51 protein-coding genes and 1 pseudogene (1 of these 52 only partly in view) are annotated in these 56703 nt (G+C 73.1%); 37 read left to right on the top strand and 15 right to left on the bottom strand.

Going from position 1 to position 56703, the window contains the following annotated elements:
• Nucleotides 1–1484, top strand: the 3' portion of a protein-coding gene (locus IH61_RS0123465) for an APC family permease (protein WP_031072983.1). 76 nt of this gene lie to the left of the window's left edge; 1484 of the gene's 1560 nt are visible here — the last part of the coding sequence; the start codon falls outside the window, past its left edge; it ends in the stop codon at nt 1482–1484.
• A 119-nt stretch (nt 1485–1603) separates the two neighbouring features.
• Here the strand turns inward: IH61_RS0123465 and IH61_RS0123460 are convergent, their stop codons facing one another.
• Nucleotides 1604–3229, bottom strand: a complete 1626-nt coding sequence (locus IH61_RS0123460) for an FAD-dependent oxidoreductase (RefSeq protein WP_031072981.1) — start codon at nt 3227–3229, stop codon at nt 1604–1606.
• Between the two features lie 249 nt (nt 3230–3478).
• Between IH61_RS0123460 and IH61_RS0123455 the strand changes: the two genes are divergently transcribed.
• The 10 genes from IH61_RS0123455 to IH61_RS0123410 all read left to right on the top strand — a co-directional run bounded on the left by IH61_RS0123455 (nt 3479) and on the right by IH61_RS0123410 (nt 11239).
• Nucleotides 3479–4645, top strand: coding sequence for a SchA/CurD-like domain-containing protein (locus IH61_RS0123455; RefSeq protein ID WP_031072978.1), 1167 nt, complete (start codon nt 3479–3481; stop codon nt 4643–4645).
• A 29-nt stretch (nt 4646–4674) separates the two neighbouring features.
• Nucleotides 4675–5100 carry a cupin domain-containing protein gene (locus IH61_RS0123450; protein WP_031072977.1) on the top strand — a complete coding sequence of 142 codons (426 nt, stop codon included), beginning with the start codon at nt 4675–4677 and terminating at the stop codon, nt 5098–5100.
• Nucleotides 5097–6353 carry a beta-ketoacyl-[acyl-carrier-protein] synthase family protein gene (locus tag IH61_RS0123445; protein ID WP_031072975.1) on the top strand — a complete coding sequence of 419 codons (1257 nt, stop codon included), beginning with the start codon at nt 5097–5099 and terminating at the stop codon, nt 6351–6353. Before IH61_RS0123450 ends, IH61_RS0123445 begins: the two co-directional genes overlap by 4 nt.
• 7 nt (nt 6354–6360) lie before the next feature.
• On the top strand, nt 6361–7593 hold the full coding sequence (locus IH61_RS0123440; protein ID WP_031072972.1) for a ketosynthase chain-length factor: 1233 nt from the start codon (nt 6361–6363) through the stop codon (nt 7591–7593).
• A gap of 31 nt (nt 7594–7624) precedes the next feature.
• Nucleotides 7625–7879, top strand: coding sequence for a phosphopantetheine-binding protein (locus IH61_RS0123435; protein ID WP_031072970.1), 255 nt, complete (start codon nt 7625–7627; stop codon nt 7877–7879).
• Between the two features lies 1 nt (nt 7880).
• Nucleotides 7881–8336, top strand: a complete 456-nt coding sequence (locus IH61_RS0123430) for an SRPBCC family protein (RefSeq protein ID WP_031072968.1) — start codon at nt 7881–7883, stop codon at nt 8334–8336.
• An 11-nt stretch (nt 8337–8347) separates the two neighbouring features.
• Entirely contained in the window at nt 8348–8677 is a 330-nt protein-coding gene (locus IH61_RS0123425; protein WP_031072965.1) for a TcmI family type II polyketide cyclase, read from the top strand.
• 305 nt (nt 8678–8982) lie between these two features.
• Nucleotides 8983–9435, top strand: a complete 453-nt coding sequence (locus tag IH61_RS48735; RefSeq protein WP_031072964.1) for a hypothetical protein — start codon at nt 8983–8985, stop codon at nt 9433–9435.
• 92 nt (nt 9436–9527) lie between these two features.
• The gene (locus tag IH61_RS48730; protein ID WP_031072962.1) at nt 9528–10202 is read left to right on the top strand and encodes a class F sortase; all 675 of its coding nucleotides are present in this window, start codon (nt 9528–9530) and stop codon (nt 10200–10202) included.
• 113 nt (nt 10203–10315) lie between these two features.
• The gene (locus IH61_RS0123410; protein WP_051837760.1) at nt 10316–11239 is read left to right on the top strand and encodes a DMT family transporter; all 924 of its coding nucleotides are present in this window, start codon (nt 10316–10318) and stop codon (nt 11237–11239) included.
• 58 nt (nt 11240–11297) lie between these two features.
• On the opposite strand, the gene IH61_RS0123405 is transcribed toward IH61_RS0123410, so the two are convergent.
• Both IH61_RS0123405 and IH61_RS0123400 read right to left on the bottom strand, forming a co-directional pair.
• Nucleotides 11298–12323: a methyltransferase gene (locus IH61_RS0123405; protein WP_031072957.1), complete on the bottom strand. Its 1026-nt coding sequence runs from the start codon at nt 12321–12323 to the stop codon at nt 11298–11300.
• Nucleotides 12324–12397: 74 nt separating this feature from the next.
• A complete protein-coding gene (locus tag IH61_RS0123400) occupies nt 12398–13474 on the bottom strand; it encodes a right-handed parallel beta-helix repeat-containing protein (protein WP_031072955.1) in 1077 nt (358 codons plus the stop codon).
• A 214-nt stretch (nt 13475–13688) separates the two neighbouring features.
• Here IH61_RS0123400 and IH61_RS0123395 point away from each other — a divergent pair, with 214 nt between their 5' ends.
• Both IH61_RS0123395 and IH61_RS0123390 read left to right on the top strand, forming a co-directional pair.
• The gene (locus tag IH61_RS0123395) at nt 13689–14645 is read left to right on the top strand and encodes a deoxyribonuclease IV (RefSeq protein ID WP_031072953.1); all 957 of its coding nucleotides are present in this window, start codon (nt 13689–13691) and stop codon (nt 14643–14645) included.
• A gap of 69 nt (nt 14646–14714) precedes the next feature.
• Nucleotides 14715–16790, top strand: a complete 2076-nt coding sequence (locus tag IH61_RS0123390; RefSeq protein WP_031072950.1) for an MMPL family transporter — start codon at nt 14715–14717, stop codon at nt 16788–16790.
• Between the two features lie 91 nt (nt 16791–16881).
• Here IH61_RS0123390 and IH61_RS0123385 read toward each other — a convergent pair whose 3' ends face one another.
• On the bottom strand, nt 16882–17097 hold the full coding sequence (locus IH61_RS0123385; RefSeq protein WP_031072948.1) for a hypothetical protein: 216 nt from the start codon (nt 17095–17097) through the stop codon (nt 16882–16884).
• Between the two features lie 426 nt (nt 17098–17523).
• On the opposite strand from IH61_RS0123385, the gene IH61_RS0123380 reads away from it, so the two are divergent.
• The 4 genes from IH61_RS0123380 to IH61_RS0123365 all read left to right on the top strand — a co-directional run bounded on the left by IH61_RS0123380 (nt 17524) and on the right by IH61_RS0123365 (nt 22108).
• The gene (locus IH61_RS0123380; RefSeq protein ID WP_031072944.1) at nt 17524–18882 is read left to right on the top strand and encodes an amino acid permease; all 1359 of its coding nucleotides are present in this window, start codon (nt 17524–17526) and stop codon (nt 18880–18882) included.
• Between the two features lie 21 nt (nt 18883–18903).
• Nucleotides 18904–19086, top strand: coding sequence for a hypothetical protein (locus IH61_RS0123375; protein ID WP_031072942.1), 183 nt, complete (start codon nt 18904–18906; stop codon nt 19084–19086).
• A gap of 255 nt (nt 19087–19341) precedes the next feature.
• Nucleotides 19342–20925 (top strand): SPFH domain-containing protein, encoded by a 1584-nt coding sequence (locus IH61_RS50355; protein WP_031072940.1) that lies wholly within the window; start codon nt 19342–19344, stop codon nt 20923–20925.
• A gap of 91 nt (nt 20926–21016) precedes the next feature.
• Complete coding sequence (locus IH61_RS0123365) at nt 21017–22108, top strand: vWA domain-containing protein (protein ID WP_031072938.1); 1092 nt, start codon at nt 21017–21019, stop codon at nt 22106–22108.
• A 105-nt stretch (nt 22109–22213) separates the two neighbouring features.
• On the opposite strand, the gene IH61_RS0123360 is transcribed toward IH61_RS0123365, so the two are convergent.
• Nucleotides 22214–22579, bottom strand: coding sequence for a hypothetical protein (locus IH61_RS0123360; protein ID WP_158845206.1), 366 nt, complete (start codon nt 22577–22579; stop codon nt 22214–22216).
• A gap of 130 nt (nt 22580–22709) precedes the next feature.
• On the bottom strand, nt 22710–23426 hold the full coding sequence (locus tag IH61_RS0123355) for a flavodoxin family protein (protein WP_031072935.1): 717 nt from the start codon (nt 23424–23426) through the stop codon (nt 22710–22712).
• A 377-nt stretch (nt 23427–23803) separates the two neighbouring features.
• Here IH61_RS0123355 and IH61_RS0123350 point away from each other — a divergent pair, with 377 nt between their 5' ends.
• The 8 genes from IH61_RS0123350 (at nt 23804) to IH61_RS0123315 (ending at nt 35364) form a co-directional block, all read left to right on the top strand.
• Nucleotides 23804–24787 (top strand): ABC transporter substrate-binding protein, encoded by a 984-nt coding sequence (locus IH61_RS0123350; RefSeq protein ID WP_031072933.1) that lies wholly within the window; start codon nt 23804–23806, stop codon nt 24785–24787.
• A 77-nt stretch (nt 24788–24864) separates the two neighbouring features.
• Nucleotides 24865–26064 (top strand): ATP-grasp domain-containing protein, encoded by a 1200-nt coding sequence (locus IH61_RS0123345; protein ID WP_031072931.1) that lies wholly within the window; start codon nt 24865–24867, stop codon nt 26062–26064.
• A gap of 59 nt (nt 26065–26123) precedes the next feature.
• Nucleotides 26124–27806 carry an IucA/IucC family protein gene (locus IH61_RS0123340; RefSeq protein ID WP_031072929.1) on the top strand — a complete coding sequence of 561 codons (1683 nt, stop codon included), beginning with the start codon at nt 26124–26126 and terminating at the stop codon, nt 27804–27806.
• On the top strand, nt 27803–28987 hold the full coding sequence (locus IH61_RS0123335) for an MFS transporter (RefSeq protein ID WP_031072926.1): 1185 nt from the start codon (nt 27803–27805) through the stop codon (nt 28985–28987). The genes IH61_RS0123340 and IH61_RS0123335 overlap by 4 nt, the downstream gene beginning before the upstream one ends.
• Nucleotides 28984–30711, top strand: coding sequence for an IucA/IucC family protein (locus IH61_RS0123330; protein ID WP_031072923.1), 1728 nt, complete (start codon nt 28984–28986; stop codon nt 30709–30711). Before IH61_RS0123335 ends, IH61_RS0123330 begins: the two co-directional genes overlap by 4 nt.
• A complete protein-coding gene (locus IH61_RS0123325) occupies nt 30708–31898 on the top strand; it encodes a type III PLP-dependent enzyme (protein ID WP_031072922.1) in 1191 nt (396 codons plus the stop codon). The genes IH61_RS0123330 and IH61_RS0123325 overlap by 4 nt, the downstream gene beginning before the upstream one ends.
• A 281-nt stretch (nt 31899–32179) precedes the next feature.
• Nucleotides 32180–33865 (top strand): RICIN domain-containing protein, encoded by a 1686-nt coding sequence (locus IH61_RS0123320; RefSeq protein ID WP_037973256.1) that lies wholly within the window; start codon nt 32180–32182, stop codon nt 33863–33865.
• 38 nt (nt 33866–33903) lie between these two features.
• Nucleotides 33904–35364, top strand: a complete 1461-nt coding sequence (locus IH61_RS0123315; RefSeq protein ID WP_234327301.1) for an arabinofuranosidase catalytic domain-containing protein — start codon at nt 33904–33906, stop codon at nt 35362–35364.
• A gap of 505 nt (nt 35365–35869) precedes the next feature.
• On the opposite strand, the gene IH61_RS0123305 is transcribed toward IH61_RS0123315, so the two are convergent.
• Nucleotides 35870–38494: an RICIN domain-containing protein gene (locus tag IH61_RS0123305; RefSeq protein ID WP_031072915.1), complete on the bottom strand. Its 2625-nt coding sequence runs from the start codon at nt 38492–38494 to the stop codon at nt 35870–35872.
• Between the two features lie 259 nt (nt 38495–38753).
• Here IH61_RS0123305 and IH61_RS0123300 point away from each other — a divergent pair, with 259 nt between their 5' ends.
• From IH61_RS0123300 to IH61_RS0123275, 6 genes and pseudogenes are all read left to right on the top strand, one after another.
• The gene (locus tag IH61_RS0123300) at nt 38754–38942 is read left to right on the top strand and encodes a YegP family protein (RefSeq protein WP_031072913.1); all 189 of its coding nucleotides are present in this window, start codon (nt 38754–38756) and stop codon (nt 38940–38942) included.
• 112 nt (nt 38943–39054) lie between these two features.
• Nucleotides 39055–40188 (top strand): annotated as a pseudogene (locus IH61_RS0123295) (glycosyltransferase family 4 protein); the annotation flags it as partial.
• Nucleotides 40189–40418: 230 nt separating this feature from the next.
• Nucleotides 40419–41624: a glycosyltransferase gene (locus IH61_RS0123290; protein ID WP_051837758.1), complete on the top strand. Its 1206-nt coding sequence runs from the start codon at nt 40419–40421 to the stop codon at nt 41622–41624.
• Nucleotides 41599–42489 (top strand): SGNH/GDSL hydrolase family protein, encoded by an 891-nt coding sequence (locus tag IH61_RS0123285; RefSeq protein ID WP_078911334.1) that lies wholly within the window; start codon nt 41599–41601, stop codon nt 42487–42489. The genes IH61_RS0123290 and IH61_RS0123285 overlap by 26 nt, the downstream gene beginning before the upstream one ends.
• A 158-nt stretch (nt 42490–42647) precedes the next feature.
• Nucleotides 42648–43745, top strand: a complete 1098-nt coding sequence (locus tag IH61_RS44785) for an NUDIX hydrolase (protein WP_158845203.1) — start codon at nt 42648–42650, stop codon at nt 43743–43745.
• 17 nt (nt 43746–43762) lie between these two features.
• The gene (locus IH61_RS0123275; RefSeq protein ID WP_031072903.1) at nt 43763–44146 is read left to right on the top strand and encodes a DUF6188 family protein; all 384 of its coding nucleotides are present in this window, start codon (nt 43763–43765) and stop codon (nt 44144–44146) included.
• A 158-nt stretch (nt 44147–44304) separates the two neighbouring features.
• On the opposite strand, the gene IH61_RS0123270 is transcribed toward IH61_RS0123275, so the two are convergent.
• The 6 genes from IH61_RS0123270 to IH61_RS0123245 all read right to left on the bottom strand — a co-directional run bounded on the left by IH61_RS0123270 (nt 44305) and on the right by IH61_RS0123245 (nt 49228).
• Nucleotides 44305–44679 carry a hypothetical protein gene (locus IH61_RS0123270; protein WP_031072901.1) on the bottom strand — a complete coding sequence of 125 codons (375 nt, stop codon included), beginning with the start codon at nt 44677–44679 and terminating at the stop codon, nt 44305–44307.
• A gap of 81 nt (nt 44680–44760) precedes the next feature.
• Nucleotides 44761–45189: a roadblock/LC7 domain-containing protein gene (locus tag IH61_RS0123265; RefSeq protein ID WP_037973255.1), complete on the bottom strand. Its 429-nt coding sequence runs from the start codon at nt 45187–45189 to the stop codon at nt 44761–44763.
• A 34-nt stretch (nt 45190–45223) separates the two neighbouring features.
• Complete coding sequence (locus tag IH61_RS41275) at nt 45224–46183, bottom strand: hypothetical protein (protein WP_031072895.1); 960 nt, start codon at nt 46181–46183, stop codon at nt 45224–45226.
• Between the two features lie 58 nt (nt 46184–46241).
• Nucleotides 46242–46625 (bottom strand): hypothetical protein, encoded by a 384-nt coding sequence (locus IH61_RS0123255; RefSeq protein WP_031072893.1) that lies wholly within the window; start codon nt 46623–46625, stop codon nt 46242–46244.
• 317 nt (nt 46626–46942) lie between these two features.
• Complete coding sequence (locus IH61_RS0123250) at nt 46943–47974, bottom strand: LLM class flavin-dependent oxidoreductase (RefSeq protein WP_031072892.1); 1032 nt, start codon at nt 47972–47974, stop codon at nt 46943–46945.
• Between the two features lie 63 nt (nt 47975–48037).
• Nucleotides 48038–49228 carry a peptidoglycan-binding protein gene (locus IH61_RS0123245; protein ID WP_031072890.1) on the bottom strand — a complete coding sequence of 397 codons (1191 nt, stop codon included), beginning with the start codon at nt 49226–49228 and terminating at the stop codon, nt 48038–48040.
• A gap of 411 nt (nt 49229–49639) precedes the next feature.
• On the opposite strand from IH61_RS0123245, the gene IH61_RS0123240 reads away from it, so the two are divergent.
• The 3 genes from IH61_RS0123240 to IH61_RS0123230 all read left to right on the top strand — a co-directional run bounded on the left by IH61_RS0123240 (nt 49640) and on the right by IH61_RS0123230 (nt 52857).
• Nucleotides 49640–50968, top strand: coding sequence for a DUF6271 family protein (locus tag IH61_RS0123240; protein ID WP_031072888.1), 1329 nt, complete (start codon nt 49640–49642; stop codon nt 50966–50968).
• Nucleotides 50965–51477 carry a GNAT family N-acetyltransferase gene (locus IH61_RS0123235; RefSeq protein WP_031072886.1) on the top strand — a complete coding sequence of 171 codons (513 nt, stop codon included), beginning with the start codon at nt 50965–50967 and terminating at the stop codon, nt 51475–51477. The genes IH61_RS0123240 and IH61_RS0123235 overlap by 4 nt, the downstream gene beginning before the upstream one ends.
• Nucleotides 51478–51546: 69 nt before the next feature.
• Nucleotides 51547–52857 carry a hypothetical protein gene (locus IH61_RS0123230; protein ID WP_031072884.1) on the top strand — a complete coding sequence of 437 codons (1311 nt, stop codon included), beginning with the start codon at nt 51547–51549 and terminating at the stop codon, nt 52855–52857.
• A 16-nt stretch (nt 52858–52873) separates the two neighbouring features.
• On the opposite strand, the gene IH61_RS0123225 is transcribed toward IH61_RS0123230, so the two are convergent.
• Nucleotides 52874–53464, bottom strand: coding sequence for a TetR/AcrR family transcriptional regulator (locus IH61_RS0123225; RefSeq protein ID WP_031072881.1), 591 nt, complete (start codon nt 53462–53464; stop codon nt 52874–52876).
• Between the two features lie 117 nt (nt 53465–53581).
• On the opposite strand from IH61_RS0123225, the gene IH61_RS0123220 reads away from it, so the two are divergent.
• Nucleotides 53582–54040: a nuclear transport factor 2 family protein gene (locus IH61_RS0123220; protein WP_031072880.1), complete on the top strand. Its 459-nt coding sequence runs from the start codon at nt 53582–53584 to the stop codon at nt 54038–54040.
• Between the two features lie 86 nt (nt 54041–54126).
• On the opposite strand, the gene IH61_RS0123215 is transcribed toward IH61_RS0123220, so the two are convergent.
• Nucleotides 54127–55326: an RNA-guided endonuclease InsQ/TnpB family protein gene (locus IH61_RS0123215; protein WP_031072878.1), complete on the bottom strand. Its 1200-nt coding sequence runs from the start codon at nt 55324–55326 to the stop codon at nt 54127–54129.
• Nucleotides 55327–55343: 17 nt separating this feature from the next.
• On the opposite strand from IH61_RS0123215, the gene IH61_RS47110 reads away from it, so the two are divergent.
• Together IH61_RS47110 and IH61_RS0123205 are read left to right on the top strand one after the other, a co-directional pair.
• Nucleotides 55344–55505 carry a hypothetical protein gene (locus IH61_RS47110; RefSeq protein WP_158845201.1) on the top strand — a complete coding sequence of 54 codons (162 nt, stop codon included), beginning with the start codon at nt 55344–55346 and terminating at the stop codon, nt 55503–55505.
• 162 nt (nt 55506–55667) lie between these two features.
• A complete protein-coding gene (locus IH61_RS0123205) occupies nt 55668–56687 on the top strand; it encodes a hypothetical protein (protein ID WP_158845198.1) in 1020 nt (339 codons plus the stop codon).
• Nucleotides 56688–56703 lie beyond the last annotated feature (16 nt).

The raw sequence follows: 56703 nt of genomic DNA, 5'->3' as shown, positions 1-56703 counted from the left end.
CCGCCGCGACCATCTCCTGGGGCATCGGCGCGGTCGCCATCGTGCTGCTCGCCCTGGTGCACGCCGAACTCGGCGGGATGTTCCCCGTCTCCGGCGGCACCGCGCGCTACCCGCACTACGCCTTCGGCGGCCTGGCCGGCATGTCCTTCGGCTGGTTCTCCTGGCTCCAGGCCGCGACCGTCGCCCCCATCGAGGTCGAGGCCATGATCGGCTACGCCCGGCACTGGTCCTGGGCAGGCGGCCTGCTGAACGGCGACAACACCCTCACCGCCAGCGGATTCGCCGTCGCCACCGTACTGATGGCGGTCTTCGTCGCGGTCAACTTCCTCGGCGTGCGGGTACTCACCCGGACGAACTCCATCGCCACCTGGCTGAAGATCTTCGTTCCTCTGTTCACGATCTTCGTGCTGGCCGCGTCCAACTTCCACGGCTCGAACTTCACCTCGCACGGCTTCGCGCCCTTCGGCGCCAAGGGCGTGCTCGCCGCGATCAGCACCAGCGGCATCATCTTCGCCCTGCTGGGCTTCGAGCAGGCCATCCAGATCGCCGGCGAGAGCCGCAACCCCAAGCGCGACATCCCCCGGGCCGTCCTCGGCTCCGTCGCCATCGGCACCCTGATCTACACCCTGCTCCAGGTGGTCTTCATCGGCGCCCTGCCGGTCAGCGCCTTCGCGGGCGGCTGGGACAAGCTCGACTTCCCCGGCATCGACGGCCCCTTCGCGGGCCTGGCCACCGTGGTCGGCCTCGGCTGGCTGGCCTGGGTGCTGTACATGGACGCGGTGATCTCCCCCGGCGGCACCGGCCTGATCTACACCACCTCGACCTCGCGGATCTCCTACGGCCTGAGCAAGAACGGCTACGCCCCGCAGAAGTTCGAGCAGCTGGACCGCAACGGCGTGCCGTGGTTCGGCCTGATCGTCTCCTTCGTCACCGGCGTCATCTGCTTCCTGCCCTTCCCCAGCTGGCAGGAGCTGGTCGGCTTCATCACCTCCGCCAGCGTGCTGATGTACGCCGGCGCCCCGCTGGCCTTCGGCGCCCTGCGCCGGCGCCTGCCCGCCCGTGAGCGCTCCTACCGCCTGCCGCTGGGCGGGCTGATCTCCCCGGCCGCCTTCGTGGTCGCGAGCCTGATCATCTACTGGTCCGGCTGGCACATCCTGTCCCGCCTGGGCATCGCGATCGTGCTCGGCTACCTGCTGCTCGGCGGGTACGCGGCCTACGCCATCCGCAAGGGCCTGCCCAACGCGCCGCGGCTGAACTGGAAGGCCGCCCAGTGGCTGCCGGTCTACCTGCTGGGCCTCGGCCTGATCTCCTGGCAGGGCGGTTTCGGGGACGGCACCGGCCGCATCCCGATGTGGTACGACATGGCGCTCGTCACGGTGTTCGCGCTGGGGATCTACGCCTGGGCGATCCGCGTGGCGCTGCCCGCCGAGGAGATCGAGCGCGAGGTCGCCGACGTCGAGGTGGTCGACGCGGGCGGCCACTGACCCCCCCCCCGCTCTTCCAGCAATCCCCCCCCCCCGAGGTTCCTTAGCGAAGAACGGGCCCGCCGGTCACCGAGACCGGCGGGCCCGCCGCGCGTTTCTCACAGGTCACAGGTCACGGGTCACAGGTCCAGGACGCTCCGCAGCACGCCCGCCAGTTCCGCCTCCGGGTCCTGCCCCGGGCCGGAGGAGCGCCAGGCGACGAAGCCGTCCGGGCGCACCAGCACCGCGCCCTGCGGGCCGATCCCGTGCAGTTCGGCGAAGTCGGTGCCCTCCTGCGGCGCCAGGTCGTCCTCGGCGCCGTCGCCGATCCGGTAGCCGTCCAGCGGTACGGCCAGCCGGTCGGCGGCGCGCCGGGCGCCCTCCTGCCAGGCGGCGCCGCCGGGCCCGGTGAGCAGCACCATCGCCTGCTCGTACAGGTCCAGGGTGGACAGCCGCACGCCCGCGCGCGACAGCCACTGGTGCGGAGCGCGGCTGCCCGGCTCGCCCGCCGACTCGAACTTGTCCGGGACGACGGGCCCGTCCGGGTCGGTGCCGACCACGGCGCCCACCGGGTAGCGGTAGCCGAGCGCCACCGCCAGCACCCCGGCCTGCCGGCCCACGCCCGGCACCACCGCGTAGCCGGGGTGACTGTGCTCGGCGGAGCGGGCCGAGGCGCGCTCGCTGGTCACCCGGGCCACCGGACGGCGCTCCTGCCCGTACGTCTCCAGCAGGGCGGGCCCGGCCCAGCCGCACAGGACGGCGGCGAGCTTCCAGGCCAGGTTGTGGGCGTCCTGGATGCCGGTGTTGGAGCCGAAGGCGCCGGTCGGGGACATCTCGTGCGCGGAGTCCCCGGCGAGGAAGACCCGCCCGGCGCCGTAGCGGTCGGCGACCCGCTCGGCGGCGTGCCAGGGCGCCCGACCCGTCACCTCGACGTCCAGCTCCGGCAGGCCCACGGCCGTGCGGATGTGGCGCTCGCAGCGCTCGTCGGTGAAGGCTTCCAGCGGCTCGCCGTGCTCGGGGTGCCAGGGCGCGTGGAAGACCCACTCCTCCTGGTTGTCCACGGGCAGCAGAGCGCCGTCCGCCTCCGGGTTGGTCAGGTAGCAGGCGATGAAGTGCCGGTCGCCCACCACCTCGGCCAGCCGCTTGGCGCGGAAGGTGATGCTGACGTTGTGGAACAGCTCGCCCTGGCCGCTCAGTCCGATGCCCAGGCGCTCGCGGGCGGGGCTGCGCGGGCCGTCCGCCGCGATCAGGTACTCCGAGTGCACCACCCGCTCCTCGCCGGACTCGCGGCTGCGCAGCACCGAGGTGACGCCCTCCTCGTCCTGCTCGAAGGAGACCAGCTCGGTGGCGAAGCGCACGTCCGCGCCCAGGTCGCGGGTGGCGCGCAGCAGCACCGGCTCGAGGTCGTTCTGGCTGCACAGGCACCAGGCGGTGGGGCTGAACCTCGCCAGGCGCCCGCCGGGGTCGATCTCCCGGAACAGCCACTCCTGCTCCTCGCCGGTCAGCGAGGGCGCCTGGAGGATGCCGTGGTTCGGGGCGAGCACCGAGGCGGCCTCGCGGATCGCCGGCTCGATCCCGGCCGTGCGGTAGAGCTCCATCGTGCGGACGTTGTTGCCTCGCCCGCGCGGGTGGTGCGAGGTGTCGGCGTGCTTCTCGACCAGCAGGTGCCTGACACCCAGTCGGCCGAGGAACAGCGAGGCCGACAGCCCGACCAGCGAGCCGCCCACGATCAGGACCGGCACCCGGTCGTCAACCTTCGGATTCATCAATTGCTCCACCCTGTACGGGGATTCCGCGGCCCGGCCGGGGGGCTCGGCGCCGCACTCGACGGGCCCGCTCCCCCGGGGCCCTCTCTTGCATCCCCCGCCCGGGGGGCCTTGCGCCGCCCCTTCGCCCGGATGGCCCGCAAATATCGCGGGCCCCCTCACGGGGCGATGACGATCGAGCGCAGCAGTGAACGCGCCCGGAGCAGGCCGAGAGCAGACCCAGCGAGGGCCCCGAGCAGAGAGTGGATCATGACGACCCTGTCCGAACCCCAGCGCCAGCAGACCGCCGAGACCGACAACCGGCTGAGGGTGGTGCTGATGCTGGAGATCCAGGACGGCGCCCAGCAGCGCTTCCTGGACGTCTACGAGCAGCTGCGCCACCAGGTGGCCGCGGTGCCCGGGCACGTCAGCGACCAGCTGTGCCAGTCGATCAACGACCCGCGCCAGTGGCTGATCACCAGCGAGTGGGAGGACCAGGAGACCTTCCTCAAGTGGGTGGACAGCCCGGCCCACCGCGAGATGGTCAAGCCGATGCACGGCTGCGTCAGCGACAACTTCCGCTCGCTGCGCTACGCCGTGCTGCGCCAGACCTCGGCGGCCGGCTCCAGCGGCACCCGCGCCCCGATGGAGGTCCCGCCGGGCCTGCCGAAGGCCGACCACGGCGCGCAGGCCGGCCCGCCGAAGGCCGACCCGGGCCCGGACGGCGTGGTGCGCCACGCGCTGACCTTCACCGTCAAGCCGGGCAGCGAGCCCGAGGTGGCCCGCATCCTGTCGAACTACGCCTCGCCCGAGGCCGTGGTGGACGAGGAGACCCGGCTGCGCCGTACCTCGCTGTTCCTGCACGGCAACCGGGTGGTGCGCGCCGTCGAGGTCACCGGCAGCCTGGGCGACGCGCTGCGGCACGTGGCGATGCAGCCCGAGGTGCGGGCCGTCGAGGAGGCGATCAACCCGTACCTCGAGGAGCACCGGCAGCTGGGCGACCCGCAGTCCGCCCGCGCGTTCTTCGCCAAGGCCGCGCTGCCCGCCAGGCACCAGGCCATCGCCAGCGCCCCGGCCTCGGGGCGGCTGCACCGCCACGCGGTGCTCTATCCGGTGCGCCCGGGCCTGGGCCAGGCCCTCGCCGAGCTGCTGGCCACGTACGACAACCTGGCCACCGCCGACCCGACCGGGCCGGTCGCGGCGAGCACCGTCTTCCAGCGCGAGGACGTGGTGGTGCGCCTGGTGGACCTGCGGGTGCCGGCCGAGGCCGACCCGGCGGCCGCCCTGGGCGTGGCCGGGGAGCGGGAGGCCACGGCGCTGGCCGCGCTGCTCGACCTGGGCCCGACGGGCGACCTGCGCACCGTCGCGGGCCTGAGCGCCGTCCTCGCGGCGCGCGCCATGAGCCCGCTCACCGACCGCAGCTCGCAGGAGTCCTGAGGACCCCGGCTCCACCGAAGGAGACAGACATGACCACGCAGTACCCACGGATCGTCGACCTCGACGAGGCTCCGGAGAACCGCCGCCACGGCGCCGAGCTGCGCACCATGCTCACCCCGCCCAGCTGCGGCGCGACCAGCGGCTTCATGGGCCTGGCGATCATCAAGCCCGGGGAGCGGATCAGGGAGCACTACCACCCGTACTCCGAGGAGTTCGTCTTCGTCGTCAGCGGCGACCTCGAGGTGGACCTCGACGGGGTGACCAGCGCCCTCAAGCCCGACCAGGCGCTGATGATCCCGATCAACATGCGCCACCGCTTCCGCAACGTCGGCAGCACCGAGGCGCGGATGGTCTTCCACTGCGGCCCGCTGGCGCCGCGCCCGGACCTGGGGCACGTCAGCACCGAGGACGGCGCCGGGGCGGACCCGCCGGAACACGCCGAGGTCGCCCGGTGACCCGGCGGGTCGCCGTCACCGGGATCGGTGTGGTCGCGCCCGGCGGAGTCGGCGTGTCGGCCTTCTGGGACCTGCTCACGGCCGGCCGCACCGCCACCCGGGGTATCACCCTCTTCGACCCCACCGGGTTCCGCTCCCGGATCGCCGCCGAGGTCGACTTCGACCCGGCGGCCCACGGGCTGGGCCCGCGTGATGTCCAACGGGCCGACCGGTACGTGCAGTTCGCGATGGTCGCGGCCGACGAGGCGATCGCCGACGCGGGCCTGGACCTCGCCGCCGAGGACCCGTGGCGGGTGGCCGTCTCGCTCGGCACGGCGGTCGGCGGCACCACCCGGCTGGAGCACGACTACGCGCTGGTCAGCGCCCACGGCGCCCGCTGGGACGTGGACCACCGCCAGGCGGAGCCGCAGCTGCACCGGGCCTTCGCGCCCAGCACCCTGGCCTCCGCCGTGGCCGAGCGGGTCGGCGCCCAGGGCCCGGTGCAGACCGTCTCCACCGGCTGCACCTCGGGCCTGGACGCGATCGGCTACGGCTTCCAGGCCGTCGAGGAGGGGCGCGCCGACGTCTGCGTGGCCGGCGCCTCCGACTCCCCGATCTCGCCGATCACCGTCGCCTGCTTCGACGCCATCAAGGCCACCAGCGAGCGCAACGACGACCCGGAGCACGCCTCCCGCCCCTTCGACGCCCACCGGGACGGCTTCGTCCTCGGCGAGGGCGGCGCCGTGCTGGTGCTGGAGGAACTGGAGCACGCCCGCCGGCGCGGCGCCCGGATCTACGGCGAGATCGGCGGCTTCGCCACCTTCGGCAACGCCTACCACATGACGGGCCTGACCACCGAGGGGCTGGAGATGTCCCGGGCGATCGACCAGGCCCTGGGCCACGCCCGGACCGACAGTGCCGACGTCGACTACGTCAACGCGCACGGCTCGGGCACCAAGCAGAACGACCGGCACGAGACCGCGGCCGTCAAGCGCTCGCTCGGCGCCCACGCCTACGCGACGCCGATGAGCTCGATCAAGTCGATGGTCGGGCACTCGCTCGGCGCCATCGGCGCGCTGGAGGTCGTCGCCTGCACCCTGGCGCTCGCGCACGGCGTCGTGCCGCCGACCGCCAACTACGAGACTCCCGACCCGGAGTGCGACCTCGACTACGTGCCGCGCACCGCGCGGGAGCTGCCGCTGAGGAACATCCTCTCGGTCGGCAGCGGATTCGGCGGCTTCCAGTCCGCCGTCGTGCTCAACAGAACGGGGTGAGTTCCACATGACGTCACGTCGACAGGGCCGCCGGGCCGTGGTCACGGGCCTGGGCGTGGTGGCACCGAACGGTGTCGGGGCCGACGCCTTCTGGAAGGCCACCAGGCAGGGCGTGAGCGTCCTCGACCGCGTATCGCGGGAGGGCTGCACCGCGATGCCGCTCAAAGTCGCGGGCCAGGTGCGGGACTTCGATCCGCAGGCGTCGATCGACAGCCGCTTCCTGGTGCAGACCGACCGGTTCACGCACTACGCGATGGCCGCCGCCGACCTGGCCGTCTCCGACGCCCGCTTCACGCCCGACGCCGAGGCCCCGTACGCCGTCGGCGTGGTGACGGCGGCCGGCTCCGGCGGCGGCGAGTTCGGCCAGCGCGAGCTGCAGCAACTCTGGGGCCAGGGGCCGAAGTTCGTCGGCCCGTACCAGTCCATCGCCTGGTTCTACGCGGCCAGCACCGGCCAGATCTCCATCCGCGGCGGCTACAAGGGCCCCTGCGGGGTGGTCGCCGCCGACGAGGCCGGCGGCCTGGACGCGCTGGCGCACGCGGCCCGTACGATCGAGCGCGGCGCCGACGCGGTGGTGGCCGGAGCGGCCGAGGCCCCGCTGGCGCCGTACTCGATGGTCTGCCAGCTCGGCTACCCCGAACTCAGCCTGGCTGAGCAGCCCGAGAGCGCCTACCTGCCCTTCACCGCGCAGGCGTGCGGCTTCTCCCCCGCCGAGGGCGGGGCGATGCTGCTGCTGGAGGAGGAGCAGGCCGCCCGCCGACGCGGCGCGACCGTCCGGGCGTACCTGGCCGGGCACGGCGCGACCTTCACCGGGGCCTCCCGCTGGGAGCACTCCCGCGAGGGCCTGGCGGCCGCGATCCGCACCGCGCTGGACGAGGCCCGGATCGCGCCCGAGGAGATCGACGTGGTCTTCGCGGACGCGATGGGCGTGCCGGACGCCGACCGGGCGGAGGCGCTCGCGCTCGCGGACGTGCTCGGCCCGGCCGCCGACCGGGTGCCGGTCACCGCGCCCAAGTCCGGTACCGGGCGGGCCTACTGCGGCGCGCCGATGCTGGACGTGGCGGCGGCCGTCCTGGCCATGGAGGACGGGGTGCTTCCGCCGACCCCCAACGTCACCGAGGTCTGCCACGACCTCGCCCTGGTCACCGGCCGCGCCCGGCCGGCCGAGCTGCGCACCGCGCTGGTGCTCAGCCGCGGCCTGATGGGCTCCAACTCCGCGCTGGTGCTCCGGCGCGCCTGAGCCCCACCCACCCCCTCCGAAAGGACACCCCGTGAGCAACACCATCGGCTACTCCGAGCTGGCGGCCCTCATCCAGGCCCGGGCCGGCGTCACCGTCGCCCCGGCCGACCTCGAACAGCCCGGCGCCCACTTCGACGACTTCGGCGTCGACTCGCTCGGCCTGCTCGGCGTGGTCGGCGAGCTGGAGAACAGCAAGGGCTTCAAGGTCATCGCCGGCGCCGAGTCCGCCAAGACCCCCTCCGAATTCCTCCACCTCGTCAACTCCTCCGTGAAGGCAGGCGCCTGAGATGCCCGGACACACCGACAACGAGATCGTCATCAACGCCCCGCTCGACCTGGTCTGGGAGATCACCAACGACCTCGAGAACTGGCCGGACCTCTTCAGCGAGTACGCCTCGGTGGAGGTGCTGGACCGCATGGAGGACACCGTGCGCTTCCGGCTCACCATGCACCCGGACGAGAACGGCCAGGTGTGGAGCTGGGTCTCCGAGCGCACCACCGACCGGGCCTCGCTCGCGGTGAACGCCCGCCGGGTCGAGCCCGGCCCGTTCGAGTTCATGGAGATCCGCTGGGAGTACGCCGAGGTCCCGGCCGGCACGAGGATGCGCTGGGTGCAGGACTTCGCGATGAAGCCGGCCGCGCCGGTGGACGACGCGGGCATGGTCAACCACATCAACAGGAACTCCCGCATCCAGATGCAGCTGATCCGGGAGAAGGTCGAGAAGAAGGCGGCGGAGCAGTGAGTACGCACCAGATGAGCCGAGTCCACAGGGCCCTGATCGTCGCCCGGATGAAGCCCGAGGCGGCGCCGGACATCGCCGAGGTGTTCGCCGACTCCGACCGCGGCGAACTGCCGCACCTGATCGGCGTCACCGGCCGCAGCCTCTTCCAGTTCGGCGACGTCTACCTGCACCTGATCGAGGCGGACCGCCCGCCGGGCCCGGCCGTCGCCCAGGTCGCCGGGCACCCGGAGTTCCGCTCCGTCAGCGACCGGCTCACCGCCTTCGTCCAGGCGTACGACCCGGCCACCTGGCGCGAGCCGAAGGACGCGATGGCGCGCGAGTTCTACCGCTGGGACCGCTGAGACCGCCGAGTCCCGCCTCCGGGACCACCGAGTCCCGCCTCTCCTCTGGGCCCGCCCCCGGCCGATGCCGGGGGCGGGCCCATGTGCGTATCCCTTCATGCGCCCTTCACCCGAACCGCCGGGGCAGCCGGGTGAACACGCCCGGGACTCCACCCGAAGGGACCACGCTGCGTACCGGCACCGCCACGCTCAGGTGGCAGCGGGCCGCACGGTGGATGACGGTGGATCAGGCGCCCTCTCCCGCGAGTCCCCTTGCCCGGCACCCTGCCGGCGGTCGCGGCCACCGCGCCGGAAGGATCATCCTCATGCGTTCTGCACGCACGCTGCTCGCCGGAGCGGCCGTCGCCGCCGTCCTGACCGTCGGCACGCCCCTGGCCTTCGCCGACGGCTCCTCCGACCAGGGCAAGAACCTCACCTGGCAGGAGAAGCAGGACAAGCCCGACGCCGCGAAGGGCTCGGACGACAAGAAGGCCGGCGGCCCGGTCACCGAGGAGCACAAGAGCACCTCCGAGCACAAGGGCGGCGAAGCCAAGAGCACCGAGTCGAAGGGCGAGGAGCACAAGGGCAGCGAGTCCAAGGGCTCCGAGGGCCGCGAGGAGGAGCACAAGGCCCCGCACGGCGGCGTGCACACCGGCGGCGGGGGCCTGGTGCTCTCCGGCGGGGGCCTCGCCTCCGGCGCGGTGCTGCTGCTCGGCGGGCTCGGGGCCGGTGCGTACGCGCTGCGCCGCGGCCGCCGCACCTCCGGCGCCATGGCCTGAACCACCCCTCACCTCCGCCGCCTCCGGGCGCCCGCGACACGGGGCGTACCGGGGGCGGCGGGCCGTCCCCCGCCGGAAGGGTTGATGGAACGATGGCCGGTCCCGGCCCCGGAACACCCCGGCTGCTGCGCGCCGGGATGGGCGCGGCAGCGGTAGGGCTGCTGCTGATCTACAACTCGGTGGACACCTCGCCGGACGCCGACCCGACGGCGGCCCCGGCCGCTCCCCCGGCGGCCGTCTCCACGGCGCCCGCCGCGCCCGCCACGCCCGTCCTGCCGGCCGCGCCCGCCGCGCCCGTGCTCAAGCGCTCGGCGCCCACGCGGCTGCGCATCCCGCAGATCGCCGTGGACGCGCCGTTCACCGAGCTGACGCTGGACGCCACCGGGCAGCTGAACGCGCCGCCGCCGGACGACAAGAACCTCGTCGGCTGGTACCGCGACGGCGTCACCCCGGGCGAGCGCGGCAGCGCCGTGGTCGCCGGCCACGTGGACACCACCAAGGGCCCGGCGGTCTTCCTGCTGCTGAGCCTGCTCGTCCCGGGCAGCGCCGTGGAGGTGTCCCGCGCGGACGGCACCGTCGCGGTGTTCGCGGTGGACTCGGTGGAGACGTACGCCAAGAACGCCTTCCCCGACCAGAAGGTCTACGGCAAAACCCCGGACGCTCAGCTGCGGCTGATCACCTGCGGCGGCGCGTACGACAAGAAGAAGCGGGACTACCTGGACAACGTGGTGGTCTTCGCCCACCTGGTGACCTCTCGCAGAGCCTGAGTGGTGGAGTTCACATCATCCGTCGGTCGCATGCTCCGACTGACGGATGATCACCGGTGGCAGACTGCTGGGGTTCCGGCAGTCGGATCTCGTCACGGGGGGCGGATGTGAACGTGAACGGGGGGCGCGGGAGCCTGAAGGTCACGCTGATCGCGCTGGTCTTCGTCGCCATCTACGGTTCGGGCTTCGTGGGCGGCCGGTACGGCCTGCCGTACGTGGAGCCCTTCACCTACCTGACCGTCCGCTTCTCCGGGACGGCGGTGATCCTGTTCACCCTCGTCCTGTGCCTGCGCATCCCCTGGCCGCGCACCCGCTCGGCGTACGTCCACCTCGCGCTGAGCGGCGTGCTGCTGCAGGGGGTGTTCTCCACCGGGGTCTTCTACGCGCTGTACTACGGGATGACGCCCGCGGTGTCCGCGCTGATCATCGCGCTGCAGCCGATCCTGGTCTGGCTGATGGTCTCCGTCGCGACCGCCCGCAGGGTGCGGCCGCTGTCGGTGGTGGCGCTGGCGGGCGGGGTGCTCGGGGTGGCGCTCACCGTCTACCAGGGGCTGGCCTCCTCCTCCGGGCTGACGCCGACCAACGTGGCCTTCGACTTCCTCGGGCTGGCGGGGCTCTCCACCGGGCAGTTCTACTACCAGATGAAGAACCCCGGCACGCATCCGCTGGTCAACGGCTTCGTCCAGTCCGGCTCCTCGGCCGTCGTCATGCTCCTGGGCGCACTGGTCTTCGAGACCGGGGTCATCCACTGGACCGGGCAGCTCGTCCTCTCGGAGCTGTGGATGGCCGTCGGGGTCTCGATCGGCGCGCTCAGCCTGCTGTTCGTACTGATGCGGCTGGAGAGCGCGGACCGGGTGGCGTCCTACTTCTACGGGGTGCCGATCGTCGCCGGGCTGATCGCCTGGCCGATGCTGGGCCAGCGGCCGACCCTGGCGGAGCTCGCCGGGTTCGCGGTCATCGTGGCCTCGATCGTCCTGTTCAACCGCGCCGGCCGGGTGCCCGTGAACGCCGAACGGCCGCCGCTCACCCGGGAGTGAGCGGCGGCCGTGCCGACGGCCGTGCCGACGGCCGTGCCGACGGCCGTGCCGACGGCCGTCAGCGGACGACGGCCTCGAAGGCGTGCAGGTACGGATTGACCGGGCGGACCTCGGAGACGGCCAGGCCCGCCTCCTCCATCAGGCGCACCATGCTCGCCTCGGAGTGCTTGGCGCCGCCGACGTTGAGCATCAGCATCAGGTCCATCGCGGTGGTGAAGCGCATCGAGGGGCTGTCGTCGACGAGGTTCTCCACGACCACCACCCGGGCGCCCGGCCGCGCGGCCCGTACGACGTTGGCGAGGGTGCGGCGGGTGCTCCCGTCGTCCCACTCCAGGATGTTCTTGATGATGTAGAGGTCGGCGTGCACCGGGATGTCTACCCGGCAGTCGCCCGGCAGCAGGCGGGCGCGGGCCGAGAAGGCGCCGCCCTCCTGGAGCCGGGGGTCGGCGCCGGCGACGACCTTGGGCAGGTCGAGCAGGGTGCCGTGCAGGGCCGGGTGCTTCTCCAGCAGGCTGGCCAGCACGTGGCCCTGACCGCCGCCGATGTCCACCACCGAGTCCACGCCGGTGAGGTCGAGGTAGTCGGCGAAGTCGCGGGCGGACTGGCGGCTGGAGGTGGTCATCGCCTTGTCGAAGACCTTCGCGGAGTCGCCGCCCTCGCTGTGCAGGTAGTCGAAGAACTCCTTGCCGAACAGCTCGGGGAAGACGTTGCGGCCGGAGCGCACGGCCTCGTCCAGCTTCGGCCACGCCTCCCAGGTCCACGGCTCGGTGCACCAGAGGGAGATGTAGCGCAGGGAGTTGGGGGCGTCCTCGCGCAGCAGGCGGGACATCTCGGTGTGCTCGAAGCAATCCCCGGAGGTCTCGGCGAAGATGCCGTAGCAGGTGAGGGCGCGCAGCAGGCGGCGCAGGGCACGGGGTTCGGTGTGCAGCGCGGCGGCGAGCTCGTCGACGGTGGTCGGGTCGTCGCCGAGCGCGTCGGCGACGCCGAGGCGGGCGGCGGCGCGCACGGCCGCGGCGCAGGCGGCGCCGAAGACGATCTCGCGCAGCCGCATCGCGGCCTGGGGGTTGGCGGGGGCGGTGGTCATGGCGGTCCTTTGTCGGTCGGGGGCGTCGGGGGTCTCTCGGGCGTCGCGGGCGTCGTGCGGGCCGTGAGTTCGTCTCAGCAGTGGCCGGAGGGCTGGGAGACCGAACACCGGTTGCGCAGGAAGGAGTTGTCGGTGCCGGTGTCGCGGTCGGCGAGGTCCGCCGGGGCGTTGCCGCTGAGGTGGTTGTCGGTGACGACCGCGCGGGCGTTGGGCACGCCGACGGCGCTCCTGAACAGCACGATGCCGCCGGAGAAGTCGGAGCCGCCGGCGTTGTCGTGCACCTCGTTGTCCGTGACCCGGGCGTCCTCGGTCCCGGTGAGCACGATGCCCGCGCCCTGGATGGCGCCGAGCCTGGGGTTGGCCGGGCAGAACTTGTTGTTGGCCACCACCCGGTTGCGGCGCACGTCGAGGTCCCCGGCGCGCGGCACGCCCTCGTCGCCGACCACGAAGACGCCGGCGCAGTTGCCGCTCATCTCGTTGCCCTCGACGGCCAGCCCGCGCAGCCGGCGCACGGTGACGCCGACCCGGTTGCCGCGCAGCTCGTTGCCCTCGACGACGGTGCCGCCGGTGTCGGGCGCCCCGCCCTCGCGGTAGGCGTAGTTGGCGAGGAAGACGCCGGACTGGCCGTTGTCGACCGAGCGGTTGCCGACGATCGTGGCCCGGGTGGACATCTCCTGGCTGATGCCCTGCTGCACGTTGTCGTGGACGTAGGTGGCCCGGACGGTCAGACCCGTGGTGCCGCTGGCGTCGATGCCGTTCTTGCGGAAGCCGGTGACGGCGAGGGCCTCGACCGTGACGTCGGCCAGCGGGGCCCGCTCGGTGCCGTGCACGCACAGGCCCTGCCCGGCGGTGGCGCAGGCGTTCTCCGTACCCGTCCCCGGGGTGATCACGCTGGACGGGCCGGAGCCGCGCAGCGTCAGGCCGGGGGTGGTGATGCGCACGCTGCCCGCGTAGGTGCCGGGCAGCAGCTGGACGGTGTCGCCGGGGCGGGCGGCGTCGACGGCCTGCTGGATCGATTCGCCGGGCCGGACGAGGTGCAGGGTGCCGCCGGCGGCGGCGGGGGTGGCTCCCGCGATGACTGAGAGGACGGTGGTCAGGGCGGTGGCGGCGGCGGTGGCCGCGGCGAGGTGGTGGACCCGTCGCGTGGGCATGAGTGGAGACCTGTCTTTCCGGCGAGCCTCGTCGTGGACGCCGTGTGAGCGGGCGGTGACAGCCGGTGGGTGCGGCCGAATCGACGCTATGGGCGCCCCGGTGGGGGCGCCACCAGGGGTGGGCTGGCGGACTGACGGGGCGTCGGCCGCCGGGCGTGGCGTGGGTCCGTAGGCTGGTTCGGTCGCTGCCCGGGCCCGTGACATGCTCGAGGACATGAGCACCACGCCCGTACCGCCCGCCGCCGCCCTCCGCAACCCGATCGGGGCGCACGTCCCGGTGGCCGCCAAGGGCCTCGCCGGTACGGGCCTGGCGTACGCGGACACGGTCGGCGCCGAGACGGTGCAGGTGTTCGTCGCCAACCCGCGCGGCTGGGCGACCCCGCCCGGGAACCCGGCGCAGGACGAGGAGTTCCGTACGCGCTGCGCCGAGCGGGGCGTACCCGCCTGGGTGCACGCGCCGTACCTGATCAACTTCGGCTCCGACAACCCGGCCACCCGCGAGCGCTCCGCCGAGTCGCTGCGGCACTCGCTGCGCCGGGGCCACGCCATCGGCGCGCTGGGCGTGGTGCTGCACACCGGGTCCGCCGTCGGCACCGCCCCCGGCGGCGGCTCGCGGCGCGCCGAGGCGATGGCGCAGGTGCGGGCCGACGTCCGGCCGCTGCTGGACGAGCTGGACGCGCTGGGCCAGAACGCGCTGGGCGAGGACGCGCCCTGGCTGCTGCTGGAGCCGACCGCCGGTCAGGGCAGCTCGCTGTGCTCGCGGATGGAGGAGCTGGCCGAGTACGTGGAGGCGCTGGACGGGCACCCCAGGGTCGGCGTCTGCCTGGACACCTGCCACGCCTTCGCCGCCGGGCACGACCTGGCCGTGCCCGGCGGGGTGACGGCCGCGCTGGACGCGCTGGCCTCGGCGGCCGGGCCCGGACGGCTGCGGCTGATCCACGCCAACGACTCCGAGGACGCGGTCGGCGCCCGAAAGGACCGGCACGCCAACATCGGCGCCGGGATGATCGGCGCGGAGCCGTTCCGGGAGCTGTTCGAGCACCCGGAGACGGCCGGGGTGCCGCTGCTGGTCGAGACGCCCGACCGCAAGCACGGCGGGGACGGCACCGGGCACGCGATGGACATCGCCGTGCTCAAGGAGCTGCGGGACCGGGCGCGCGTCCTCGTCTGAAGCTGCCGTGCGGCGCGGGCGGTGGCAGGCTGAACGAGTCCCTGCCTCCTGAGCTGGGGGAGTCTTCCCGTGTCTCCGACCCGGAAACTGGCCGCCCTTCCCTGCGGGCGCCGCAGCAAGTGGGTGGTGCTCGCCCTGTGGCTGGTGCTGCTCGTCGCGCTCGGCCCGCTCGCCGGGAAGCTGATGGGCGCCGAGGACAACCAGGCGTCCAGCTGGCTGCCGGGCAAGGCCGAGTCCACCCAGGTGCTCGACGAGCAGCGCGCCTTCCAGCCGGTGGACACCGCCCAGGCCGTGGTCGTCTACGAGCGCGCCTCCGGCATCACCCCCGAGGACCGGGCCGAGGCCACCCGGGAGGCCGCCGGCTTCGCCTCCGTCCCGCACGTGTCCGGCCCGGTGATCGGGCCGGTCCTCTCCGGCGACGGCCAGGCCATGCAGACCATCGTGCCGATCGACATCGGCAGCAACGGCTGGAACGACCTCAAACCCGCCGTCGAGGCCCTGCGCAGCACCGCCGCCGCGAACAGCCACGGCATGACCACCCACGTCACCGGCCCCGGCGGGACCGCCGCCGACCAGGCCAAGGCGTTCGCGGGCATCGACAGCTCCCTGCTCGCCGCCACCGTCAGCGTGGTGATCGTCCTGCTGCTGCTCACCTACCGCAGCCCCGTGCTGTGGCTGCTGCCGCTGCTCTCCGCCGCCGGCGCGCTGACCGTCTCCCAGGCGCTCATCTACCTGCTCGCCAAGCACGCCGGGCTGACCGTCAACGCGCAGAGCGCCGGCATCCTGATCGTCCTGGTGCTCGGCGCCGGGACGGACTACGCGCTGCTGCTCACCGCCCGCTACCGCGAGGAGCTGCGCCGGCACGAGGACCGGCACGAGGCGATGGCCTTCGCCGTGCACCGGGCCGGGCCCGCCGTCCTCGCCTCCTCGGCGACGGTGGTCGCCTCGATGCTCTGCCTGCTCATTGCGGAGATGAACTCCACCCGGGGCCTCGGGCCGGTGCTGGCCATCGGTGTCGTGGTCGCCCTGATCGCCATGCTGACGCTGCTGCCCGCGCTGCTGGTCATCGTCGGCCGCTGGGTGTTCTGGCCGGTCAGGCCCGGATACGGCACGCCGGAGCCCACCCGCAGCGGCCGCTGGGCGCACGTCGGCACCTGGATCTCCCGGCGGCCGCGCAAGGTGTGGGTCGGGACGGCGCTGGCGCTGGCGGCCTGCTGCGTCGGGCTGGTCTCGCTGGACGCCGGCGGGATCAGCACGGCCGGGTCGTTCACCGGCAAGCCCGACTCGGTGGTCGGCCAGCAGGTGCTGGAGCAGCACTTCCCGGCCGGGACGGGCGCGCCGCTGTCCGTCGTCTCCAGCTCCGCCGGGGCGGAGGCCGTCCAGGCCGCGGCCCGGTCCACCACGGGGGTCGCCTCCACCTCGCCCCCGGTCGTACGGAACGGGCGGGCGCTGTTCCGGGCCACGCTCACCGATCCCCCGGACAGCCAGGCCGCCAAGGACACCGTCGACCGGCTGCGCGCCGCCGTGCACGCCGTGCCGGGCGCGGACGCCAAGGTCGGCGGCAACACGGCCGTCATCCTGGACGCCGGACGGGCCGCCGCCAACGACAACCGGGCGATCATCCCGCTGGTGCTGGGCGTGGTGCTGCTGATCCTCGCGGTGCTGCTGCGGGCCGTCACCGCCCCGCTGGTGCTGATCGCCACGGTGGTGCTGTCGTACGCGGCGGCGCTGGGGATCAGCGCGCTGTTCTTCGCGCACGTCTTCCACTTCCAGGGCGAGGACCAGGCGTTCCCGCTGTTCGTCTTCGTCTTCCTGGTCGCGCTGGGGATCGACTACAACATCTTCCTGATGACGCGCGTGCGGGAGGAGTCCGCCCAGCACGGCACCCGGCTGGGCGCGCTGACCGGGCTGTCGGCGACCGGCGGTGTGATCACCTCGGCCGGGCTGATCCTGGCGAGCACCTTCGCCGTCCTGGGGACGCTGCCGGTGGTGGCCTTCGCCGAGATCGGGTTCGCGGTGGCGCTGGGCGTGCTGCTGGACACGCTGGTGGTGCGGTCGGTGCTGGTCACGGCGCTGACCATGGACCTGGGCCGGCACATGTGGTGGCCGGGGCGGCTCTCCCGGCCGGGGCCCGGGCAGCGTTGAGCCCGGGGGCCGGTTGGTCGGCGCCCGGGCTCGGGGTGGCGCGAGTTGCGCGAGTGGTGCGGGTTGCGCGAGTGGTGCGGGTTGCGCGAGCTCAGCAGCCGCAGTCGCTCTCGCTGTGCTCGGCGAAGTTGAACCAGTTGGCGTGCGGGCCGAACAGGCCGACACCCGCGGAGCCGGACTCCAGGCTCTGGCCGGACGACTGGTGCGGCGCGAAGCCGCCCGCCATGGCGGTGGTCGGCACGGAGACGACGGCACCGGCCACGGCGACGACGACGGCGAGCTTGCGGATCTTCCCACGAAGCGACATCTGTGGTCCTCTGCTTGGTCACTAGGTCTCAACCCCCGTCCGCGGACGGCCTCTTGGGCCGGACACCGGGCAGGGCGGCGCACTCACCGGGGAGGCGCCGCGCCAAGGTTGGCACACGAACCCGCATCTCCGGAGTACTGCCGCAACCGGGGTAGGGCATCCGGGTGAGGCATCTCCCCCGCTCGGCGCAACGGGCCGTCGCATTCGGGGGACGCCGCCGTGAGGTGCCGCAGGTGTGCCCGTCCAGCCCTTTGGCGGCCGTAAGTCTTACGGTCACACAGCGGACGAACCGAATGAATCCCGGCGAGTTGGCGGGCACCAGCGTCACACCCGAGCATGAGCGGTCGCTCCATCGAGCACGCACGGCCCCGACCCCGGCCCCAGCCCCAGCCCCAGCCCCAGCCCCACGAAAGGCGCACCACCCTCATGCAGACCAGCCCGGTGACCGCACCTCGGCAGGCGACCGCACCGCCCGCATCAGGCTCAGGCCGCTTCGGACTGGCCACCGCCACCGCCCTGGTCATGGGCAACATCATCGGCGGCGGCATCTTCATGATCCCCGCCGCCGTCGCCCCCTTCGGCACCCTCAGCCTGGTCGCCTTCGCCGTGCTCACCGTCGGCGCCATCGCCCTCGCGCTCGTCTTCGGCCAGCTCGCCCGCCGCAACCCGCGCACCGGCGGACCGTACGTCTACGCCCGCGAGGCGTTCGGCGACTTCGCCGGATTCCTCTCCGCCTGGTCCTACTGGATCACCACCTGGGTCAGCAACGCCGCCCTCGCCGTGGCCGCCGTCGGCTACCTCGAGGTCCTCGTCCCGATCGGCGACAACCCTGTGACGGAGATCGCCGTCGCCCTCGCCTTCCAGTGGCTGCCCGCCCTGGCCAACCTGGCCGGCACCCGGTACGTCGGGGCCGTCCAACTCGTCTCCACGGTCCTCAAGTTCATCCCGCTGGCGCTCGTCGCCGTCGGCGGCCTGTTCTTCTTCGACCCGAAGAACCTCGGCCCCTTCGACGCCGGCAACCAGGGCTGGGCGGGCGGCATGAGCGCCGCCGCCGCCATCCTGCTCTTCAGCTACCTGGGCGTCGAGTCCGCCGCGATGAGCGCCGGCCAGGTCCGCGACCCCGAGCGCAACGTCGGCCGCGCGAGCGTCCTCGGCACCACCGGCGCGGCCGTGGTCTACCTGCTGGGCACGGTCGCCGTCTTCGGGACCGTCGCCCACGACCAGCTGGTGCACTCCACCGCGCCGTTCTCCGACGCCGTCAACGCCGTCTTCGGCGGCACCTGGGGCGGCTCCGTCATCGCCGTCGCGGCGCTGGTCTCCATGCTCGGCGCGCTCAACGGCTGGACCCTGCTGGCCGCCCAGGCCCCGTACGCCGCCGCGAAGGACGGCCTCTTCCCGGCCTCCTTCACCAAGGTACGACGCGGGGTGCCGACCTTCGGCGTGCTCGTCTCCGTCGCGCTGGCCTCCCTGCTGACGGTCCTCAACTTCGCCAGCGGCGCCAAGGGCGCCTTCGACATGCTCGTCCTCGTCACCACCTTCACCGCCACCGTCCCCTATCTGCTCTCCACCGCCGCCCAGCTCTACTGGCTGGTGCGCGGGGCCTCCGACAAGGTCGACAACGGCCGCCTCGTCCGCGACGCCGTCCCCGGCCTCGGCGCCTTCGCCTTCTCCCTCTGGCTGCTGGCCGGAGCCGGCTACGCGGCCGTCTACCAGGGCGTCCTGTTCCTGTTCGCCGGCATCCTCGTCTACGTGTGGATGGCAGGCCGCCGCCGCAGCGCGGAATAACGCTCGGATATCCTCCGAACCATGACACCCGAGGACGAGGACGAACAGCAGGCACCGGCCCAGGCAACCCGCGCCGAAAAGGCCGGCCGGTACGCCATAGGCGGCGTCAGCGCCCTCCTCGCCTTCGCCGTCATCGCCACGCTGGTGCTGTCCGTCCTCGCCGTCGCCGCCGTCTACCTCGTGATCGGCGCCTCGCACTCCTGACCCTGCCTGACAGCTGAGCGCAGGAAGTCGGCCCGGCCGACTTCCTGCGCAGGCGTCGGGAGCGGTGCCGCTCGGGAGCGGTGCCGCCCTCCCCCGTGGAGACGCCCGAGCGGGATCCTTTCGTCCGCGCTGCCACCGCCGTCCGCCCACCGTCGCGTCGAACGGATCTCGGGCTGCGCGCGGGTGGACCTGGGAGGCTTGCGGGCGACACAATCTGACGCATCATCTGATCACCGAAGGAGGCGCGGAGCAGCTGTGGAACCGATCCTCATCGTGGTGGGCGTTCTGCTGATTCCGGTCGTCATCGTCCTGGCCTCCGCGATCAAGGTCGTCCCGCAGACCAGCGTCATGATCGTGGAGCGCTTCGGCCGCTACACCCGCACGCTCAACGCGGGGCTCCACATCGTCGTCCCGCTCGTCAGTCGCGTCCGCAACCGCATCGACCTGCGCGAGCAGGTCGTGCCGTTCCCGCCGCAGCCGGTGATCACGCGGGACAACCTGGTCGTCAACGTCGACACCGTCATCTACTACCAGGTGACCGACCCGCGCTCCGCCACGTACGAGGTCTCCAGCTACATCCAGGCGATCGAGCAGCTCACCGTCACCACGCTGCGCAACATCATCGGCCAGATGGACCTCGACACCACCCTGGCCTCCCGCGAGGTCGTCAACGGGACCCTTCTCGGCGTCCTGCACGAGGCCACCGGCAGGTGGGGCATCCGCCTCAACCGCGTCGAGCTCAAGGCGATCGAGCCGCCGACCTCCATCCAGGACTCGATGGAGAAGCAGATGCGCGCCGACCGTGACAGGCGTGCCGCGATCCTCACTGCCGAGGGCCAGCGCCAGGCGCAGATCCTCAAGGCCGAGGGTGAGAAGCAGGCCGCGCTGCTGAAGGCGGAGTCCGACCGGGAGGTGGCCGCCATCCGTACCGGCGGCAGGGCCGGGGCCGCGCCGCCGGTCCCCGCCCAGGCCGCTCCCGCGTCGGTGCACCAGCCGTTGCGGCAGGGCGATCCCCGTCGTATCGGCCGCTACCAGCTGACGGCGCGGCTGGGCGAGGGCGGGATGGGGACGGTCTATCTCGGCCGCTCCCCCGGGCAGCGGCTGGTCGCGGTCAAGGTCGTCCGGCCGGAGTTCGCCACGGACCCGGCGTTCCGGCACCGCTTCGCCCGTGAGATCGATGCCGCGCGCCGGGTCGGCGGGTTCCACACCGCGCCCGTGGTCGACGCCGACTCCCAGGACACTCCGCCGTGGCTGGCGACCGAGTACATCCCGGGCCCCTCGCTCCACGACGTCCTCAGGCGGCAGGGCGCCCTGCCCGTGAGGACCGTTCACGTCCTCGCCCTGGGTGTCGCCGAGGCGCTGGAGCGCATCCACGCCTGCGGCATCATCCACCGCGACCTCAAGCCCAGCAACATCATCATCTCCGCCGCGGGCCCGCGCGTCATCGACTTCGGCATCGCCCGGTCCCTCGACGGCACCGTGCTCACGGGCACCAACCTCGTCGTCGGAACACAGGGGTTCCTGGCCCCGGAACAGCTCACCGGCGGGCCCATCACGCACGCCTCCGACCTCTACGCCTTCGGCCTGGTGCTCTGCCACGCCGCCGGGGCCCTCCCGCTCACCGACGGCGAATCCCTGGAGTCGGCCCTCGGCCTGCTGCCGTCCCACTTCGCCGGCATCATCCGGCGGTGCCTCGACCACGCCCCGGAGCGCCGCCCGACACCCACGGAGATCCTCGAGGAGCTCTCCCGGCACGGCGCCTCCTCCGAGGGCTGGCTGCCGCCTTCCGTCCGCACCATGGTCGACCTGCACAACGCCCCGACCGCCGCCACACCTTGACGGCGCTGTCAGCCCCTCGCCCTAGGGTGGGAACCACGTCGGAGGGGGCGCCGCGAAGGCGTCGAAAAGGCGTGGGAAGAGGGGTAGGGCCATGTCCGCGAACAGGATCAAGCACAAGGTCAACCATGTCTCGCTCGTGGTCGACAAGTCCGGCTCGATGCGCCCGCACGAGGCACAACTCATCCGCGTGGTCGACGAGTTCGTGAAGGGCCTGCAGGAGGAGTCCGACCGGCTCGGCCACGAGACCCGCATCAGCCTCTACGCCTTCGACCACGAGGTGCACAACCTCGTCTGGGACATGGACGTCAAGCACCTGCCGTCCCTGCGGGGCCTCTACACGGTCGACAACGGCGCCACGGCGCTGATCGAGGCCGCCGTGAAGTCCGTCGACGACCTGAAGAACATCTGGGAGGGCTACGGCGAGCACTCGTTCCTCCAGGTCGTCGTCACCGACGGCGAGGAGAACGCCTCCGGCTGCTCGGAGACCGGCGAGATGCACACCCGCATGAGCGGTGGCCGCGGCTCCGCCGTCCTGAAGAAGTGGCTCGGCCGCATCCAGGGCGCCATGGACGACCTGCCCGACCACTGGACCTCGGCGATCCTGGTCCCCAACTCCCTGGCCAAGCGCACCGCGCAGGAGTACGGCTTCCCGGCCGGCAACATCGCCATCTGGGACGCCGACTCCAGCAAGGGCGTCGAGGAGGCCATCGGCACCGTCAAGTCCGCCGCCACCAGCTTCCTGCGCGGCCGCGAACAGGGCGTACGCGGAACCAGGAACCTGTTCGCGATGGGCCAGGACCTCAACACCGCCGACGTGAAGGCCAGCCTCGACACCCTCGACACCGGCAAGTACATCCTCATACCGGTCGACGAGCAGATGCCGATCCGCGACTTCGTCACCAGCGCCGGCCACGCCTACACGAGCGGCTGCGCCTACTACGAGCTGTCCAAGCGCGAGAAGATCCAGGGCACCAAGCAACTCGCCGTCGCGGAGAAGGACCCGGCCACCGGCCGCATGACCGGCCGGGTGTTCTCCGGCCCCGCGGCCCGCCAACTCCTGGGCCTGCCGCAGCGGGAGGCCACGGTGAAGCCGGGCGAGAACCCGGCCTACACCGTGTTCGTCCAGTCGACGTCCGTCAACCGCAAGCTGGTGCCGGGCACCAAGCTGCTCGTGCTCCTGTAGGCGGGGCCGGGCTCGCCCCGCCCTTCGACGAGGTCACCCGCGACTCGCGGGTGCCTCGTCGGGTGCCTCGTCGGGTGAGCCGACGAGGCCGGTGGCGCTCCTCCGTCAGTACGACGTGCTGGTGGCGCACCGGCCGGTATCGGCGTTGCACACGGTGACGTACGACGTGATTCCGGAGTCCTGGAGCTGGAGGGTGTAGTGCTCGTCGCCCCGGACGTTGCTGTAGGCGCTGGACCAGTTGCCGTTCGACTGGTGGAGGTACACCGTGCAGTAGTTGCCCATGGTGGAGATGACGTAGCCCTGCACCCAGTCGTGCCCGTTGTAGTACTGAACGTTCATGCCGCCGGCACAGCCGGGGACATTGGCGGCGTAGGTGGCGTCGGCCGACGCCACCCCCGCGGTGAGGCCCAGGCTGCCTGCGGCGACGGCGGTCACGGCTGCGAGTCGGACGGCGGTGCGCAACCCAATCATCGGTTCCCCCTGCGAAGTTGGCGTGGTCACTGCGAACCATGCTGCCACCGATCGCCTCTGAAGGCGCCCCTCGCGCACGAATCCACACCCGACACTCGACGCTCGACCGTACGACCGATCCGGTTCGGCTTCAGCGGTGCTCGGGGTTCTCGAAGTCGAAACGGCAGCCGGCGTCCCACTCGGAGCGCTGGTTGCCGTACGCCGGGATGCCGCCGGCGTCCTTGAGCATCCGGGCCAGGTGGAGCTGGTTCCAGGTCATGAACGTGGTGTTCCGGTTGGTGAAGTCGTTCTCCGGGCCGCCCGAACCCTCGTCGAGGTAGGACGGGCCGGGCCCGGCCTCGCCGACCCAGCCCGCGTCGGCCTGCGGCGGAACGACGTAGCCCAGGTGCTGGAGGCTGTAGAGGACGTTCATCGCGCAGTGCTTGGCGCCGTCCTCGTTGCCGGTGATCAGGCAGCCGCCGACGCGGCCGTAGTAGGCGTACTGGCCCTGGGAGTTGAGGATCGAGGAGCAGGCGTACAACCGCTCGATCACCTTCTTCATCACGGACGAGTTGTCCCCGAGCCACACCGGGCCGGCCAGCGTCAGGATGTCGGCACTCATCACCTGGGAGTAGATCACCGGCCACTCGTCGGTCTCCCACCCGTGCTCGGTCATGTCCGGCCAGACACCGGTGGCGATGTCGAGGTCCACGGCGCGCAGCACGTCCACGGCGACGCCCTGGCGCTGCAGGATGCCGGTGCTGACGTCGATCAGGCCCTGGGTGTGACTGCGTTCCGGCGAGCGCTTGAGAGTGCAGTTGATGACCAGGGCGCGCAGGTCGGAGTAGGAGGTGTTCGGGTCCGGCACGGGGGCCTCCGTCGGGGAGCGGGTTCGTGGCACAGCTCAGCAGGACGGGGCCGCGGGCGCGTGCCGGGCTGGGCCGGACGGGTCAGTCGACGGGCAACCGGGGTGGGGCGCTCCCGGGCGGGTGGGCGGTTCGGACTTGACGAACTTAGGTAAGGCTCACCTATGATCACGGTCTGTGTCGAGAACCCATCAGGTCACGACCACGGCCCAGGCGACCTCGCGATGTCGCCACACCGGCTGAAGGTGCGTGCCTGAGAGGTCGCCGCAGCCTGCCCGGCCGCTCCTCCCCCTGAACCCTCGGCCGCCCCGACGGTGGCACCCGCTCGTGTGCCGTGCCGTCATTCGGCCTGCCCTGCAAGAACCCCCCAAGGAATCCCATGAACCGCCGACTGCCCGTTGCCGTCCTCGCCGTCGCCCTGACGACCACGCTGCTCGCCGCCTGCGGCAGCAGCGGTGACGCCAAGTCGGGCGCCTCCTCCACGTCCGCTGCTGCCGCCGCCGGCTTCCCCCGCACCGTCAAGCACGCCGCCGGAACCGCCGAGATCAAGGCGCAGCCCAAGCGGGTCGTGGTGCTGGACAGCGGTGAGCTGGACGACGTCACGCTGCTGGGCATCAAGCCGGTCGGCGCGGTCTCCCCGCACATGAAGACCAACGGCGGGTTCCCGGCCTACCTCAAGGACAAGGTCGAGGGGACCAAGGACGTCGGCCCGATGAACGAGCCGAACCTGGAGCTGATCGCCTCCCTCAAGCCCGACCTGATCCTGTCCTCCAAGGTCCGCCACGCCAAGGTGTACGACCAGCTGAACGCCATCGCGCCGACCGTCCTGGCGGAGACCACCGGGTTCCCGTGGAAGGAGAACCTCGCCCTGTACGCCCAGGCCCTCGGCAAGGAGGACGAGGCGAAGAAGGCACTCGCCGACTACGAGGCGCGGGCGGGGAAGCTGGGCGAGGCGATCAAGGCGAAGAACAACGGGACCATGCCCACCGCCTCCGTGGTCCGCTTCGTGGCCGGCCCGACCCGCCTGTACGGCAAGTCCTCCTACAGCGGCGTGGTCCTCAAGGACGTCGGCCTGGCCCGCCCCGCCTCGCAGGACGTCGACAAGAACATCATCGAGATCTCCGCCGAACAGATCGGCCAGGCCGACGCCGACCTCCTGTTCGTCACCACCGCCGACGACCCGACCAAGACCAAGGAGAACGAGGTCCAGCAGACCGCCGTCTGGCAGGGCCTCAACGCCGTCAAGAACGCCAAGGTCTCCACCGTCCCGGACGAGACCTGGATGTCCGGCATCGGCGTGCAGGCCGCCGACGCCATGCTCGGCGACATCGCCAAGGCCGCCGGCGTCGACGCCCCCAAGTAGCGACACCCTGCCGGGGGCGGACCTCCCGCACGGCTCCGCCCCCGGCGCCCCTCCGCCTGCACACCAGAGGACCTGCCATGCGGCTCTACCTGCTCGCTCTCAACCCCACCGACTCCGTCACCCGGGGATTCCTGCCCGCCGCCGCCCGGCTCGGGCTCGACGTCACCGTCTTCACCGACCACTTCGAGGACCACCGACGCGCCTACGCCGACGCCGAGTTCGAGGTGGAGGTGATGGACTGCGAGGTACAGGACTTCCGCGAGGTGATCGGGGCGATATCCCAACACCACGTACCCGACGCGGTGTTCAGCAACAGCGACCACCTGCAGACCCAGACCGCCCTGGTCGCCGAGTACTTCGGGCTGACCGGCAAGGACTGGAAGGCCACGCTGCGGGCGAAGAACAAGGGCGAGCTGCGCCGCCACCTCGCCGAGTCCGGCCTGGACCGGGTCCGGTCCGCCGAGCTGGCGCCCGGACAGGACCCGGCCGGCCTGGCCCCGCCCTTCCCGTGCATCGTCAAGCCCCGCGAGGGCGTCGCCAGCGAGGACGTCACCCTCGTCGCCGACACCGCCGAACTCGCCCAGCGCGTCAAGGAGATCCAGCAGCGCCGCCCCGGCGCCACCCTGGTCGTCGAGGAGTTCCTGGCCGGCGAGCTGTGCACCCTGGAGACCCTCGGCGACGGCCTGACCCGGCACGTCCTGGGCGGTTTCCGCACCCGGCTCTCCCCGCCGCCGGACTTCATCGAGGAGGTGCTGACCTTCACCCCGGCGCACCCCCAGCCGGTGGTCGAGCAGCTGCTCGCCCAGCTCGACGCGCTCGGCGTCGGACTCGGCGCCTGCCACACCGAGTTCGTCCTCCAGGCGGACGGCCGCGCGCGCATCATCGAGGTCAACTACCGTGCCATCGGCGACCAGTGCGACCTGATGCTCGCCGAGATCCTCGACATCCCGTACTTCGAGCTGGTGCTGCGTGCCCACCTCGGCGAGGCGCTGCCCGCCGACCTCGGCGCGCGCACCGACCGGCGGGCCCGCCACGAACGCGTCTGCGCGGACCGGGCCGGCACCCTCACCGCCGCGCCCGAGCCGCTGTTCGAGGGGCGGGCCGACGGGATCGTGCTCTCCTACCGCCCGGTGCGCGAGCTCGGCGCCCGGCACGAGCTCTACCGCACCAACCGCGACTACCTGGGCATCGTCTGGGCGGTCGGCCCGGACCAGGACGCGGTCGACGCCGCCGTGGCGGATTTCATCGCCGCCAACCGCTGGGAGATCACGCCGTGAACGCCGCAACCGCCGTGAACGCGGTGAGCGCCACAACCGCCGCAACCGCCGCGACCGCCGTGACCGCCGTGACCGCCGTGAACCCCTCCGACCGGCTCACCCTCCGGGTGCTGTCCGCGCTGCTGCGCGAGGACGTCCTCGGCCTGCGCGCGGGCGGCGTCCTGGAGCAGCGGGCCGACGGCCCCTGGCTGAGCCGCGGCACGCTCGCCCTGCCGGTGGCCCCCGAGGGCTTCCAGAGCGACCACGCCGCCCGGCTTCCCCTGCTGGAGGTGAACGGCGAGCCCCTCACGGGCCTGCCCGCGATCCTGGAGCGCCTCGCCGAGCTGGCCGACCCGCTGGACCGGCCCGGCCACCTGGCCTTCGCCGAGGAGTGTCGGCAGACCCTGGCCGCCATGCGGCTGCACGACGAGATCCGGCCGGGCGTGCACGCCGCGCTCGCCGAGCGCTACGGCAAGGACACGGCCGAATGGACGGGCCCGGGCGCCTCGCTCGGCTTCGAGGCCCTCGCCGCCTTCCTGGACCATCCGGTCTACCCGACCTCGCGCGGCCGCTCCGGCCTGACCGAGCCGCAACTGCGCTCCTACGCACCGGAGTTCCACGGCACCTTCGAGCTGCGCTGGCTCGCCGTCCCGGCCGGGCGGCTGACCGTTCGCGGCGACGGCCCGCTGCCCGCCTGGTGGCCGACCGCCGAACAGCTCGGCATCCAGGGCGAGTTCCTCACCGTCCCGGTCCACCCGCTCACCGTGGGCGAGGACTTCGAGCGGATCGCGCCGGGCTCGGTGCTCGCCCCCGAGCCGTACCTCACCGTGCTGCCGACGCTGTCCATGCGCACCGTAGCCGTCGCCCAGGATCCGGCCTGCCACCTCAAACTCCCGCTCGCCACCGCCACCCTCGGCCTGCGCAACCGGCGCACCATCAAGCCCGTCACCCTGGTCAACGGGGCGGTCGGACAGCGGCTGGTGGAGGCCGTGGCCGCGCGCGAGCCGCGCTTCGCCGGGCGGGTGCTGCACGTCGACGAACAACGCTACGCGCACGCCGACGACGAGATGCTGGCCGTACTGCTGCGCCGCTACCCGGACGGCCTCGACGAGGCCGTCACGGTGCCGCTGGCCGCCCTGCTCGCCGAGACGCCCGACGGACGGCTGGTGATCGATCAGCTGGCCGACCGCTTCTACGGCGGATCCGTCCTCGGGCTGTACGAGGACCTCGTCCGGCTGCTGGTCGACTGGCAGACCGCCCTGTTCGGCCGCGGCATCGCCCTGGAGTCGCACCAGCAGAACACCTCGCTCGTCCTGGACGGCACCGGTCTGCGACTGCTCTACAAGGACAACGACGGGCCCCGGATCAGCACCGCCCGGATCGGCGAACTCGCCCCCCTGGCCGCCGAGTTCCGCGACCCCCGGATACTCGTCACACAGGACGGCGCCCTCACCGACCTGTTCACCACGATCACCGGCCACCTGTGCACCGCCTCGCTCGCCTTCGGCCTCGCCGCGCACGACCGGGCACCGCTGGAGCGCACCCTCGGGCTGCTCCGCAACATCCTCACCGAGGCCGTCGACCGCCTCGGCCCGGCCGGGCGGCCGCTGCGCACGAACCTGCTGGACGCCGAACGGCTGCCCGTCAAGGCCATGGTGAGCGCCGGCACCCTGCTCAGCAAGGAGCGCAGCGGCGCCTCCGACATCAACAAGCACTACACGGACGGCCCCAACTACCTGCTGCCGAAGGACCGTTCACGATGACCGTCGAACCGCTGGCGCGGCCGGTCGGCCGTGCCGGACTGGACCGGCGCCAGGTGCACGCCGTGGCCGCCTGCTACTTCGTCGCCTCCTTCGCGGCCCTCGGCCTGCCGCCCTACCTCACCGAGATCCTCCCGGGCCTCGGTGACCACGACGGGCACTGGGCCGGCCTGCTCTACATCGTGCCGACGGTCTTCACCGCCCTCGGCGCACCGCTGTGGGGCCGGCTGGCCGACCGCTTCGGCCAGAAGCGGCTGCTACTGCGCGCCCAACTCGGCCTCACCGCCTCCTTCCTGCTCGCCGGCGCCGCCGACAGCCTGCCCGCGTTCACCCTGGCGCTGGTGCTCCAGGGCTTCCTCGGCGGCACCTTCTCCGCCACCAACGGGTACCTCGCCTCGGCCCTGGACGGCTCCCGGCTGTCCAGGGCGCTCACCCTGATGCAGGGCAGCGCCCGGGCCGCCCTGGTCGCGGCGCCGATCCTGGTGGGAGCGCTGTCGCCGTGGATCGACCCGCACCGGCAGTACCTGGTGATGGCGCTGCTGCCGCTGACCGCCGCCGTCATGCTCGGCTTCCTGCCCGAGCCGACCCGCCCGGCCGCCGCCCGAACCGCGGAAGGCACCGCGCGGACGGACCCGCCGGGCCCGCTGAAGCTGCTCTACACCTTCGAGTTCGCCTTCGTCTTCGCGACCATCATCTCCTTCCCGTACCTGATCACCCTGGTGCAGCAGCGGCTGCCGGGCGTGAACGGCACGGTCGCGGGCCTGCTGTTCGCGCTGCCGCACCTGGTCTACCTGATCGCCGCCGGACGGGTGCACAGCCTCGTCGAGGCACGGCCCGGCACCGGGCTCGCCCTCGGCTTCGCCCTGGTCGCCCTCGGGCTGGCCGGCCACGCCCCGGCCCACTCCCTGCTCACCTTCGCCCTCACCCGGGTAGTGCTCGGGCTCGGCATGACCCTCGGCCTGGTCTGCCTCGCCGTCCTCACCGCCGAAGCCGCCCGCGGCCGCGCGCCGGGCCGGATGTTCGGCACCCGCGAAACCGTCTCCAAGTGCGGCGCCGTCGCGGCCGGACTCGCCGCCGCGCTCGCCAACGGCAGCGGCGGACCGGCCGCCCCCGTCGTCACCGGCACCGCCGCCGCCCTGGCCGCCGCCCTGCTCGCCCTCCTGACCCGTAGGAGCCCCCGATGACCGCCCGCACTGAACACCCCCGGTCGGCCCCCGCCCCGACCGGGCTACCCTCGGCCGACCACGTCGTGGCCCACACCCTGCTCAACTGCCTGCTCCGCGAGGTCTCCGCACCCGAGCACCAGACCGCCGTCGACGAGGGCCACCTCCTGCTGCGCCTGCCGCGCCGCGGCGCCCTGCTGCGGGTCGCCCTGCGCCGCACCTCGCTCCTCGGAGCGCACCGGTTCACCGGACCGGCCTTCGAGCAAACCCCGGACGGCTGGCGCGAGTTGGGATGGCGCGAGCTCGCCGAGCACGTCCAGGCCGAGCTGACCCTGCGCAGCGGAGTGGACAACGAGGAGTTCCTCGCCCAGCTGGCCTCCAGCCACGAGGGTGTGTCCGCCGCCCTGTCCGACCGGCCGGCGCCCGGCCCGGAGCGGTACCTGGAGTCCGAGCAGGCCCTGATGTTCGGGCACCGCTTCCATCCCGCACCCAAGTCCCGCTCCGCCAAGGGCGCCGACCGCGCCACCTGGGCCGCGTACGCACCCGAGGCCCGCGCCGCGTTCCGGCTGCGCCATCTCGCGGTCCGCAGCGAGTACATCGCCCAGGACGCCGCCGACCCGGCCGCACTCGCGGTGATCGACGGCCTGGGCGACGTCCCGGAGGGCTTCACCCTGCTGCCGACCCACCCCTGGCAGTACGAACTCCTCTGCGAAGAACCGCTGTTGCGGGAGGCGATCGAGCGCGGGGACGTCATCGACCTCGGTCCGCGCGGCGAGGAGTTCACCGCCACCGCCTCGGTGCGCACCCTGCACGGCGCCGACGCCTTCCTCAAGTTCAGCCTCAACGTCCGCATCACCAACTGCCTGCGCAAGAACGCCGCTTACGAGCTGACCGGCGCCGTCCAGCTCACCCGGCTGCTGGCCGAACCGCTCGCGGACCTGGCCGCCCGCTTCCCGGGCACCGCGATGCTGAACGAGCCCGCCTTCCGTACGCTCGCGCTGCCGGGCGCGGACGGCGCCGCCGACACCTCACTGTTCGAGGGCTTCGGCCTGATCGTCCGGGACGGACTGGACGGCGTCGTGCGGCCCGGCCTGACCCCGCTGCTGTCGGCCTCCGTGGCCGACGAGTACGCCACCAGCTCGGCGCACATCTCCCAACTGCTCGACGGCTCGGGGCCCGAGCGGGCCCAGCAGTGGTGGGCCGCCTACCTGCGGCTGGTGGTGCCGCCGGTGCTCGCCGCCTACTTCGACCACGGCGTGGTCCTGGAGCCGCACCTGCAGAACGTCCTGGTCTGCGTCGACGCCGCCGGACTCCCGGCCCAGGCGCTCTTCCGCGACCTCGAGGGCACCAAGCTCCTGCCCGAGCAGAACGCCGCCCTCCTCGAACAGCTCCCCGCCGACGTCGCCGGACCGATGACGTACGACGCCCAGCGCGGCTGGGACCGCGTCGTCTACTGCCTGCTGGTCAACCACCTCTCCGAACTGCTCGCGGCCGTCGCCGATCTCCACCCCGCCCTGGAACCCGCCCTGTGGGCCGAGGTACGGGCGGTCCTGGCGGAGTACGGCGAGGCGCACGGCTGCCCGCCCAGGCTCGCCGCCCTGCTCGCGGGCGTCCCGCTGCCCGCGAAGGCCAACCTGCTGACCCGCTGGGAGCGCAAGGCCGACCGCGAGGCCGGGTACGTCCGGCTCTCCTCGCCGCTGGCCGAGGACGTGCTCGCCGAGGCCGCCCGGAGCGTGACCCGATGAGCGAGCTCGCCCTTCGCCACATCGACACCCTCGCGCCCGACGAACTGCCCGCCTACGTCTACGACTTGAGCGAGCTGCGGAAGCACGCCGCCGCCGTCCGGGCCGCGCTGCCGCAGCGCGTCGAGCTGTACTACGCGGCCAAGGCCAACCCGGAGGCGCCCGTCCTCGCCGCGCTGCGCGACGCGGTGGACGGCTACGAGGTGTCCAGCGGAGGCGAGTTGGCCCACGTCCGGGCCGCCGTGCCGGGCGCCCCGCTGGCCTTCGGCGGGCCGGGCAAGACCTCCGCCGAGATCGCGGCCGCCGTGGCGGCGGGCGTGCACCGCTGGCACGTCGAGAGCGTGCACGAGCTGCGCCGGCTCGCCGCGGCCGCCACCCGGCCGGTGGACGTACTACTGCGGGTCAACCTGCCGGTCGGCGACGGCACTCTGGACTCCGTCGCCCTGGCCATGGGCGGGCGTCCGACGCCGTTCGGCCTCGACCCGGCCGAGGTGCCGGAGTGCCTGCGACTGCTCGGCACGCCCGAGTTCGCCCGGCTGCGGCTGCGCGGCATCCACGCCCACCTCGCCAGCGGGCTGGCCGCGTCCGAGCAACTCGCCGTCGCCACAGGGATCGTGGAGTGGTCCGCCGCGCTGGCCGAATCGCACGGCCTGGCACTGGAGGAGGTCAACGTCGGCGGCGGCATGGCCGTGGACTACGAGGACCCGTCCGCCCGCTTCGACTGGACGGCCTTCGGCGAGGGCCTCGCCGAGCTCCTGGACGCCCACCCCGGGCTCACCCTGCGCATCGAGCCCGGCCGCGCACTGACGGCCTACTGCGGCTGGTACGCGACCGAGGTCCTGGACGTGAAGCGAAGCCACGGCGAGGACTTCGCCGTGGTCCGCGGCGGCACCCACCACCTGCGCACCCCCGCCACCCGGGGCCACTCCCAGCCGTTCACCGTCCGCCCGGTCGACGCCTGGCCGCACCCCTGGCCCCGTCCGGCCACCACCGAGCCGACGGTCACCGTCTCCGGCCAGCTCTGCACTCCGAAGGACGTCCTCGCCCACCGCTCCCCCGTCGACACCCTGCGCGGCGGCGACCGGCTCGCCTTCGCGATGGCCGGCGCCTACGCCTGGAACATCTCGCACCACGACTTCCTGATGCACCCCCGCCCCACCTTCCACCACCTCGACGGCCCCGCCTCCTGACCGGGCCTGCGAGGCCGACCGCCCGCCGCCGTCGGCGCTCGGGAAATCACCACACCCGAGGGCCGACGTCCGGGATCGCGCACCTTGTGAGAAGGGTTGACACGGCGTCGGGGGTGCTGGAGCCTTTCAACCGCCGAAGTCGAGGAATCCGCTGCGGTGATTTTTTCACGGTGAATTGTTAGCGCTCACACTCACTCCCGCCCTTCACCCCCGCCCCGGGTGCGAGGGCCATCCCCGAGTCGCTCTTTGTCATGCCCACGACGCCCACAGGAGGCGATGACATGCTCCACCCGGCCCTGCGCCTCCCACGGCCACCGGCGCGAACCGGCCCGCGAAGGACGCTCGCCTGCGTGCTCTCGGCGTTACTCCTGTCCCTGGCGCTTCCGCTGCTCTCCCTGGGCACGGCCACGTCGGCCGCCGCAGCCGCCCCCACCCCCGCAGCGGGCAACGGCCTGGCGGCCACTCCGCAGATGGGCTTCAACGACTGGAACGCCTACGGCTGCAACGTCTCCGAGTCGCTGATCAAGTCCACCGCGCTCGCCATGCACGACAACGGCATGCAGAGCGCCGGGTACGAGTACGTCAACATCGACGACTGCTGGATGACCCACTCACGGGGTTCCGACGGGCGCCTGGTCCCCGATCCGGGCAAGTTCCCCGACGGGATCAAGGGCACCGCCGACTACGTCCACTCGCTGGGCCTGAAGCTGGGCATCTACGAGTCCGCCGGGCTGCAGACCTGCGCCGGCTTCCCCGGCAGCCTCGGGCACGAGACCGCGGACGCCCAGTCCTTCGCCGCCTGGGGCGTGGACTACCTGAAGTACGACAACTGCTACGCGGGGCCGGGCTGTTGGCTGAACACCTGCCCCAACGGCAACAAGGCACCCGCGCAGACCCGCTACACCGCGATGCGTGACGCCCTGGCCGCGACCGGTCGGCCCATCCTGTTCAGCCTGTGCAACTGGGGCGAGGAGAACGTGTGGACCTGGGGCGCCTCCGTCGGCAACAGCTGGCGCACCACGAATGACATCAACGCGAGCTACTCCAGCATGCTGTCGATCTTCCACAGCAACGTGAACCTGGCTCCCTACGCCGGGCCCGGCCACTGGAACGACCCGGACATGCTGGAGGTCGGCAACGGCTCCCTCAGCGAGGTCGAGAGCCGCTCCGAGTTCAGCCTGTGGGCGGAGATGGCGGCTCCGCTGATCGCCGGCACCAACATCGCCTCGGCGAGCCCGGCCACCCTGGCCACGCTCACCAACACCCGGGTGATCGCGGTGGACCAGGACCCGCTGGGCAAGCAGGGCACCATGGTCTCCTCCGTCAACGGCCTCGACGTGCTGGCCAAGCCGCTGGCGAACGGCGACGTCTCGGTGGCCCTGTTCAACGAGACCGGATCGACCGCGACCATCAGCACCTCCGCCGCCGCGATCGGGAAGACCGGAGCGTCCGGCTACACCCTCACCGACCTGTGGTCCGGTGCGACCTCGACCACCACGGGCACCATCAGCGCCTCCGTCCCGGCGCACGGCACCACCATGTTCCGTGTCGCGGGCGGCACCGGCACCACAACGGGCGGCGCGGTGCGCGCGGTCGGTGCGGGCAAGTGCCTGGACGTGCCGAACTCGACCACCACCCCGGGCACGCAGGTGGCCATCTGGGAGTGCAACGCCCAGGCGAACCAGCAGTGGACGTACACCTCGTCCAACCAGCTGACCGTCTACTCCGGCAGCGGCCAGCAGATGTGCCTGGACGCGGACCACAGCCAGACCACGCCCGGGACCAAGGTCGGGATCTGGACCTGCAACAACCAGCCGAACCAGCAGTGGAAGGTCAACACCGACGGCACCGTCACGGGCGTCCAGTCCGGACTCTGCCTCGACGTCACCGGCCGGTCCACCGCCAACGGCGCCCCGGTCGACCTGTGGACCTGCAACGGCCAGAGCAATCAGCAATGGGCCCGCTGATACTCCCCCGCAGCCAGGGACGGATGGAGAGGCAAGCCATGAGAACGCTCACCCGCGTGTTCGCCACGATCCTGCTGGTCGTCGGCACCCTGACCGGCACGGGAGGACTCGCCGGTACCGCGCAGGCCGCCGCCACCGGCCCCTGCGACCTCTACGCGGCGGGCGGGACGCCCTGCGTGGCCGCGCACTCCACGACGCGTGCGCTCTACTCGGCGTACAACGGAGCGCTCTACCAGGTCCGGCGGGCCTCGGACGGCAGGACGAAGGACGTCGGCGTCGGCAGTGCCGGGGGCGTCGCCGACGCGGCCGCCCAGGACGCCTTCTGCGCGGGCACCTCGTGCGTGGTCACGGTGGTCTTCGACCAGTCCGGACACGGCAACGACCTCGCGTACCAGGGCCCCGGGGGCGCCGGAGGCAGCGACACCCCGGCCAGCGCGACCAGCGAGGCCCTCGCGCTCGGCGGCGCCAAGGCGTACTCCCTGTACATCAACCCCGGGAACAGCTACTGGCACGACGGGTCCTCCTCCGGGATGCCGCTCGGCAGCGCCCCCCAGGGTGCGTACATGGTGACCAGTGGCGTGCACGTCAACGGCGGTTGCTGCTTCGACTACGGGAACAGCGAGACGGACCGGAAGGCGGACGGCGCGGGCGCCATGAACGCCATCTACTTCGGGACCAGTTGCTGGTTCGGCGGCTGCTCGGGGACCGGACCGTGGGTACAGGCCGACCTCGAGTACGGCCTGTACTCCGGCGGCAGCCAGTCGTGGAACCAGAACCAGCGGCCCTTCTCCAGCCGCTACGTCACCGCGATGCTGAAGAACAACGGAACCTCCCGGTTCGCACTCAAGGGCGGTGACGCCCAGTCGGGCGGGCTCACCACGCTCTGGAACGGCGCGCTCCCGCCCGGCTACAGCCCGATGAGGCAGCAGGGCGCCGTCATCCTGGGCAGCGGTGGCGACTGCTGCGCCGGCAACACCAACCAGAGCCTCGGGACGTTCTACGAGGGCGCCGTCGTCAGCGGCTACCCGTCCGACGCCACCGACAACGCCGTCCAGGCCAACATCACGGCGGCCGGCTACAGCGTCGGCACGGGCGGCGGCGCCGTCACCGGCCCGCTGCACGCGGTCGGGGCCGGAAAGTGCCTGGAGGTTCCCAACTCCAGCACCACCGGCGGCACCCAGGCCCAGATCCGCTCCTGCTCCGGAGCTGCCAACCAGGCGTGGACCGCCACCCCCGGTGGCCAGTTGACGGTGTACTCCGGCAGCAGCCAGATGTGCCTGGACGCCGACAACAGGGGCACCGCCAACGGCACCAAGGTGATCATCTGGCCCTGCAACGGACAGCCCAACCAGCAGTGGATCCGCAATGCCGACGGCACCGTCACCGGCGGCCAGTCGGGGCTCTGCCTGGACGTCGGGGGAGCGTCGACGGCGAACGGCGCCCCGGTCCAGCTCTGGGCCTGCAACGGGCGGAGCAACCAGCAGTGGCGGCTCGGATGACCCTCGACGGGGAGAGTCCGTCGAGACGCCGTTCCTGCCAGGTTCCCGCCCCGCCCCGCCATGTGTCCGTAACGTGGCGGGAACCCGGCAGGAACCCGGCAGGACGGGCCCCGTGCAGAATGGCCCCGGATCCGGACGGGAGAGTTCCGGATCCGCGCGGGAGAGAGGCAGACCGGGGTGATCGCTGCTGAGCGGGCGGTTCGGCTCGTTGGGCTCGTAGTATCCGAGCCACCGGTTGCCGGTGGCCGCGCCGGGCCAGCCGCCGCCCTGCTGCGGGGTGAGCCAGGCGTATGCCTGCCCCTGGTTCCAGGTGGTGGTGCCCCAGTCGATCCGGCGGTTGGCCCAGAAGTCCGCCGCTTCCTGCGCGGCCCTCCAGTCCCACCCGGAGACGCCGGCCGGCGGGTTGGTGCAGGTCTGGGTGCAGGCGCCGGGCAGGCGGGACTGACACCCGGTTGTGAGGAAAGCCGAGGGGTGCCTCCCAGGAGAGGCACCCCTCGGCTCGGGATCAGGAGGGGTCGCCGTACACCACGCCGCGGCCGTAGCTGCCGAGGTAGACGCGGCCGAACACGTCGGGGTCGCCCGTGATGACGTTGATGACGGTCCCGCCGTACTGGTGCTGGTCGTCGTTGATCCGGACCCAGGTCGAGCCGGCGTCCGTGGAGCGGAACAGCCCGGTCACGCCCTTGACCGTCCCGCTGAGGTAGAGGGCCTGGTACGAGGCGCCCGGTGCCGCCTTGCCGAAGCCGACGCCGCTCGCCTCGTCCACCCCGGCGACCTTGGTGAAGCTCGCCCCGCCGTTGGTGGAGTGCAGCAGGCCGCCGTCCTTGGCCGAGATCCACAGGTCACCCGCGACACCCGGGACCGCCTTGAGCTGACCGTAACCCACGCCGGTGGCGCGGGCGGTGAAGTGCCGTCCGCCATCGGTGCTCGCGTACAGGGTGCCGCCGCTGAGGGCGTAGAAGGTGCTCGCCGTCGAGCGGTCGGCCACCACCTCCGCGTCCTTGGACAGGCCGGAGACCGCCGTCCAGGACGCGCCGCGGTCGGTCGACAGGAACGGCGGCTGGCCCTGCGGGGTCCACACCACGGTCGCGCCGTCCGCCGAGACGGCCGTGGAACCGCTGACCGCGTCGCCCGTCGGCGCCGCCGCGAACGGCTTCCAGTTCGCTCCGCCGTCGGTCGAGTAGGCGCCGTGCTGCTCGCCGCCGGAACCGACCCGCACGGAGAACTCCGGCTTGGCCTGGGCGAAGTCGATACCCGTGGTGGTGGTGAACTTCGGCCCGGCCAGTACCTTGGCGGAGGGCTTGGTCAGGTCGTCGTGCCGGAACCCGCTGACGTCGCCGAGCGCGCTGACCAGCGGGAGACCGGACGGCTTGATCAGTCCGTTGGTCGCGGTCTCCTCCACCCCCTTGGGGATGGTCCAGTGGGTGGCGCCCCCGCCGTCCGCCGCGGTCACGTCGTTGCTGCCCCACATGCCCGATCCGGTGCCGTACAGGACGTGCCCGGAGTCGAAGGGGTCGATGGCCAGCGCGCCCATCCAGTGCCCGATGCCGGTGCCGATGTAGGGCGCCGCGGAGTCGTCGCGCGCGGCCGTCGCGTTGAGCGCCTTCCAGGTGGCGCCGCCGTCGGTCGACCGGTACAGCTCCTCGTTGGGCCACCAGCGGTTCAAGGTGGTGACCATCACCGTGCCCGGGTGCTGCGCGTCGACCGCGAGGCCCGCGAAGCCGTAACTGCCGCTGGCCGGCGAGATGTTCTTCCACGCCCCCGTGGCCGGCGTGTACTTCCACACCGAACCGGCCGTCACCGGCTGCGGGCCCGGCCCGTTGCTGTACGTCAGGTAGAACGAGCCGTCGCCGGAGAGCACGCCGTGGTGCGGCAGCTGACCCGTCGGCTGGCCGGGGACGGCCTGCCAGGTGCTGCCGCCGTCGGTGGAGCGGTACAGCGAGGTGGACTTGTCCGCCACGCCCACGTAGATCGTCCTGCTGCCCGCCGGGCCGAAGGTCACGAAGGACAGGCCGACCCCGCTGCTCGCACCGTCCTTGACCGGGAAGGCACCGACCTGGCTCCAGGTCACGCCGTAGTCGGTGCTGCGCCACAGGCCGTTCTTGCGGGTGCCCAGGTAGAGCGTGCTGTGGTCGGAGGGGTCCACCACCAGCCGCTCGCCCATCGACCGGCCGTCCTCGTTGCCGCCCAGCTTGAACGGCAGGTCGGTGCGCTGGAAGGTGCGGCCCTGGTCGGTGGAGCGCAGGATCGAGCCGTTGCCCGCCCAGCCGTTGGTGTACGTGCCGCTCGCCAGGTACAGCCGGTTCGGGTCGACCGGGTCGGTGGCCAGGCTCTCGATGCCCAGCAGGTTCCAGTCCGCCCCGCCGATCCAGTCGGTCAGCGAGATCCACTGGCCGGCGCCGGTGTCCCAGCGGTACGCGCCACCGATGTCGGTCCGCGCGTAGAGCAGGTCCTTGCGGGACGGGTTGAAGACGAAGCCGGTGACGAACCCGCCGCCGCCGATCTGGGCGTTCTTCCACACGTACGATCCGGAGCCCTGCGCGCCGCCGGTCGCGGCCCCGGGCACCTTCACCAGCTTCCACTGCTGGTTGGCACCGCCCCAGCTGGGCCACTGGATGATCTGCGTGCCCTGGTCCATGGAGCTGCCCGTCACATCCAGGACCTGACCGCTCCTACGGGAGGTGAAGGTGACGGCGTCGGCCCCGCTCACGTCGCTGATCCGCCACTGCTGGGAGGGGGCGGACCGGTCCGTCTGCTGCTCGGTGACGGCGCCCTGGTTCGTCGCGTCGCCCACGATGCCCAGCACCTTGCCGCTGTTGCGGTTCACCAGCTCGTAGTAGCCGTCCCCGGTGGACTTCAGGCGCCACTGCTGGTTGGCCGTGTTCTGGTCCGTCCACTGCTGGATACGGGTGCCGTCGGCGCCGGAGAAGGCGTTGACGTCCAGCACCTTCCCGCTGCGCACCGACACCAGCCGGTAGTAGGCACCGTCGTCGACCACCGCAGCCTGCGAGTCCTCGTGCACGAACACGAAGTACGACCCGACGGCGACGGGCACACCGAGCAGCAGCGCGGTAGCACTCAGACGACGGCGGTGACGCCCACGGCGTCGGCTGTGGGGGGAGTTGCTCATGGGTCGAATTTCTCCTTGCGAAGCATGCGTCAGGGGAGAGCGGATCGCGGCATCCGGAACCGACCGGATCCGTCTTCCCGTTGCCACCGCTTCCGCAAAGGGTTGCCGCGAGTCCACAGATTTCTTTCGGCGGCCCGTCCCGCACCCGCCCCCGCGACCCGAATGGCCGCCACCCGACTGGGTCAACTGACCTGCACTCCACGGGGTTTGGCCCTACTTTTCATCGTGGGGGTCACCTGAGCGAGAGGTACGTACTGACATGGCCGGGAAGTTCGAGCTGTACACGGACGAGAGCGGGATGCACCGGTTCCGGCTCAAGGCGAGCAACGGGACGGTCGTGGTCACCGGCGATCCGCAGGAGAGCAAGGACGACTGCCTCAGGAGCATCGAGTCCATCCGCAAGCTCGCTCCGTACGCCGAGCTGAAGGAGGCCGCCGGGTCGGTCTGACCGGAGCGGATCAGCCCCTGCGCGGGTCGGTGGTGCAAATCGCCGACCCGCGTTCGCTTGTACGACAGATCCCTTTGGCCGGGTGCATGCCGGGTGTGGACAGAAATTCAGCATGCGCGTCGCCATCGTCACCGAATCCTTCCCTCCCGAGGTCAACGGAGTCGCCCACAGCGTGCTGCGGACGGCCGAGCACCTGGTGCGCCGGGGCCACCGGCCCCTCGTCGTCACCCCGGCTCCCGCGCGGAGCGCCCACTGCCCGCCGCAGAGTTTCGGCGGCGGGGCCGAGACCGCCGAGATCCCGGTGGTGCGCATCCCGTCGATGCCGCTGCCGGGGTACCCGCAGGTGCGGATCGCGCTGCCGAGCCGGCAGCTGGCGGCCGCGATCGCCGGGCACCGGCCGGACATCGTCCACCTGGCCAGCCCGTTCGTGCTCGGCGCGCGCGGGATGCAGGTCGCGGCGCGGCTCGGGGTGCCCGCCGTGGCCGTCTACCAGACCGATCTGGCGGGCTACGCGCACGCCTACCGCGCCGGGCGGGGGCTGGGCGAGGCCGCCGCGTGGCGGCGCATCCGGTCCGTGCACCGGGCCGCCGCCCGGACGCTGGCGCCGTCCACGCCGGCCGCGCAGGACCTGACGGCGCACGGGGTTCCCCGGGTGCAGCTGTGGCCGCGCGGAGTCGACTCGGTGCGCTTCCACCCCAGGCACCGGGACGAGGCGCTGCACCGGGCACTCGCGCCGGGCGGGGAGGTGCTGGTCGGGTACGTCGGGCGGCTGGCGCCCGAGAAGCGGGTGGACCTGCTGGCGGCGACCTCGGCGCTGCCCGGGGTGCGGGTGGTGGTCATCGGGGACGGGCCCTCCGCGCCCGGGCTCAAGGCGGCCATGCCGGGGGCGGTGTTCCTGGGGCGGCGCACCGGGGAGGAGCTGGCGCGTTGTTTCGCCACCCTCGACGTGTTCGTGCACACCGGGCCGCTGGAGACCTTCTGCCAGACCATCCAGGAGGCCATGGCGAGCGGGGTCGCGGTGATCGGCCCGGCGGCGGGCGGCCCGCTGGACCTGGTGGGGCACCACCGGACGGGGCTGCTGGTGCCGCCGAGGGACGGCGTGGCGATCGCCCGGGCGGTGGCCGAGCTGGCCGCCGATCCGGATCGGCGGGCGGGGTACGGTCTGGCGGGGCGGGCGGATGTGACGGCCCGGACGTGGGAGGCGGTCGGGGACCTGCTGCTGGGGCACTACGCGGAGGTGCTGGCGGAGGGCCGCGACAAGGGCGTAGCGGTTGGGGTCACTACGGAAGCGGTCGCGGCGGAACCGGTCGCTGCGGGGACGATCGCGGCGGAGTCGGTCGTCGCGGAGACGGTCGTCGCGGAGACGGTCGTCGCGGAGACGGTCGCGGCGGAGACGGTCGCGGCGGAACCGGTCGTCGCGCGGGCCGACGACCGGCTCGCCGCCGGGCAGGTCACGACCGTCGAGGAGCTGCCGGCATGAGCGCGGAGCCGTCCGGTGCGCCGCTGACCGTCGTGCGGCTCGCCAACTTCGTCACCCCCGTCTCCGGGGGCCTTCGCACCGCGCTGCGCCACCTCGGCGCCGGGTACCGGGCGGCGGGGCACCGGCCGGTGCTCATCGTGCCCGGGGAGCGGCGCAGCGAGGAGGAGACCGACCAGGGCCTGGTGATCACCCTGCCCGGGCCGGTGCTGCCCGCCAGCGGCGGTTACCGGCTGCTCGTCGACCGCGCGGCCGTCGCCGCCGAGCTGACCCGCCTCTCCCCCGACCGGCTGGAGGTCTCCGACCGCACCACCCTGCGCTGGACGGGCGCCTGGGCGCGGCGGCACGGCGTGCGCTCGGTGATGGTCTCGCACGAGAGCGCCGCCGGGGTGCTGCGCACCTGGGGCGTGCCGGGCCCGCTGGCCGACGCGGCGGCCGACCGGCTCAACGCGGCGACGGCGCGGGAGTACGACGCGGTGCTGTGCACCACCGACTGGGCGGCGGCCGAGTTCCGCCGGATCGGAACGCCGAACCTCGTCCGGGCCCCGCTCGGGGTGGACCTGACCGCGATGCGGCCGCTGGAGCCGCGGGTACGGGCCGAGGAGCGGGCCCGGTACGCCGCGCCGGACGAGACGCTGCTGGTGCTCTGCTCGCGGCTCTCGGCGGAGAAGCGGCCCGAGCGGGCGCTGGAGGCGCTGGCCGCGCTGCGGGCCCGGCGGGGGCCGGCCGTGCTGGTGGTGGCCGGCACCGGGCCGCTGCGGGCGAGGCTGGAGCAGCGGGCCCTGCGGCTGGGGCTGCGGGTGCGCTTCCTCGGGCATCTGGGCGAACGGGCGGCGCTGGCACGGCTGTTGGGGTGTGCGGACGTGGCGCTGGCACCCGGGCCGGTGGAGACCTTCGGGCTGGCGGCGATGGAGGCGCTGGCCTGCGGGACGCCCGTCGTGGTGAGCCGCTCCTCCGCCCTGCCCGGGCTGATCGGGCTCGCCGGGGTGGCGGCGGCCGACACGGGCGCCGGATTCGCCTCGGCCGTACGGGAGTTGCTGGCGCGGCCGGAGTCGGCGCGGCGGGCGGCGGCCCGGGCGCAGGCGGAGCGGTACGGCTGGCCGGCGGCGGTGGGAGCGTTCCTGGCCGCGCACCGGGTCGCCCGGGTGGCCAACTGCGAGACTCTGGACGGGGGTTGGGATGAGCCTGCTCGACAGCGGGTGTGACCTGGCGGCGGACGGCGACGACCGGCGGGAGGCGTGCGGGTTCTCGCGCTTCGTCGCGCTCGGGGACTCCCTGACGGAGGGCGTCGGCGACCCCGCGGGCGAGGGCTGGCGCGGCTGGGCGGCCGTCCTGGCCTCGGCGCTGGCCGGTGGCGGGCGGGAGGTGGAGTTCACCAACCTGGCGCGCAGCGGGGCACTGACCACGGACCTGACGGTCCGTCAGCTGCCGGAGGCGTTGGCCCTGCGTCCGCAGCTGGCGGCCGTGGTGGTCGGCGGCAACGACACCCTGCGGGCGGGCTTCGACATCCGGCGCAGCACCCTGCAACTGGACGAGGTGCTGGGCGAACTCACCGCGCACGGCGCGGTGGTGCTCACCGCCTGCCTGCCCGACCCCGGAACCCTGCTCGGCCTCCCGGCCCCCCTCACCCGCCCGCTGGCCCGCCGGATGCGGGCCGTCAACACGGTGGTGCACGCCCTCACCGAGCGCCACCGGGCCGTCCACCTGCACATCGCCGACCTGCCCTGGCTCGCCGAGCGCCGCCTCCTCAGTGTGGACCGCCTCCACCCCAGCGCCGAGGGCCACCACCTCATCGCCCGCCGGTTCCACACCCTGCTCTCGGACAGGGGCCACCCCCTCGGCCCCCCGCCGCCCGCCGCCCCGGCCGAGGCCCCGCCGAGCCGCTCCGCCGACCTGTGGTGGATGGCCACCCAGGGCACCCGCTGGCTCGCCGCCCGCAGCACCGACCTCCTCCCGGGCCTCCTCGCCCTCGCCGCCGCCGAGGGCTACGCCCGCCTCCGCGGCGCGAGCCGCCGCCACGACGAACGGATGGCCCGGGCGGCGGCCCAGGCCCTGGCCTCGCTCGGGTAGTCGGGCGGCGCCGGCGACGGCCTCCGCCGGTGTCCGTCGGCCGACTCCGGCCGTTACACCGTGGTGAGCCGCTCCAGGACACGACAGGCCCCGGGAACCGGTACCGACAGGACCGAGGGTGATCGGGGCCGGGGCGGGGGAAGGATCACCGGGTGAACGTGAGCGGGCGAGCGCAAGGGGGCCGGGTGGACGGGCGGGGGCTGTTGGCGGCGGCGGGGGTGCTGTTCCCGGACGGGCGGGGGCGGGTGATGGTGGTGCGACTGCCGTACGACCGGAAGCATCCGGTGGCGGTCCCGGGTGGCGGGTGGGAGCCGCAGGACGAGTCGCTGCGGGAGACGGCGGTGCGGGAGGTCCGGGAGGAGCTGGGGTTCACCCCGGTGCTCGGGCCACTGGCCTGCGTGGACTGGGCGATGAGGGAGGGCCGGCCGCCGATCGTGGCGTACCTGTACTGGGCGGAGCCGCTGACGCGGGCGCAGGTGGCGGCGCTACGGCCGGACGCGGCGGAGGTCGGCGGGTGGACGTGGCTGACGGAGGCGGACGCGGGGCGGGCGCTGCCGCCGAGGCTGTCGCGACGGGTGCTGGCCTGTCTGCGGGCGCCGCGTACGGCCGGTCCGCTGGAGCTGGAGGACAGCTTTCCGACGGGGCACACCCGGGCGCTGCCGGAGGTGGGCGGGCCGGCTCCCGAGTACCTCGGGGCGGCCGCCGCGCCGGGGCTCGGCGGCGGGGGCGCGCCCGCCGAGCCGCCGCCGCTGGACCGGGAGACGTACTACGCGACCAGGCCCCGGATCCGGGCGAAGGCGCGGGCGCTGTTCACCGACGAGGCCGGGCGGGTGCTGCTCGTACGGCTGAGGCCGTGGGAGGGGCCGCGCGGCGAGGTGCCGTACTGGACGCTGCCGGGCGGCGGTGTGGAGGCGGACCGGGAGACGCCCCGGGAGGCGGCGCGGCGGGAGATCGCCGAGGAACTGGACTGGCGGGTCGAGCCGGGGCGGCTGCTGGCGCTGGACTGGCAGCCGCTGGACACCAACGGCGAGTGCCCGGTCCTGGTGTACGTGTACGACGGCGGCCGGGTGACCCCGGAGCTGCTGGACACGGTGGTGCTGCAGGAGGAGGAGCTGGTGGACTGGCGCCTGTGCGGGCCGGAGGAGGCGCGGGCGCTGCTGACCGGGCCGTCCTGGGGGCGGACGGCGGCCGCGCTGGCGGCCCGGGAGGGCAAGGGCGGGCCGGTGGAGCTGGTGCGCGGGCGGGAGGCGCGGTGAGTCGTCACACTGGTGGCGTGGACGAGGCGATCGCGCGGGTGCTGGACGGGCGGCGGGTGGAGTCGGTCGGCGGCGGCGCCAGGCTGGAGCTGGGGTTGGCCGGGGCGGTGACCGTCCGGGTGGCGCACGAATTCCGGTACGCGGCGCCCTCGTTCGCCGCGCCCGAGGAGGTCGAGCACTTCTTCCCGGCGCTGACCTTCCGCCCCTCCCCCGGGCTGCTGGCGCTGGTGGGCCGTACGGTGGGCTCCGCCCGGATCACCCTGGCGGGCGGGCTGGAGCTGGGTTTCGCGGAGGGCGGGGCGCTGTCGGTGCCGCCGCACGCGGTGCTGGCGCCGTGGAGCGTGCTGACGGCGGCCGGCGAGGTGTGCGGGCTGCCGGGCGGCGACGTGAGCTGGCCCTGAGCGCCGGGGTGGCCGGAACCGCAACGAGCCGGACCTGCAACGGGCTGGAACCGGAACGAGCCGGGACCCGCAACGAGCCGGGACCCGCAACGAGCCGGGACCCGCAACGAGCCGGGACCCGGCGGAGCCTGAGCTCTCCGCCGGGGCCGGGGGCCGGCTCAGACCTCGAGGTCGGCCTCTATCCGGATGAGCTGGTGGCGGGCCATGGCGAGATTGGCGCGGCCGCGGTCCAGCGCGAGGTACAGGAAGAGGCCCTTGCCGCCGCGGCCGCTGAGCGGGCGGATCAGGTGGTACTGGCTGGTGAGGGTGATGAGGATGTCCTCGATCCCGTCCTGAAGGCCCAGCATGTCCATGGTGCGCATCTTGGCGCGGACCACGTCGGTGTTCCCCGCGGCGGCGACGTTGAGGTCGATTCCGCCGGGGCCGTCGAGGGTGGCGAGCGCCATGCCGCTGTTGTAGTCGACCAGGGCTCCGCCGAGGGCGCCCTCGATGGTGGTCATGGCCTGCTTGAGCGCGCCGGCTGCGTCGGTCATTCTCGTGTCTCCAGTTCGATCGTCGGGTGCGGGTTGCTGGTGGAGCGGAGGGGTGAAGGGGTGGAGGGGAGGAGCGAATGGTCAAGTGCCGGGTAGCAGCGTCTCGTTGAGCAGCCCGGCGATCCCCTTGGCGCAGCGGCGGGCCTCCAGGTGGAGCCGTCCGACGTTGACGTCGGGGTGGGCCAGGAGGGTCAGCACGCAGCTGCCGCCGGCGGCGTAGGTGGCGACGTAGCCGTGCTCGCCGCGCACCAGCGACTCGCGGAACTCGCCCTGGCCGGTGGTGTCGGCGAGCCGCTGGGCGAGGGAGAGCGCGGCGGCCGTCATCGCGGCCAGTCCGGAGGGTTCCGTCCCGTGGGTGTCGTGCGCGATCAGCAGTCCGTCGACGGTGGCCACCAGGCCGCCCGCGAGGTGCGGGACGCGCTGCTTGACCGCGCGCAGTTCGGCGAGCAGCTCGGTCTCCAGGGCGATGAGGTGTCTCCTTCCGACTCGCTGCTTGAGGGCCCGCCTCATGGCCGGGACTGCGGGGTCGCGGGCGGGGAGTGGGTCAAAGTCGGGCCTCCAGTAGGTCTCGGACCCGGGTCAGCAGCGCGATGTCCGGGTCGGGGACGGTCAGCGGGTGGGCCGCTGCCGTGGCGGGCGGGTGGTCGGAGCGTGCGGGGGCGGGGGCGGGGGCGGCGCGCAGGGTCGCCCCGGGGACCCTGCGGTGCAGTCCGCCGAGGCCCCGCCGGGCGCCGGGCGCTCCGGGTGCTCCGGGTCCGTCCTGGGCGGCTTCGAGCAGTCCGGCGGCGGCGAGGCGGCGCACGTCCGCCGTGACACCGAAGCCGGAGCGGCCGAGCAGTCGGGCCAGGTCGGCGGGGGTTCTTCGGCCGTCCGCGTGGTCGAGCAGTTCACGGCTGCGGCGCCCGGCCGTACGGTGCTCGGGCAGGCGGCCGCGTTCGCCGGGGCGGACGGGTTCGGTGTCGAGGCGGGCGGAGGGCCAGAGGCCGTCGAGGAGGCGGCGGCGGCGCTCGACCTCGCGGTGCAGGCGGTCGGGGTCGACGGCGGCGACCTCGCCGAGCCAGTGGCGGGTGTCGGCCTCGAAGCGCCAGGTGCCGCCGGCCGGGTCGGCGAGGACGAAGAAGGCGGCGTCGAACAGGGTTCCCAGGTGGCCGAGTTCGAGCTCGCCCCGGGTGAGGACGCGGCGCTCGACCAGTTCGGCCGCGACGCGGGAGTGCGGGCCGTGGGTGTGCAGCAGTTCGGTCCAGCTCTCGGGGGTGATCAGTGCGCTGACGGTGAGCAGGTCGGCCAGGCCGGGGGCGCGGGGGGACTCGGCGGCGCTCACCAGGCCGCCGACCAGGTGGAGGGTGCCGAGCGGGCCGTGCAGGGCGCCGGTGGCGCGGCGGGCGGCGAGCAGGTCGAGCGCCTCGCCGGGGGTGCGGGGTTCGCCCGGAGTACGGGGCTCCCCGGGGGTGCGGGGCTCGCCTGGCGGGGGCGGTGCGGCGGGCGCGGTGGCGGTGGCGGTCACGGGCGCGCTCCCCCGGCACCCGGATTCGCCGATGACTGGAAACCGACGGGCATCGCACTCACCCCAGCACCAGGTCCTCGGCGAGCGACTGGAGCCGGAAGCGGGCGGCGGCGAGGTTGCCCTCGGCGCGGTCGAGCCACAGGTGCAGCACCAGCCGGTTGTCGAAGACGGTGTCGATGAAGCGGATCAGGTGGTAGCTGCGGCCCGCGGTGACGATGATGTCCTCCAGTGGCGAGCCGGCGTCCTCGGCCGCGGTGAAGGTCTGGCTCTCGACGGCCGCCCGCACCAGGTCGGTCGCCTCGGCGGCGGAGGTCTCGTGCTCGCCGGTCGGGCTGTCGCCGAGGCTGCCGAGCGCCAGCCCGCTGCTCCAGTCGACCAGGCTCGCGGCGCGGGCCCCGGCGATCGTCATCGCCCCGGAGAGGCATTCGTCGATACCCGGCACACCGGCTCCTTCACGGGGTCTGGGCGGCCGGGGCGCGGCACCGCCCCGGGCCGAATCGCCACCAGCAGTGGCAGGTCCGACACGGAAGGCTACTGCCGTAACCCGTCGGCCGAACATTCCGATGGCATATTCACACCGGATTCGACGGTTTCCAGCCAAGGTCTGACGATCAGTCAATCATGCCAATGTGGCAAACCCGCTGGCCGCCCGACCGCCCGTGGACACCGTCAACCGGCCACCTGGCAGGGGACCTTGACCGATACCCGGCCACCACGGAAGGCGACGTCGCCGAAAGTACGATAAGGCGACTCGATGGGTCACACCGGCGCCGAGGAGCCCCGGACTTGACCGAACGCCTCCGCCAGCAGCCGGTGGGAGTCCAGCAGTTCGACTCGGTCGTAGGTGCTGGTGGCGAGCAGGAACTCGTCCGCACCGGTGCGCTCCACCAGGGCGCGCAGCTGCTCGGCCGCCTGCTGCGGGGTGCCGGAGATGTGGCCCTTCATCGACTGCTCGAAGGCGGCGCGTTCGCGGGCGCTCATCTCCAGGGCCCGGACCTCGGCCGCCGGGGCGAGCGGAGGGAACTCGCCGTGGGTGCGGGAGTAGGCGCCGGCCCACGCCTCGGGCACCAGCAGTTCGCGGGCCCGTTCGGCCGTCCTCGCGACCGCCACCGTGCCGGAGACGATCACGTACGGCTCGGCGGCCTGCAAGGAGGGCCGGAAGCGCTCGCGGTAGCGGTCGACGGCCGCGAGCATCCGGTCCTCCCCGCGCGGGGCGGCGATCACCAGTGGCAGGCCCGCCTCGGCGGCGAGGTCGGCGCCCTCGCCGGTGGCCAGGACGTACGCGGGCACCCGCAGGCCCTCCGCCGGGCGGGCGTGGACGCCCCGGTGGGCTTGCTGGGTGCCGTCGAACCAGCCGATCAGCTCGGCGAGTTGGGCGCCGAAGTCGTCCGCCGCGTCCTTCTCCCGGCCGAGCGCGCGCCGGACGCCGTCGGTGAAGCCGACCGAGCGGCCCAGGCCCATGTCGATCCGGCCGGGGAACAGCGCGGCCAACACGCCGAACTGCTCGGCGACCACCATCGGCTGGTGGTTGGGCAGCATCACCCCGCCGGTGCCGACCCGGATGCGGGAGGTCGCCGAGGCGATCGCGGCGGCCAGCACCGTCGGCGCGGAGCCGGCGACGCCGGGCACGCCGTGGTGCTCGGAGACCCAGATGCGGTGGTAGCCGAGCCGTTCGACCTCGCGGGCGAGGGCCACCGTGGCGCGCAGCGCCTCGGCGGGCTCCTCGCGCCGCCTGGTCCGGGAGCGGTCGAGGACGGAGAGCCGGATCGGCTGCTTGCTCGCGCTGGTCACGTCCGGCAGAACGCGCCGGTGCGCGGGCGGAATTCCCGCGTCCGTCCCGAATAGGGGCCCCTACTACGAGGTCACCTCGAACCCCCCGGCCGCGCCGAGGCGCTGGAGCGAGTCCCGCCCCGGGAGGCCGTCCGCCGCCGACCCGCTGTAGCCGCAGCGCCGCTGCCACGCGGCGTAGGCGGCGATCGTGAGGGTGCCGTACGAGCCCCTCACCCAGCGCTGTTCGAGCAGCCCCTCGTCCGCGAGCGCCTGCTGGACGATGGCGACCTCGGAGCCGTACGTGCGGTGGTCCTGCTCGGCGGGCGGGTCGGCGTGGGCGGCGGCGAGCAGGTGGGCCAGGGAGACGGTGCGCGGGCCGGGCAGGTAGCCGAGCAGGCGCAGCAGTGAGTCCTCGCCGGGGACGCCGTCCGCCGCGCCGCCGGTGTAGCCGAGGCTGCGCTGGTAGTCGGAGTAGTTCTCGGTGTCCGCGTCCGTCCAGTTCGGGCCCGGGCCGGAGTGGTAGTGCCCGCCGTACCCCCTGGCCACCAGGGCTCGGCCGACGGCCGTCACCTGGTAGCCGTGGGCGCCGTAGCCGTACGCGAGGCCGTTGATGGAGACCTGGTAGCGCGCCGGGGTGCCCTCGGCGGGCGGCGCGGGGCGCGAGGGCGGGGTGCCCGGGGAGCCGGTGCCGGTGAACTCGGGCCAGGAGCCCGGGTCGGTGTGGTCGTTGTACGGGACGTGGGCGTGGGCGTACCAGCCGCCGCTGCGCTCCCAAACCTGTTCGTCGCGGCGGCCGGAGAAGTCGACGGGCCTGCCCATCGGCCAGGTGTCGGGCACGCCCCAGGAGGCGATCCAGGCGTGGATGCGGTCCCAGCCCGCGCAGGGGGTGTCGACCAGGCGGGGGTAGACGGCGCCCTGGTGGCGGCAGTAGGGGAAGAAGACGGCTTCGATCTGGATGACGACCCGGCCGGCCCGGTTGGTGCGGGTGGGGCTCGGGCCGGGGCTGAGCAGGCTCTTGGAGCGGGAGTCGGCGGGGAAGAGCTGGGCGGTCCGGCCGCTGAACGGGTCCCAGACCAGATGCGGGGCGTCGCCGGCGCCGCTTCCGGTGAAGTAGCTGACGAGGTCCTCGTAGGAGCACCAGTCCTGGGGCTCGGCGGCGCTGGCGTTGCGGTCCCAGGTGATGTGGGCGATGGCCTTCGGCGGGTACTGCTGGTCGGTCGGCGCGTGGTCGCCGAGGTCGTGGATCTCGGCTCCGGGCAGCCACAGCTCGGGCATGCGGATCTCCTCATCCGAACGGCGTAGGAACGTCGTCCGGAGGTATCGGCAGATCAACCGACCGGATTGACCCCGAACCGTCGGTTTCCCGGGGATCGGCGCCCCGAGGCCCCTCCGCGGCCCCTCTGAACCCCCTCGGCCCGTCCGGCCGTTCGGATCCGAGAGGGGGGTTCGCGCGCCCGTGCGAGGCGAGGGGGCGAGGAGAGGGGCCGCGACGAGGGCCGCGACAAGGGGCGCGGCGAGGGGCGCATTGCACCCCGCCGGGGCCCCGCTGTCAATCGTTGACTTCGGCAATGGTCTAGTCCACGGTGGTGCGGCGGACCGGCCACAGCCCGCGCCCGCGGGCCCTCGCGTGCGCTCAACCGACCGCCGTGGAACCGAATCTGACGATCCGACGGAGAACCCCGCACCATGCAAAGAGTCTGCCTCGCCCTGCCCACCATGCGCCCCTGTCCCGAGACCATCGTGGAGCTCGCCGAGGAGGCCGCCTACGCCGTCGCGAACTTCGAGGTCGAGGTGCACCTCGTCGTCCTCGACACCACCGAGGGCGCCGAGTTCGCGCGGAACGCGGACGCCGTGGCCTCGCTGCCCTCCGTCCCCGGCGTCACCGTGCACCACCTCGGCAACGAGGCCCAGCGCGCCTTCTTGCTGCGCGTGGCCCGGGACTCCGGCGCCGCCGACCCCGAACTGCTGCTGGAGCTGATGCTCCCCGAGAACGCCGTCGCCTACGGCTCCTGCGTCAACCGGCTCTTCCTGGCCGCCGCCGCCCTGGGCTGCACCTCCACGCACCTGCGCAACGACGACGCCGACTTCCAGGTCGTCGACGGGCAGAAGATGTTCTCCATCCACCACGAGCTGCTCTCCATCGGCAAGCCCGCCGGCGAGGCGGCGGGCGCAGTGACCCGCTCCGAGCTCGACCCCGCCGACGTGGACACCCCGGTCCTGCTGGTCAGCGGCGCCTTCATCGGCGAACTCTGCGTGGACATCAGCGAGATCCGCGAGCTCGACCCGGACATCTACCGCGAGGTCGTGCGCCTGTGGGCCCCGCCGGTGTGGTCCGACGAGGAGAAGGACGCGATGGTCGAGCTCTCCTTCAAGGGCGCCGGCACCGCCGCCTTCACCACCGACGAGTCCGTCCTCGGCGTCCCCGACATCTGGGACGTCTACATGTGCAACGTCGCCATGGACCACCGGGGTTACGAGGTGCTGCCGCTGCTGCCCTCCACCGAGACCATCGGCAGCGACTACGCCCTGCACCACGCCATGGTCCACGCCAGGATGCCCGGCGTCGTCCACAACCGCCACATCGTCAACTACTACACGCCCGAGCGCCGCACCGACGACGGCTTCGCCGCGTACCAGATGCGGTTCGTCAAGTTCCTGCTCTCGATGCTCTACCTGTACCCGGTCTACGGCGGCATGATCGACCTCGGCCGCAGCATGATGGACGAGCACCACGTCCTGCGGGCCGAGCCCATCCTCGACCTGGTGCGCGGCAGCCTCGACTGGGACCGCACCGGCAACGAGCACTGCCTGGACGTCCTCGACCGCTGCTACCGCAAGCTCGGCGGCAGGTACGCCGACGTCGCCGACACCGTGGCCGGGCGGCGCCGGCAGCTGCTGGACGAGGCGCAGGCCGACGCCGAGCTCTGGGCGGTGCTGATCGAGAACTGGGCGCCGATGGTGGCCGCCGCCCGTGCCAAGGGCCTCGGCGGCATCTCCGAGGTGCCGGCCGGGTGAGCGAGGAGTTCACGATCCGGCTGCTGGCCGACGGCGACTGGGCAGCCGTCGTCGCCCTGGAGCACGACGCCTACGCCGCCGACGGCCTCTCCGAGGGCGAGGAGGCGCTCAGGTCGCGCGGCAGCAGCTCGCCGCGGACCTGCTTCGTCCTGGAACGGGACGGCGTGGTGCACGGCTACCTGCTGAGCCTGCCGTACCCGCCACTGCGCTGCCCGGACCTCACCCGGCCCGAGGAGGAGGCGTTCGCCTCCGAGAACCTGCACGTCCACGACCTGGTGATCGCCGAGGAACTGCGCGGCAAGGAGGTGGCGCTCGGCTTCATGCGGCACTTCCAGCGGGAGGCGGGCGCCCAGGGCTACCGCACCATCTCCATGGTCGCGGTGCGCGGCGCGGACATCCTGCTGCGCCTCCTCGGCTACCGGGCGCACCGGGAGGTGGCGGTCCCGCCCTGCTACGGGCGGCGCGCGGTCTACATGTCGACCCCGGTACCCGGGGCGCCCGCTCACTGAACCGCACCGGTGCGCGTGGCGAGGGAAAACGGGCGGCGGCGACGGCCCCCGGGCGGGCATGATGCCCGGATGCCGTCGCTGCTGTCCGCCCTCGCCGAGAACCCCGCTCTGCCGCCCGAACTGCTCCAGCGCCTGGTCGACGCCGCGCCCGACGATGAATTCCTGGCCAGGGAGCTGGCCTGCCGCACCGACCTCGACCCCCAACAGGCCATCGCCCTGGCCGCGTTGCAGGAGGACTCCCCGTACGGGCTGGCCGCGCTCGGCGTCCCGGTCGGCGATCCGCTCGCGCAGCCCGCGCTGGCGGTCGCCCTGCTCGACGAGGGCCGGGGCCGCCCGGAGTGGGCGCTCGCGCTCGCCCGCCACCCGGACTGCGACACCCGCATCGGGCTCGCGAGCTGCCCGGGGCTCCCGGACGCGGTGAGCGACCTCCTCGCGGCGGACGGGGAACCGGACGTCGCCGCCGAACTCGCCCATTTCACCGGACGGTCGGACCTGCTGCGCACCCTGGCCGGGCATCCGGCCGCCCAGGTACGGCGAGGCGTCGCGGGCAACGAGGCCACGCCGCCGGAGCAGCTGGCCTCACTGCTGCTCGACGAGGAGGTAGGGGTCCGCGAACGCGCGGCGGGCAACCCCGCCACCCCCGCCGACGCGGCCGCGCGGCTGGCCACCGACCACCTGCTCGTCCGGCAGGCGCTCGCCGAACACCCCGGGCTGCCGGAGGAGGCCCAGCGGCTCCTCGCCGAGGACGAATACCCGTGGGTGCGTGGCAATCTGGGGCTCAACGCCGCGACCGCCGAGCCCCTGCTGCGCCGTCTCGCCACCGACGCGGACGCATCGGTACGCAGGCAGGTCTCCCTGAACGAGGCCGTCCCGCTCGACCTCCTCGCTGCCCTCGCCCTCACCGTCCGCATCGGTCCCACCCTGCTCGACCGCATCGCCGCCGCCACGCCCGCCGAACTCGCGCAGCTCGCCGCCTCCCCCGAACCCCGGGTACGGATGCTCGCCGCCCAGCGCCGCGACCTGCCCGCCGCCCTCCGCGACCGGCTGGCCTCGGACGCGGACGCCAAGGTGGTGAAGTCCGTCGCCCCGCACCCGGGCTTCGGCACCGCCCAACTGTCCGACATGTACGAGCGGTTCGGCGCCCAGGTGGCCGCCACCCTGGCCACCAACCCCGACGCGCCCGCCGCACTGCTGGACCGCATCGCCGAGACGGCCCCGCCCGTCGCCAAGGCCCTGCGCGCCGTCGCCCGGCACGCCCACGCCTCCCCCGCCGCCCTCGCCGTCTGCCTCGCCTCCGCCGACGCGCGCACCGCCGAAGGGGCCGCCGCCAACCCGGCGCTGCCGGTCGCGATGATGGCCGCCCTGATTCAGCAGGCGTGACCGACCCGCCCGGCTCTCAGGTGCGGGCGGCGGCCATCAGCGCCCCGGCCGCCGTACGGGCCGTACGGGCGGCGGCGGGGTCGCCGGTGATGGCGGCCGTGGTGATGGCGCCGTCGATCAGGAGGAGGAGTTGGTCGGCGAGGGCGGCCGGGTCGTCGACCGGCAGAGCGCCCGTGAGGGTGGCCACGTAGGTGCGGAGGGCGTGTTTGTGGTCGCGGGCGGCGGCGGCCACCGGGGCGGAGGTGGCGCCCAGTTCGCCGAAGGAGTTGATGAAGGCGCAGCCCCGGAAGCCAGGGGCGGCGAACCACTCGTGGAGCCAGTCGAAGACGGCGAGCAGCGCCTCCTCCGGCGCGGCGGCCCGGCGGGCGACGTGGCCGGCCAGATCGGCGCGCCAGCGTTCGTCGCGGCGGCGCAGGTAGCCCTCGACCAGGTCGGCCTTGGAGGGGAAGCACTGGTAGAGCCGTTTGAGCGAGACTCCGGCGGCGGTGCGCAGTTCGTCCATGCCGACGGCCTGGATGCCGCGTTCGTAGAAGAGCCGCTCGGCGGCGTCGAGCAGTCGTGCGTGTGCCTCGTCGTGGCTCGTCGGGCTTGCCGCCGCGCCTGCCATCGTGCCTCCCACTGGCGTCGAGAACGATCGTTCTCTAGAGTATCGGACAGAGGGGAGAACGACCGTTCTCTCACCTTGAGCCCCAGCACCGAGGCCCACCAGGAGAAGGAGCACGCCGTGGCACCACGCCCTCCGTTCCCGCCGTTCGACGAGGAGACCGCGCTCCGCAAGGTCCAGGCCGCCGAGGACGCGTGGAACACCCGCGACCCCGAGCGCGTCGCACTCGCCTACACCGAGGACTCCGTCTGGCGGAACCGGGACCGGTTCGCCACCGGCAGGCGGGAGATCACCGACTTCCTGCGCGAGAAGTGGGAGCGCGAGCTCGACTACGCCCTGCGCAAGGAGCTGTGGACCTTCGGGGGCGACCGGATCGCGGTGCGCTTCCAGTACGAGTACCGCGAGGCGGGCGGCCAGTGGTGGCGCGCCTACGGCAACGAGCTGTGGGAGTTCGCCGAGGACGGGTTGATGCGCCGCCGGGAGGCGAGCATCAACGAGGTCGCCATCACGGAGGAGCAGCGGCGCATCTTCGGCCCCCGCCCGGAGGCCGAGCGGGGAGCGCCCCTCCCGATCCAGTAAGCACCGAACACAGGGCCCAGATGCCACGGCATCCGGGTACTACCAGATCCAGGTGACTCCTCCCAGGCTGATGCTGGGGCTTCTCGCTAATCCTTGAGGGTGTCGCGACGGGCCAGCCCGGCCCGTAGAACATTGACGGCTCCCACGGTGTCGGCGTGCGCCCGGTGGCCGCATGCGACGCAATGGAACGTCTCCTGGGTGGGCCGGTTCTCCTTGGCGGTGTGCCCACATACGGGGCACCGCCGTGAGGTGTTGCGGGGATCCACGGCGATCACCTCCCTACCGGCGCTCTCAGCCTTGCTTGTCAGGATCGTCAGGAACACCCCCCACCCGGCATCCGAGATCGAACGATTCAGTCCCGCCTTCGCGGCGGCTCCGTTCAGGAGGAAGCCGCCCGGCCGTCCAGGGTCGGGCCTGGGCGCGGGAGTGCGCAGCATGTTGCGGATCTTGAGGTCTTCGTACGCGATGATGTCGTGTCGGCGCACCAGGTCGATGGCGGTCTTGTGAGCGTGGTCGAGCCGCTGGCGGCGGACCTTGCGGTGCGCGTCGGCGACGCGCTGAACCTGCTTGCGTCGACGGTTGCTGCGGCGGTTACACCGCGACAGGGCCTGCTGCGCGCCTTGGAGTCTCTGGGCAGCCTTGTGGCCGTGGCGGGGGTTCGGAATGAACCCGCCGCCCGAATCGGCGAGGAAGTTAGCGATGCCCAGGTCGATGCCGACCACGCTGCCAGTCGCGGGCAGCGGCTCCGGCCGCTCCTGTTCAACGGTGAGGAGGACGTACCAGCGGCGCCCTTCGCGCTTGACGCTGACGGTCTTGACCCTGCCGACCACCTGCCGGTGCTGGTTGACCCTCACGTGGCCAACGCCCTGGAACCGGACACGGGTCACCGGGTCGTGCGGTGTGGAGTCCCAGCGGCAGCCGTCACCATCCCTGGGGAAGTCAACGGTGTCGAACCGGTTCACCCCCCGAAACCGGGGGTAACCGGGGGTCTCACCGGCTTTGACCCGCCGGAAGAATGCCTGCATCGCCTTGTCCAGACGACGCAAGGTGGCCTGCTGGCTGGAGAACGACCAGCGACCCTGACACTCCGGATCGAACGCCCGGATCTCCTTCAGCTGCGCCGACTGCTCACCATAACGGACCGTCGTTCTGGAGACGTGCCGGTAGGCGTCACGACGCTCCTGCAACGCCCCGTTGTACAGCGTGCAGTGGTCCCGCAGCATCGCGGCGAGCTGCTGCTCCTGGCCCACGGTGGGCCTGATGAGGAACTTGTACGAACGGATCACCCGGCCCACCCCTCTCGATGTCTGTGTTCAACCTGCCACAGGCCACTGACACCGCCGAAGCCTCCGGCGTGGACGGCGCCCTGCCCGCCCTCCTGGCCGAGGCCGTCCGGCGCGGCGTCGAGGCGGGCGACGGCTCGGCGAGCCTGACCAGCCTGGTGGCGCGCTTCCGCCGGGCGTAGCAGGCCGAGGGGCCGGTTGCCCGGGCGCACCAGCGGCCACTCCCGCCCCTCGGGCCCCGGCGCCTGTTGCAGTTCCGTCTCCGTTGCGACCGGAGGGCGTACGAACCGGCCGCCCGTACGGGATCGTGGAGGGCAACGGCTGGTGCGGCAAGGGGAGTTGCCATGGGGGACGGTCGGGAGCTGACACCGAGGGTGGTCGCGGCGCTGCTGAGACCGGCGCCGGGGGCCACGGCGGAGGTCGTACGGGCGCGGCTGCGGGTGACGCCGGACGGGGCGCGGGTGGTGGCGGCCGCCGAGGCGAGCCCCGAGGACGCCGGGGCGCGGGCCGAGCTGTCGGCCGCCGTCGCCCGGCTCCTCGCCACGGACGCGGCGTTCGCCCAGTACCTCGGGACCACCGAGCTGGGCGGGGCCGCCGATCCGGACACCGTCCGGCTCAAGACCGGATCCGGTCCGTCCACCGTCCAGCTCAGGACGAGAAGCAGCCCGTCCACCGTCCAGCTGAGGATCCCCGGCGGCGGCGCGAAGGCCCTCACGCGCGGCGCCGGGATCCCGATCATCACGGCTCTGGTGCTGGTCCTGGTCGCCGCCCTGGTCGCGATCGGTGTCCGCCTGAGCTCACGCCCGGTGCTCGACCCCGGGCTCGCCCGCGACGGGCACTCGCTGCGCGAGCCGGCGCAGCTGCGGACCGTCCTGCCGGACCTGCCCGCGCTCCCGCAGGTCGCCTGGGCGGTGGAGTCCGGCCCGTCCTCGGGCACCGGCAGCGGAGGCGACGTGCCCTGCCTCGTCCCGGAACCCTCGGACGGATGCCCGGGCCAACTCGCCTACGCCACCGAGACGTTCCGGGTGTCCGTGATCGCGACCACCCGGTTCTCCGTGATCGCCTTCGACTCCCCGCAGACCGCCGAACGCGCCTTCGCCACCCTGCTCGACCGGATCGGCGGCTCGAAGGACGCCACCGCCGCGCCCTTCCCGCAGGTCGGCGACCAGAGTGCCGCCCGCACACACGGCGCGACGGGCGCCGACGCGATCGTGCGCATGGGTGCTGTCCTGCTCCACGTCCACGACTCCGGCTCGCCCCTGACAACCCTCACCGCGCCGACCGACCTCGCCCGCCTGCTCACCGCCCGCCTGCAGCAGGCCCTGGAGGGCCGCCACCCCGACGCCGACGTGCGCACCACCTGACAGCCCGCACACGAAC

The organism is Streptomyces sp. NRRL WC-3742, assembly GCF_000720635.1.
Classification (GTDB): Bacteria; Actinomycetota; Actinomycetes; order Streptomycetales; family Streptomycetaceae; genus Kitasatospora.
The sequence above is the reverse complement of the archived record's forward strand: the minus strand, read 5'-3'. Positions and strand labels throughout refer to the sequence as shown.

Coding starts and splice junctions, on each gene's coding strand:
- IH61_RS0123460 (WP_031072981.1), bottom strand. CDS start 3,229: ATGAATCCGAAGGTTGACGACCGGGTGCCGGTCCTGATCGTGGGCGGC.
- IH61_RS0123380 (WP_031072944.1), top strand. CDS start 17,524: ATGCAGACCAGCCCGGTGACCGCACCTCGGCAGGCGACCGCACCGCCC.
- IH61_RS0123360 (WP_158845206.1), bottom strand. CDS start 22,579: ATGATTGGGTTGCGCACCGCCGTCCGACTCGCAGCCGTGACCGCCGTC.
- IH61_RS0123225 (WP_031072881.1), bottom strand. CDS start 53,464: ATGGCAGGCGCGGCGGCAAGCCCGACGAGCCACGACGAGGCACACGCA.
- IH61_RS0123265 (WP_037973255.1), bottom strand. CDS start 45,189: ATGAGGCGGGCCCTCAAGCAGCGAGTCGGAAGGAGACACCTCATCGCC.
- IH61_RS48735 (WP_031072964.1), top strand. CDS start 8,983: ATGCGTTCTGCACGCACGCTGCTCGCCGGAGCGGCCGTCGCCGCCGTC.
- IH61_RS0123395 (WP_031072953.1), top strand. CDS start 13,689: ATGAGCACCACGCCCGTACCGCCCGCCGCCGCCCTCCGCAACCCGATC.
- IH61_RS48730 (WP_031072962.1), top strand. CDS start 9,528: ATGGCCGGTCCCGGCCCCGGAACACCCCGGCTGCTGCGCGCCGGGATG.
- IH61_RS0123375 (WP_031072942.1), top strand. CDS start 18,904: ATGACACCCGAGGACGAGGACGAACAGCAGGCACCGGCCCAGGCAACC.
- IH61_RS0123365 (WP_031072938.1), top strand. CDS start 21,017: ATGTCCGCGAACAGGATCAAGCACAAGGTCAACCATGTCTCGCTCGTG.
- IH61_RS0123450 (WP_031072977.1), top strand. CDS start 4,675: ATGACCACGCAGTACCCACGGATCGTCGACCTCGACGAGGCTCCGGAG.
- IH61_RS0123425 (WP_031072965.1), top strand. CDS start 8,348: ATGAGCCGAGTCCACAGGGCCCTGATCGTCGCCCGGATGAAGCCCGAG.
- IH61_RS0123270 (WP_031072901.1), bottom strand. CDS start 44,679: ATGACCGACGCAGCCGGCGCGCTCAAGCAGGCCATGACCACCATCGAG.
- IH61_RS0123345 (WP_031072931.1), top strand. CDS start 24,865: ATGCGGCTCTACCTGCTCGCTCTCAACCCCACCGACTCCGTCACCCGG.
- IH61_RS0123455 (WP_031072978.1), top strand. CDS start 3,479: ATGACGACCCTGTCCGAACCCCAGCGCCAGCAGACCGCCGAGACCGAC.
- IH61_RS0123330 (WP_031072923.1), top strand. CDS start 28,984: ATGACCGCCCGCACTGAACACCCCCGGTCGGCCCCCGCCCCGACCGGG.
- IH61_RS0123305 (WP_031072915.1), bottom strand. CDS start 38,494: ATGAGCAACTCCCCCCACAGCCGACGCCGTGGGCGTCACCGCCGTCGT.
- IH61_RS0123325 (WP_031072922.1), top strand. CDS start 30,708: ATGAGCGAGCTCGCCCTTCGCCACATCGACACCCTCGCGCCCGACGAA.
- IH61_RS0123300 (WP_031072913.1), top strand. CDS start 38,754: ATGGCCGGGAAGTTCGAGCTGTACACGGACGAGAGCGGGATGCACCGG.
- IH61_RS0123205 (WP_158845198.1), top strand. CDS start 55,668: ATGGGGGACGGTCGGGAGCTGACACCGAGGGTGGTCGCGGCGCTGCTG.
- IH61_RS0123245 (WP_031072890.1), bottom strand. CDS start 49,228: ATGCCCGAGCTGTGGCTGCCCGGAGCCGAGATCCACGACCTCGGCGAC.
- IH61_RS47110 (WP_158845201.1), top strand. CDS start 55,344: ATGTCTGTGTTCAACCTGCCACAGGCCACTGACACCGCCGAAGCCTCC.
- IH61_RS0123400 (WP_031072955.1), bottom strand. CDS start 13,474: ATGCCCACGCGACGGGTCCACCACCTCGCCGCGGCCACCGCCGCCGCC.
- IH61_RS0123335 (WP_031072926.1), top strand. CDS start 27,803: ATGACCGTCGAACCGCTGGCGCGGCCGGTCGGCCGTGCCGGACTGGAC.
- IH61_RS0123405 (WP_031072957.1), bottom strand. CDS start 12,323: ATGACCACCGCCCCCGCCAACCCCCAGGCCGCGATGCGGCTGCGCGAG.
- IH61_RS0123320 (WP_037973256.1), top strand. CDS start 32,180: ATGCTCCACCCGGCCCTGCGCCTCCCACGGCCACCGGCGCGAACCGGC.
- IH61_RS0123230 (WP_031072884.1), top strand. CDS start 51,547: ATGCCGTCGCTGCTGTCCGCCCTCGCCGAGAACCCCGCTCTGCCGCCC.
- IH61_RS0123385 (WP_031072948.1), bottom strand. CDS start 17,097: ATGTCGCTTCGTGGGAAGATCCGCAAGCTCGCCGTCGTCGTCGCCGTG.
- IH61_RS0123290 (WP_051837758.1), top strand. CDS start 40,419: ATGAGCGCGGAGCCGTCCGGTGCGCCGCTGACCGTCGTGCGGCTCGCC.
- IH61_RS0123285 (WP_078911334.1), top strand. CDS start 41,599: ATGAGCCTGCTCGACAGCGGGTGTGACCTGGCGGCGGACGGCGACGAC.
- IH61_RS0123350 (WP_031072933.1), top strand. CDS start 23,804: ATGAACCGCCGACTGCCCGTTGCCGTCCTCGCCGTCGCCCTGACGACC.
- IH61_RS0123430 (WP_031072968.1), top strand. CDS start 7,881: ATGCCCGGACACACCGACAACGAGATCGTCATCAACGCCCCGCTCGAC.
- IH61_RS0123440 (WP_031072972.1), top strand. CDS start 6,361: ATGACGTCACGTCGACAGGGCCGCCGGGCCGTGGTCACGGGCCTGGGC.
- IH61_RS0123240 (WP_031072888.1), top strand. CDS start 49,640: ATGCAAAGAGTCTGCCTCGCCCTGCCCACCATGCGCCCCTGTCCCGAG.
- IH61_RS0123315 (WP_234327301.1), top strand. CDS start 33,904: ATGAGAACGCTCACCCGCGTGTTCGCCACGATCCTGCTGGTCGTCGGC.